General features: G+C 57.3%; 44 protein-coding genes (2 of these 44 cut by a window edge). 23 read left to right on the top strand and 21 right to left on the bottom strand.

Annotated elements, in window-relative coordinates; translation table 11 throughout:
* The 3 genes from pnp to UH5x_RS08555 form a co-directional block, all read right to left on the bottom strand.
* On the bottom strand, window positions 1-38 hold the beginning of the coding sequence (pnp, locus tag UH5x_RS08565; RefSeq protein WP_482635412.1) for a polyribonucleotide nucleotidyltransferase. Its footprint begins 2,230 nt before the window's first position; only the first 38 of its 2,268 coding nucleotides appear in the window; the start codon lies at window positions 36-38; the stop codon falls past the left edge of the window.
* A gap of 505 nt (window positions 39-543) precedes the next feature.
* Entirely contained in the window at window positions 544-813 is a 270-nt protein-coding gene (gene rpsO, locus UH5x_RS08560) for a 30S ribosomal protein S15 (RefSeq protein WP_007329975.1), read from the bottom strand.
* Between the two features lie 119 nt (window positions 814-932).
* Window positions 933-2,504, bottom strand: a complete 1,572-nt coding sequence (locus UH5x_RS08555) for a hypothetical protein (protein WP_047813006.1) — start codon at window positions 2,502-2,504, stop codon at window positions 933-935.
* Window positions 2,505-2,729: 225 nt separating this feature from the next.
* Between UH5x_RS08555 and UH5x_RS08550 the strand changes: the two genes are divergently transcribed.
* Together UH5x_RS08550 and UH5x_RS08545 are read left to right on the top strand one after the other, a co-directional pair.
* Window positions 2,730-3,437, top strand: coding sequence for a PTS sugar transporter subunit IIA (locus UH5x_RS08550; protein WP_047812800.1), 708 nt, complete (start codon window positions 2,730-2,732; stop codon window positions 3,435-3,437).
* Complete coding sequence (locus UH5x_RS08545; RefSeq protein ID WP_047812801.1) at window positions 3,418-4,260, top strand: hypothetical protein; 843 nt, start codon at window positions 3,418-3,420, stop codon at window positions 4,258-4,260. The genes UH5x_RS08550 and UH5x_RS08545 overlap by 20 nt, the downstream gene beginning before the upstream one ends.
* A gap of 151 nt (window positions 4,261-4,411) precedes the next feature.
* Here UH5x_RS08545 and UH5x_RS08540 read toward each other — a convergent pair whose 3' ends face one another.
* Window positions 4,412-6,166: a heterocycloanthracin/sonorensin family bacteriocin gene (locus UH5x_RS08540; protein WP_482635411.1), complete on the bottom strand. Its 1,755-nt coding sequence runs from the start codon at window positions 6,164-6,166 to the stop codon at window positions 4,412-4,414.
* Window positions 6,167-6,697: 531 nt separating this feature from the next.
* Here UH5x_RS08540 and UH5x_RS08535 point away from each other — a divergent pair.
* The 3 genes from UH5x_RS08535 to UH5x_RS08525 all read left to right on the top strand — a co-directional run bounded on the left by UH5x_RS08535 (window position 6,698) and on the right by UH5x_RS08525 (window position 10,765).
* Window positions 6,698-8,095 (top strand): tetratricopeptide repeat protein, encoded by a 1,398-nt coding sequence (locus UH5x_RS08535; protein WP_047812803.1) that lies wholly within the window; start codon window positions 6,698-6,700, stop codon window positions 8,093-8,095.
* 316 nt (window positions 8,096-8,411) lie between these two features.
* On the top strand, window positions 8,412-9,950 hold the full coding sequence (locus UH5x_RS08530; protein ID WP_482635410.1) for a trypsin-like peptidase domain-containing protein: 1,539 nt from the start codon (window positions 8,412-8,414) through the stop codon (window positions 9,948-9,950).
* 2 nt (window positions 9,951-9,952) lie between these two features.
* Window positions 9,953-10,765: a hypothetical protein gene (locus UH5x_RS08525; protein ID WP_482635409.1), complete on the top strand. Its 813-nt coding sequence runs from the start codon at window positions 9,953-9,955 to the stop codon at window positions 10,763-10,765.
* A gap of 34 nt (window positions 10,766-10,799) precedes the next feature.
* Here UH5x_RS08525 and UH5x_RS08520 read toward each other — a convergent pair whose 3' ends face one another.
* Both UH5x_RS08520 and UH5x_RS08515 read right to left on the bottom strand, forming a co-directional pair.
* On the bottom strand, window positions 10,800-11,297 hold the full coding sequence (locus UH5x_RS08520; protein WP_047812806.1) for a response regulator: 498 nt from the start codon (window positions 11,295-11,297) through the stop codon (window positions 10,800-10,802).
* Between the two features lies 1 nt (window position 11,298).
* The gene (locus tag UH5x_RS08515; protein ID WP_482635408.1) at window positions 11,299-11,823 is read right to left on the bottom strand and encodes a hypothetical protein; all 525 of its coding nucleotides are present in this window, start codon (window positions 11,821-11,823) and stop codon (window positions 11,299-11,301) included.
* Window positions 11,824-12,249: 426 nt separating this feature from the next.
* Here UH5x_RS08515 and UH5x_RS08510 point away from each other — a divergent pair, with 426 nt between their 5' ends.
* Window positions 12,250-14,019 carry an alkaline phosphatase gene (locus tag UH5x_RS08510; protein ID WP_047813007.1) on the top strand — a complete coding sequence of 590 codons (1,770 nt, stop codon included), beginning with the start codon at window positions 12,250-12,252 and terminating at the stop codon, window positions 14,017-14,019.
* Window positions 14,020-14,146: 127 nt separating this feature from the next.
* Window positions 14,147-15,133, top strand: coding sequence for a Gfo/Idh/MocA family protein (locus UH5x_RS08505; RefSeq protein ID WP_482635407.1), 987 nt, complete (start codon window positions 14,147-14,149; stop codon window positions 15,131-15,133).
* A 1-nt stretch (window position 15,134) separates the two neighbouring features.
* Here UH5x_RS08505 and UH5x_RS08500 read toward each other — a convergent pair whose 3' ends face one another.
* Together UH5x_RS08500 and UH5x_RS08495 are read right to left on the bottom strand one after the other, a co-directional pair.
* A complete protein-coding gene (locus tag UH5x_RS08500) occupies window positions 15,135-16,658 on the bottom strand; it encodes an RtcB family protein (protein ID WP_482635406.1) in 1,524 nt (507 codons plus the stop codon).
* Window positions 16,659-16,746: 88 nt separating this feature from the next.
* Window positions 16,747-18,021: a hypothetical protein gene (locus UH5x_RS08495; RefSeq protein WP_482635405.1), complete on the bottom strand. Its 1,275-nt coding sequence runs from the start codon at window positions 18,019-18,021 to the stop codon at window positions 16,747-16,749.
* Between the two features lie 466 nt (window positions 18,022-18,487).
* On the opposite strand from UH5x_RS08495, the gene UH5x_RS08490 reads away from it, so the two are divergent.
* The 5 genes from UH5x_RS08490 (at window position 18,488) to UH5x_RS08470 (ending at window position 25,728) form a co-directional block, all read left to right on the top strand.
* On the top strand, window positions 18,488-22,015 hold the full coding sequence (locus UH5x_RS08490) for a mechanosensitive ion channel domain-containing protein (protein WP_482635404.1): 3,528 nt from the start codon (window positions 18,488-18,490) through the stop codon (window positions 22,013-22,015).
* A gap of 440 nt (window positions 22,016-22,455) precedes the next feature.
* Window positions 22,456-23,574 carry an FG-GAP-like repeat-containing protein gene (locus tag UH5x_RS08485; protein WP_482635947.1) on the top strand — a complete coding sequence of 373 codons (1,119 nt, stop codon included), beginning with the start codon at window positions 22,456-22,458 and terminating at the stop codon, window positions 23,572-23,574.
* A gap of 19 nt (window positions 23,575-23,593) precedes the next feature.
* Window positions 23,594-24,007 carry a nucleotide pyrophosphohydrolase gene (locus tag UH5x_RS08480; protein ID WP_482635403.1) on the top strand — a complete coding sequence of 138 codons (414 nt, stop codon included), beginning with the start codon at window positions 23,594-23,596 and terminating at the stop codon, window positions 24,005-24,007.
* Window positions 24,004-24,780 (top strand): sulfite exporter TauE/SafE family protein, encoded by a 777-nt coding sequence (locus UH5x_RS08475; protein WP_482635402.1) that lies wholly within the window; start codon window positions 24,004-24,006, stop codon window positions 24,778-24,780. The genes UH5x_RS08480 and UH5x_RS08475 overlap by 4 nt, the downstream gene beginning before the upstream one ends.
* Before the next feature lie 93 nt (window positions 24,781-24,873).
* Window positions 24,874-25,728 carry a TerC family protein gene (locus UH5x_RS08470; protein WP_482635401.1) on the top strand — a complete coding sequence of 285 codons (855 nt, stop codon included), beginning with the start codon at window positions 24,874-24,876 and terminating at the stop codon, window positions 25,726-25,728.
* Here the strand turns inward: UH5x_RS08470 and UH5x_RS08465 are convergent.
* The 4 genes from UH5x_RS08465 to bcp all read right to left on the bottom strand — a co-directional run bounded on the left by UH5x_RS08465 (window position 25,722) and on the right by bcp (window position 35,114).
* Entirely contained in the window at window positions 25,722-29,732 is a 4,011-nt protein-coding gene (locus UH5x_RS08465) for an FG-GAP-like repeat-containing protein (RefSeq protein WP_482635400.1), read from the bottom strand. The genes UH5x_RS08470 and UH5x_RS08465 overlap by 7 nt on opposite strands.
* An 87-nt stretch (window positions 29,733-29,819) precedes the next feature.
* A complete protein-coding gene (locus tag UH5x_RS08460; RefSeq protein WP_482635399.1) occupies window positions 29,820-32,714 on the bottom strand; it encodes an Hsp70 family protein in 2,895 nt (964 codons plus the stop codon).
* 9 nt (window positions 32,715-32,723) lie between these two features.
* A complete protein-coding gene (locus tag UH5x_RS08455) occupies window positions 32,724-34,610 on the bottom strand; it encodes an Hsp70 family protein (RefSeq protein ID WP_047812816.1) in 1,887 nt (628 codons plus the stop codon).
* 6 nt (window positions 34,611-34,616) lie between these two features.
* Window positions 34,617-35,114, bottom strand: a complete 498-nt coding sequence (gene bcp, locus UH5x_RS08450) for a thioredoxin-dependent thiol peroxidase (protein ID WP_047812817.1) — start codon at window positions 35,112-35,114, stop codon at window positions 34,617-34,619.
* A gap of 296 nt (window positions 35,115-35,410) precedes the next feature.
* On the opposite strand from bcp, the gene rsfS reads away from it, so the two are divergent.
* The 3 genes from rsfS to UH5x_RS08435 all read left to right on the top strand — a co-directional run bounded on the left by rsfS (window position 35,411) and on the right by UH5x_RS08435 (window position 38,412).
* Window positions 35,411-35,824, top strand: a complete 414-nt coding sequence (rsfS, locus tag UH5x_RS08445) for a ribosome silencing factor (protein ID WP_482635398.1) — start codon at window positions 35,411-35,413, stop codon at window positions 35,822-35,824.
* A gap of 61 nt (window positions 35,825-35,885) precedes the next feature.
* Complete coding sequence (gene argS / locus UH5x_RS08440) at window positions 35,886-37,901, top strand: arginine--tRNA ligase (RefSeq protein WP_482635397.1); 2,016 nt, start codon at window positions 35,886-35,888, stop codon at window positions 37,899-37,901.
* Window positions 37,902-38,025: 124 nt separating this feature from the next.
* On the top strand, window positions 38,026-38,412 hold the full coding sequence (locus UH5x_RS08435) for a hypothetical protein (protein ID WP_047813012.1): 387 nt from the start codon (window positions 38,026-38,028) through the stop codon (window positions 38,410-38,412).
* Window positions 38,413-38,600: 188 nt separating this feature from the next.
* On the opposite strand, the gene UH5x_RS08430 is transcribed toward UH5x_RS08435, so the two are convergent.
* Window positions 38,601-40,724 (bottom strand): adenylate/guanylate cyclase domain-containing protein, encoded by a 2,124-nt coding sequence (locus tag UH5x_RS08430; protein WP_047812819.1) that lies wholly within the window; start codon window positions 40,722-40,724, stop codon window positions 38,601-38,603.
* Between the two features lie 277 nt (window positions 40,725-41,001).
* Window positions 41,002-42,240 (bottom strand): BaiN/RdsA family NAD(P)/FAD-dependent oxidoreductase, encoded by a 1,239-nt coding sequence (locus tag UH5x_RS08425; RefSeq protein WP_047813013.1) that lies wholly within the window; start codon window positions 42,238-42,240, stop codon window positions 41,002-41,004.
* Between the two features lie 297 nt (window positions 42,241-42,537).
* Here UH5x_RS08425 and UH5x_RS08420 point away from each other — a divergent pair, with 297 nt between their 5' ends.
* The 3 genes from UH5x_RS08420 to UH5x_RS08410 all read left to right on the top strand — a co-directional run bounded on the left by UH5x_RS08420 (window position 42,538) and on the right by UH5x_RS08410 (window position 45,786).
* A complete protein-coding gene (locus tag UH5x_RS08420; RefSeq protein ID WP_482635396.1) occupies window positions 42,538-43,665 on the top strand; it encodes a fatty acid desaturase family protein in 1,128 nt (375 codons plus the stop codon).
* Between the two features lie 110 nt (window positions 43,666-43,775).
* The gene (locus UH5x_RS08415) at window positions 43,776-44,582 is read left to right on the top strand and encodes an aminotransferase class IV (protein WP_482635395.1); all 807 of its coding nucleotides are present in this window, start codon (window positions 43,776-43,778) and stop codon (window positions 44,580-44,582) included.
* Between the two features lie 436 nt (window positions 44,583-45,018).
* Complete coding sequence (locus UH5x_RS08410) at window positions 45,019-45,786, top strand: helix-turn-helix transcriptional regulator (protein WP_047812822.1); 768 nt, start codon at window positions 45,019-45,021, stop codon at window positions 45,784-45,786.
* Window positions 45,787-45,912: 126 nt separating this feature from the next.
* On the opposite strand, the gene UH5x_RS08405 is transcribed toward UH5x_RS08410, so the two are convergent.
* Window positions 45,913-46,776: a GAF domain-containing protein gene (locus UH5x_RS08405; RefSeq protein ID WP_482635394.1), complete on the bottom strand. Its 864-nt coding sequence runs from the start codon at window positions 46,774-46,776 to the stop codon at window positions 45,913-45,915.
* Window positions 46,777-47,035: 259 nt separating this feature from the next.
* Between UH5x_RS08405 and UH5x_RS08400 the strand changes: the two genes are divergently transcribed.
* Window positions 47,036-47,434 (top strand): SseB family protein, encoded by a 399-nt coding sequence (locus tag UH5x_RS08400; protein WP_047812824.1) that lies wholly within the window; start codon window positions 47,036-47,038, stop codon window positions 47,432-47,434.
* 182 nt (window positions 47,435-47,616) lie between these two features.
* Here UH5x_RS08400 and UH5x_RS08395 read toward each other — a convergent pair whose 3' ends face one another.
* The 4 genes from UH5x_RS08395 to rph form a co-directional block, all read right to left on the bottom strand.
* The gene (locus UH5x_RS08395; protein WP_047812825.1) at window positions 47,617-49,182 is read right to left on the bottom strand and encodes a serine/threonine-protein kinase; all 1,566 of its coding nucleotides are present in this window, start codon (window positions 49,180-49,182) and stop codon (window positions 47,617-47,619) included.
* Window positions 49,183-49,202: 20 nt separating this feature from the next.
* Window positions 49,203-50,123 (bottom strand): ATP-dependent sacrificial sulfur transferase LarE, encoded by a 921-nt coding sequence (gene larE / locus UH5x_RS08390; protein WP_482635393.1) that lies wholly within the window; start codon window positions 50,121-50,123, stop codon window positions 49,203-49,205.
* A complete protein-coding gene (locus UH5x_RS08385) occupies window positions 50,120-51,178 on the bottom strand; it encodes a Gfo/Idh/MocA family protein (RefSeq protein WP_482635392.1) in 1,059 nt (352 codons plus the stop codon). The genes larE and UH5x_RS08385 overlap by 4 nt, the downstream gene beginning before the upstream one ends.
* 215 nt (window positions 51,179-51,393) lie before the next feature.
* Complete coding sequence (gene rph, locus UH5x_RS08380) at window positions 51,394-52,134, bottom strand: ribonuclease PH (protein ID WP_047812828.1); 741 nt, start codon at window positions 52,132-52,134, stop codon at window positions 51,394-51,396.
* 338 nt (window positions 52,135-52,472) lie between these two features.
* Between rph and UH5x_RS08375 the strand changes: the two genes are divergently transcribed.
* Entirely contained in the window at window positions 52,473-53,357 is an 885-nt protein-coding gene (locus UH5x_RS08375; RefSeq protein ID WP_047812829.1) for a cysteine peptidase family C39 domain-containing protein, read from the top strand.
* Between the two features lie 186 nt (window positions 53,358-53,543).
* Here UH5x_RS08375 and UH5x_RS08370 read toward each other — a convergent pair whose 3' ends face one another.
* Window positions 53,544-54,395, bottom strand: coding sequence for a carbon-nitrogen hydrolase family protein (locus UH5x_RS08370; RefSeq protein WP_482635391.1), 852 nt, complete (start codon window positions 54,393-54,395; stop codon window positions 53,544-53,546).
* 334 nt (window positions 54,396-54,729) lie between these two features.
* Here UH5x_RS08370 and sthA point away from each other — a divergent pair, with 334 nt between their 5' ends.
* Both sthA and UH5x_RS08360 read left to right on the top strand, forming a co-directional pair.
* On the top strand, window positions 54,730-56,052 hold the full coding sequence (gene sthA / locus UH5x_RS08365; RefSeq protein ID WP_482635390.1) for a Si-specific NAD(P)(+) transhydrogenase: 1,323 nt from the start codon (window positions 54,730-54,732) through the stop codon (window positions 56,050-56,052).
* Window positions 56,053-56,054: 2 nt separating this feature from the next.
* Window positions 56,055-56,351, top strand: a complete 297-nt coding sequence (locus tag UH5x_RS08360; RefSeq protein WP_482635389.1) for a DUF202 domain-containing protein — start codon at window positions 56,055-56,057, stop codon at window positions 56,349-56,351.
* Window positions 56,352-56,404: 53 nt separating this feature from the next.
* Here the strand turns inward: UH5x_RS08360 and UH5x_RS08355 are convergent, their stop codons facing one another.
* Window positions 56,405-57,037: a zinc-ribbon domain-containing protein gene (locus tag UH5x_RS08355; RefSeq protein WP_482635388.1), complete on the bottom strand. Its 633-nt coding sequence runs from the start codon at window positions 57,035-57,037 to the stop codon at window positions 56,405-56,407.
* Window positions 57,038-57,207: 170 nt separating this feature from the next.
* Between UH5x_RS08355 and UH5x_RS08350 the strand changes: the two genes are divergently transcribed.
* On the top strand, window positions 57,208-57,671 hold the 5' portion of the coding sequence (locus UH5x_RS08350) for a flagellin N-terminal helical domain-containing protein (protein ID WP_047812835.1). Its footprint extends 1,492 nt past the window's final position; 464 of the gene's 1,956 nt are visible here — the first part of the coding sequence; it begins with the start codon at window positions 57,208-57,210; the stop codon falls past the right edge of the window.

Genomic DNA, 57,671 nt, shown 5'->3' with positions numbered 1-57,671 from the left:
CCAATTTTTCGCTCCACGCGAACTTTTTGAACACTCACAACAACAACCTCTTTTCCTGCACTTACACAACAAACAACAATTGGAACGGCTTTTCTGCAGCCGGCCCGTTTTGCATCCCTGGCCAACAAGGCCTCGTCAGCCACAACGGCTGATGGGAAAGTGTGGTGACCCGGTCACCACAGAACAAAATGAAGAACCTCAAGTTGGTCGAACGACCTTTGGGGCTCGTGACAATCAAACATGGGCTTGGCTTGATTGAATCGCAATGGCGACCCGGAGGTGCCACAAGGGAACTGCTTTGACGAGGCGACAAGATGCAGCCGGACCGGCTGCCAATACAGGGACGCGTCAAAGTAGAGCCAGCGAAACGGCGATCGCGTTCGCTGATTTGGAAGGGGGGATTGAAATCCAAAGAAAGGATCTTCCCGAATGCGTTGTTGAGTCGCAGTCTAGCTACGAATCCACCCCGCCCCGGGACCAAAGAGCCCGGGGGGACGCACGCCACGTGGCCGCGGCCACGCCGTCGACCACCCGGTCACACAATTATTTGCGGATACCAAGTTTTCCGATGATATCCAAGTAACGTTGAGGGTCTTGCCCACGAACGTAATCCAACAGACGGCGACGTCGGCTCACCAAACCAAGCAAACCACGACGCGAGGCATAATCCTTGCGGTGAGTTCGCATGTGTTCGGTCAATCCGTTGATTCGTTCCGTCAAAATCGCGATCTGCACTTCAGGAGAACCAGTGTCTCCAGCCGCGGCGCCGTGCTCGCTGATTACTTCTTCTTTCCGTTCTTTCGAAATCGTCATACCGACTGATGCTTTCCTGATCGTTTGTGATCGCGGTGGACCAATGTTTCTGAATCGCAGGAGTTTAGCGTGCCCCCCTGCGAACGCAACGTCAAATTCGCTGCCGTGGGAAAATCGGCTCAGTAGCCGATTCCAGCTCGTAGGATAAACGCTTCATCCAGGCCTGTGTTGCCCAAGACCGATTGTTCGTAGAGCAATTCTCGATCAAAGGAGATGCCCGCCTCGATGAAACCGGAGCGTTGGCCGGTTTGCAGCAATTGCGAGTTTCCCCACTCGAACCCGAACATCGCGTTGATCTGGTTGATATCGACTCGTTCGCCATCCGAAGCGAGCGCAGTATCGCTGAGCGTCCAAGAATCGCCGCCGTATTCTCCGGCCAAGTACCACCAAACGTCACGGGTGCCGATCGTTCGCCAGTATTTTGCGAGTTTGGGTTCAGGGAAGTAGATGTCAAATCGAGTGTACGGATTGGGTTGCCACAGCAGTCCCCCCGCGGGAAGGAGTTTTGTGTCGAGACGGTCCAGGTAGTACACGCCACCTTTGAGTGTCGAGGTTGGGGTCAAGCGAAACGAGGCCAACGCCTTTCCCAAAACACGGATGCTGTCGCTGTTGAAGGTGTCGAAATCGGTGTACGCCCCCACTCGCACGCCCAGTTCGGCACCGACGATCTGATTGGGATCGGTTTGCCAGCCAAAGTCGAGGGATGCGGCGTAGGCACTGCTCGGCAACATTCGGGTCGGGGCACTCGCGGGAGTGGCGGGGCCATCGAACAAATACAGCGAGAAGGAGGGGACGACGAACAACGGCCGTGTGCTGAACAGAAAATTGGGCCAAGCGAATCCAATCGAGGCGTCGGTTTGGTTGTAACCCACTTCGGTGGGACCGTCGCCACCGCCAATGTATGTGTGGCGAAGGCGGGGCCCATTGAGCATTTGGTAGGCGCTGATGGCTTCCGGGGAACTGAAGCCGCCCGGGAACAGACTCGAGGGCGATCCTGAGAAACCACCGGGAAACAGGGTCGAGGGAGATCCGGAGGGGTACGCGGCGGATGGATAAGGATTGAGACTTGGTGGCGCGAGTGCGGAGTTCGGGGAGACGGTTCCGCCCGCGTAGGGCATTCCGGTTCCAGGATAGGTTGGTGCGGCACCGGAGTAGATCGATCCGGCGTCGTAGGGAACCGCGGTCCCACCGCCATATCCCGTTGCGAATCCACTGCCTTGGTAGGCGGCGCCCTGGTAGGGAGCCGTGGTGGAACCCCCGCTGAACATGCTGCCGGAGAACAATCCGTTGAGCAGGCCACCGTTGGGATAGGCGGCGTTTCCGGTGGTTGAAGTCAGTGGAACAGGGGCTCCCAGCGGAGTGGTCCCCGGAGGAGCCGTGGGGGTGTACTGAGGAACCGCGAAGGAATTGGGGGCGGAGGCCGCCGAGGCGTAAGGATCGAACAGCGAGCCTGAAACTGGCGCCGTGTTGGGTGGCGGTGGGGTCGCGAAATTGGGGCTGGCGTAGATCGAACTGCCGTAGCCGCCACTGGCCGCTGGAGGGGTGGTGCCGGTTTGACCGTACGGCGAGGTGCCGATGGCGGGCGATTGAATCGGAGCGAGATTGGTTTGTGGGGTTTCGCCGTAGTTGGTTTGCGCGATCGAAGGCGCCGAATCCACCACGACCACGACGCATCCCAACGAAGCCGCCATCAAGGTGAGGACGATTCGAGAGAATCCTCCTATGATGACGCCCGCCTGCGGAGCGACGAAGTGGTGAAAATGGTTCGCCAAAGGGATGCACTTTGAATTCGGCGGGCGCGGTCGAAACAACTACTTGAGTCGATTTAGCGATTTCCACGAACTTTCGTCAAGATAAATCTGAGCGGCAGTTGGCTCGTTTGATCAACAATTCATTGGAAAGAGGGAAGCACAGCGATGGAAGATTTAGACATTTCACAATTGGCTCGGTACCTGCACATCACTCCGGACCAAGTGATCAAGATGGTTTCGCGAGGAACCTTGCCGGGCCGGCGGGTCGGAGGGGAATGGAAATTCAACGAAGCCGAGATTCATCATTGGCTGGAAGAACGCATTGGATTGAGTGACCAAGGCGAGCTGGATCAGGTCCGTGCGGTGCTGCATCGGCAGTCGGAGGCGCCTCCTCACTCGTTGGCGGAGATCTGCCCGGTTGAGTTGGTTGCCAACCCGTTCGTGGCCAGGACTCGCGGCAGTGTGATTCGCAACATGTGCGAACTTGCCAGCCGGACCGGGATGCTGTGGGATGCGCCGGCGATGGCCGAAGCGGTCGCGACGCGCGAAAAATTGCATCCGACGGCGCTGGATTGCGGTGTTGCTTTGCTTCACCCTCGCCGCCCGCAAACGTCGATTTTGGCCGAGTCCGTGTTGGCGATGGGAATTTGTCCAACGCCGGTCGCGTTCTCGGACACCGGGCAGCTGACGGACATTTTCTTTTTGATCTGCTCTTATGACGACAGTTCGCACCTGCGTATTTTGGCTAAATTGAGCCGAATTGTCTCCGATGAATCCTTCTTGGAAGGCGTGCGTGCAAGTGACACGCCTGCGGACGCTTGGGCAATCTTGAACGAAGCCGAGATGTCACTCGATGAGAATCACACCTTCTGAGTTGGACGAATCCGTCCCACGGTCGGGGCAACACAATGCTTCGGCGACGATTGCTGCTCCATGCATCGTCGCTTGGGTGGGCAGGTCATCGGATCCGTTGGCGCAGCACGCCAAGGCTTTGTGCGAGCAGAACGCGGACGCCGTTGCCACTTGTCCAGACGTTGCGTCACTGATTGAATCGCCTCCGCGACTTCCGCTGACTCACGTTTTGTTGGCTCAAACCGACCGCTCGCATCCGATTGAAGCGGAACAACTCCGCGAGTTGCAGCGCGTCGCTCCGAACGCGAGCGTGGTGCGCTGGTTGGGGCCGCTGGTGGCTCCTTCCGTGGGTCTGCCCGGGCAACAGGGATGGATTGAAACCATCAGTTGGCGAGACAGTTTGCAAACACTTCCGGTGTGGTTGAACCGCTCGCGTGCAGAACATGAATCTCGGGCGGGGTCCCATTCAACGCCAACACGGCCCGCACAAGGCTTGGTCATTGTTTCCAGGTCTTGGGCGACCGCAGACGCGATCTTTGACGCGATGGAATCGATCGCGGGCGAGCGTGACCAGCCGGTTCCAGTGATGACGTGGCGTCGTGATCGACTGACGCGAGCCGATCGGCTTGCTTCCGCGCATGTGGTTTGGGATGACTCGGTTTGGCGGCCTGCCGATCCGAAACCCTTTCAGGTGCCAGAGGATTTGTCGGGGCGAAGTTACCGGCACATTTGGATGACTGGGATGGCGACTCCCGCTCAGATCCACGCCGCACGGCGGTCCGGTGTGTCGGCGGTTTGGAACAAGCCGACTCGTCGTGAGTCGCTGGAGTCTTTGTTGGCTTGAGCTGTCCGCGGGGCATTGGCGGATGCTTGACGGTGCTGGTTCTGGGATGACGCAGGCTGCTTTGTAAGTCGAAGAGGCTGCGGTGCATGAAAAAACCCGCCCACGAAAATCGCAGGCGGGCTTTGTGTGCCAATTGGAGTGGCGAAGCGAACTAGCAACCGGTGCAAGGCGATGCGCTGACCGTGGCGCCACAGCTTCCGCAACCGCTGCCAATCGACGGTGCCGATTGATAGTGGATGGGGGTGCTGCATCCGCTCGCTCCGTTGCCACCCATGATGACCGATGGTCCCACGTTGATGGCTGATCCGGAGTGATAACCACCGACGGTGGCTGATTCGGCACAAGGCGTGAAGGATTCTTCGACCAAGGTCGGAACCATCTTGCAGACTTGGACCTTCTTTTCCTGGGTCACGGTGACGGGAACACTGACGGTGTATTCTTCGATCACTTGTTCAGCGACTTGGTCGTAACGAGTGGTCGAGTAAGGTTCGACGGTGTATTCCGGAACGTTGTAAGTGAAGCTGACTTCCTTGGTGCGTTCTTCGGTTTTGTAGGTGACGTAGGGAATCGTTTCGGTTTTGGTGACCGAGGTGTAAGTCAATTGCTTACGAACGCGAGTCCGGGTTTCGTCGTTGTACTGGACTTCTTTGCGAGTGCGAGTGCGAGCTTCGTCGACGTACTGCACAACTTGTTTGGTACCAGTCCGAGTTTCGGGTTGGTAGACGATTGTCGTGCACTCGTAAGGAACTTCGGTCGCTTGTTGTTCGTAAACGGTGTAGTTCACGATTTGCGATTCGGTGGTGCTGGTCGTGACAGGAACTTCTTCCGTCACAACGTTGGGAACCCAAACGCGTTTGGTGATGGTGCTGGTTGTCGATCCACAGGCGGTGGATGCAGGCGACGAGTAGGAAACCCCGCCACCGCAACCGGCGAGGACTTGCCCGCAGCCGTTGCCGCAGCCGCCACATTTGGAAACGCAACCGCCGCACGAGCGGCATCCGCTGCAACGGCGTCCGCACGATCCGCCGCAAGCGGAGGAGACCGACGAAGTCGAACCGCAACCGCCGACGTAAGTGACGTTGGTCGCAACCGGTGCTGCGGCGACTTCAACGACCTGTTGTTCCCAGTGACCGTAGTCCTTGGTGACGGTTTGCATGGTGGTCTTTGGAACCGCCACTTCGATGGTGCGGCTCTTGGTGACTGGCACAGCGTTGACAACGGTGCGAGTCTTTTGAGTCGTCACGGCTTGAGGCACGTTGACCGTGTAGGTGAAGGTTTCGTCGACCAACTTAGGAACCTTGACGGTGTACGTTTCTGGAACGTCGACCAGGGTTGGCACGCGAACGGTGTACTCTTCAGGGATTTCGGACCACTGAGGAACCGACTCCGTGACTTCGACTTGTTTCTCTTCTTTCACGGGAACCAAGACGGAGTAAGTGATCGTCTTGGTGTCCGTCTTGGGAACGTTGACGACTGTCGTGCGATACTTTTCTTCCGTCACGGGAACCGTCTTGTAAACGGTTTTGGTGCGGAAGCGAGTTTCGGGTTGGTTTTCGGTCACGTTGACCATGCGTGATTCGGTCACGTAGGTCGGTTTCATGACCACGCGATAACCGACCACTGGTTCGCAGATGGTTTCGCGAAGAGGGGCCGAGGAGGTGACGACTGAACCGCCCATCACCGATGCGCCGCTGCTGTAAACAACGCCGGTTGAATACGTGTGGCTCGGGACGACATAGCCTTGGCCGCAACCAACCGCGCCGCCGCAACCGCTGCTGACAACGGGAGCCGATGCACCGCACGGATCGGAGCATCCGCCGCATGGCACGCATTGGGCCATGGTGGTGGCAACCATGGAAGCGAAACAGGTCGCGACGATGGCTGCGAAAGTGGATCCAAACTTCACTGGAGAATTCCTCAAAGAGTCTTAAACAACGATGGATACGAATGCCAATCGAGGTCCGACGGCACACGGGAAGGGGTGATTTGATACTCTGGGACGAGCCCGGAGAGTGTTCCTTTGTCCATCTCCTGCGGGTGGTTGTCGCAGCGTCGATGGGGGCATGTCCTTGTTCCGATGCAACAGATTAGATCAGTCCCGAAAGGTTACAATCGTTCAGGTCCTAAAAAAGCACCTAATTGTTGCAATGAGCACAATCCTTGCAACCGACGCAATCATCCTACAGCACGCAGGTTTCGCGTGGTCAGCCAGCCGGGGCTCCTAGATCGGGGGGCCCAAACGATCGCGGGTGGGAAATCCTAGGAACATTTGCTTTTCCCCGGCGGCGTCCCTCGTGAGAGAAGATTCTGGTTGATAAATTTCTTCTTTCGCACACTCAGTCCCTTCAGCGATTGGATCGTCCGGGGGACTCCGTTGTGAGGCCGGCAGCCACTGATGGCTTGGTCTCGACCGAACTTGCACCTTCCGAAGAAATCTATGAACGCCCTGTTAGACTCCCTCCGTTGGGCCGCCCGCACCGGATCGTCCGCCATCGTCATCGCGGTGGCGTGCGGGATCACGCCTGCCATCAGCTTTGCTGCCAAACCGGGGCAACCCGTGGTCGCTCGCGTGGAAATGCAATTTGCGAAGGATGACAAGGTCGTTGATGTCATCGCCAAAGGTGACTTGTTGACGGTCGTGGAAGATCGCGGCGAGGACTATGTGATCGTCACCCACGATGGGACGCGGGGGGCAGTGGACAAGGTCAACGCCTTGGAATTAGCGGAATCGACTGAGATTTACACCGATTTGATCGAAGAATTCCCCGAGGAAGGCCGCTACCACACGCTTCGTGCCTCGGCTTGGTGGGCGTTGGGAGAACAGGACAAGGCGATGGAGGACTTCAACAAAGCCATCGAAAAGGGCTACGAAGAGGCCCACGCTTACAGCAGTCGCGGTTTGTTCTACGCCGCTCGCGGTGAACATGACGAAGCCATCAAGGATTACGAGCGTGCCTTGCAGCTGGATCCCGAAGACATCACGCCGATCATCAATCGTGCCGCTGTCCGGATGGCTCAGCGTGAATTCGAGGCGGCAATTGGGGATTACACCGAGGCTCTGGAGGTTCGGGAGGGGAACGCCGGCCTGCTTCGCCAGAGAGCGCTGGCGTACAAGTCCGCGGGCGAAATGGAAAAGGCAATCCAGGACTACGATGCGATCGTGGACGACAACCCGGAAGATGTCGCTGCGGTCATGGGACGCGGCTACATCCGATTTCAACAGCATGAGTACGCGGCTGCGGCGGCTGATTTTTCAGCGGCGATCGAGCTGAATGAAAAGGATCCTGTGGCTTGGAACAACCGTGGCTACAACCGCTACCAACTCGGCAAAGCCAAGGAAGCTCTCACGGATTACGAGCGGGCGATTGAGTTGGCGCCGGAGTACGGATTGGCTCACCAGAACCGGGCTTGGTTGCTGGCCACGACCGAGGATGAATCCTTGCGGGACGCGGATGCCGCCGTGGAAGCGGCGAAAAAGGCTTGCGAGCTGAACGGCTATGGCAACATCAGCGATCTGTCTGCACTTGCGGCCGCCTTGGCAGCTCAAGGCGAATTCAAGGAGGCAGTGGGCTGGCAAGAAAAGGTGGTTGAGTCGGCTCCGGAGGACGCGAAGGAGTTTGCTGGCAAAATCTTGGATCGATACCGAGCTGAAAAGCCTTACATCGCGGATCCGATTGCGGCTGAAAAAGCGGAACTTGCTGCCGCCGAAAAGGAGGCCAAGAAGAAAGCTGATCAAGAGAACGCGGAAGCGAAGAAGGCCGCTGCAAAACAGTTGGCGGAGCAGGCTGAGAAGGAGGCCGAGGCCACGGGCCTGGAAAAGGCCGAGTCGCGTTGAGAGCGTCTTGGCAGACGAATTCCAGTGCCGATTGAGAACGCTGGCTTTGGCACGTGGACGGCACCCTCTCGTCACGATCTTGGTGTGGATGCCCCCCACACGAACTTCGTACGCTCCACTTTTTTAGAAATTCTCGGCAGAAAGACTCAAGAATTGGCGGACCGCCGAATCAATTGGGGTTGCCGTGGTTCCCGCCGATGTCCGACCATCGCGCGGCGGACACAAGGCTGTTCTCTTCGTCTCCAAGGATGGTGAAGAAGAGAACCCAAACGCTTTGTGCTGATTGAACTTTTCCATCGTCCAAGGAGGGACGAGAGTGCAAACGACTCATCAACTGGCTGGCGTTCTCGATCGATCACGGCAAATTCGTTGGTTTGCTCAGCACCTCATGATTCAGTTCATGACGGCGTGCTTTGCGCTTTCGGCTTTGGCATCGTCCGCTGCGGGCAACGACGCTGTTTTGCTGGAGTTCTCTTCGGCTCAGTGCGGCCCGTGTTTGGCGATGAAACCGGTCGTCTCCGAATTGATCGCTCGCGGTGTTCCCGTCCGCCAAGTGGACGTCAACAAAGAAGCCCATTTGACCCGCCGCTTCGGAATCCGCAGCACGCCAACCTACGTGGTGCTTCGGGAAGGCAAAGAAGTCACGCGATTGTTGGGCGTTCAATCGGTGAGCGAACTTTCCGCCGCGTTGAACCAAACCGCTGCCGGGCCGTTGATTCCGACACGCAGCACTTCGACCGAGCCGGCGTGGAACGAACCTCAAACCCGCTTGGCTCCCCTGACCTCCGGGCAAAATGCAGTCGATCGCAGTCCACGACGCGCGATTCGCAAGGAACGAGCCGACAGCGATTCGAATCCTGCGAACGATTGGCAGGCAATGAACAACGCTGCTGCACCGTCCGCTCAATTGGTGAGCTCACGAGACGCGGCGATGGAGCCCATGCCCAGCATGTCTCTGGCTGATGCGATCGAAAAGGCAAAGGCCGCGACGGTACGCCTGCGAGTGTTCGACGGTCGTGGCTACGGAGCTGGTACAGGAACGATCATCGATACCAACGGCGATGAAGCCTTGGTGCTGACCTGCGGTCACCTTTTCCGTGACGGCGAAGGCAAAGACCGAATTGAAGTGGATTTGTTCGTCGCGGGGGAAGTTCGGACCGTCGCTGGACAAGTCGTCGACTACGACGCGGGCGATCGTGACATTGGCTTGGTCGCCATTCGGCCCGGGTTTGCGGTGGAGCCTGTGAAAGTGATTCAAGAAGGCGAGACCGTCAAAGTGGGGCAGACGGCATTCAGTTTTGGATGCGATCGCGGCGATGATCCCAGCCGCCGTGACACCCGCATCACGGGGGTCGACAAATACAATCAAAATCTCGGTGCATCCAATCTTGAGATCGATGGCGCTCCGATCGATGGCCGTAGCGGCGGTGGCTTGTTCGATGACCGTGGTGTGTTGATCGGTGTTTGCAACGCCGCCGATTACAAGTCCGATCTCGGGATCTACACTGGACCGGGTTCGGTTCACTGGCAGTTGGAGCGAATTCAGCTGGGACGTTTGTATCAAGGCAGTCCCGCGGCTCCCGTCAGCAACCAATTGGCAGCGACGCAGTCCAGTCCTGCAGCACCTGCGAACCAATTCGTTAACGAACCAGCACTCAATGCTCCCAGTCAGTTCGGTGCCAACGTCGCAGCGGCGGCAGCCTCTGCGCCAGCCATGGCATCCGCCGGAACGGCGACCGAGATGATCGTGATTTTGCGGGATCCTGACGGCCAGCAACGCGAACAGGTGATGACGTTGAGCAGTCCCGATGCCGATCTGGTCCGACAAATTCGCCAAGCTGCGATGAGCCGGTAGCGATGGCAGGTCGAGGCCTGCGATACACACTTGGTATCCTGTTTTGCCGCGTCATCCCAGCATCGATCTTTCGGTATCGCTGCATGGAAATCGTGCGGCTCGACGATGTGTCAAAGAAAGATGTGCCAAAGAACCAAGGGGCGAATCAGCGATCGGAAGAGGCTCCTTACCGAGTTCGGCTGGCTGAGTCATCCGACGAGCTTGCGAAGATCGAACGTGTGACGCTATTTGATCGATGTTCGTATCAGCAAAGTGCGGGCTCCGGCATTGCTTCCGATTCAGACGAGCCATCCCTTTCCGCGTACGGATTGGCTCGGGACACCGTTTCGGGATCCAAAGTCGGGGCAACCGAGCCGGCTCAGTCCTGGAGTGAAATCGTTGGCGGCGTTTGGATCGCAACCGACCGATTCATTGAATCGGACCTGCATTTGCAAATCGACTTGGCCAAGCATCAACGCTGGCTTTTCGCGGCGAGATTGTCGCCTGAGGTTCGCGGTCGCGGCGCCTATTCAACGCTGCTTCACGAAGTGCTCGCGGCAGAATCCCCGACTGGATCCGGAGCGGCCAGTCAAGTGACTGCTCGCGATGAGGTGACGGCGGTTTGGGCCGCGATCAATCCAACGAACCACCGCAGCGTGAGGGCTCATGCTCGATTCCGAATCGCGACCGCCGGGCGGATTCACTTGATTCGGATTGGACCACTCGCCGTTGGTTGGCGAGGCAGATCGTCCGCTGGATTCCAGTTGTCGATCAATCGAAGCTGGACGATTCGTGGAACCGAGTTTCCGATTTTGATGCGGGTCACAAAGGTTTGAAGCGGGCCGCTATCGCCCGACTGGTCAAACGCGTCTAGACGCCCATCGTTCCAGATCGTGCCGGGCTTGGATTGCCGGCGGCGGCAGACACGGCGGCCTGTTGCAGGTGGATCATCAATTTCTTGTGGTCGCGAACGACTCGCAGGAACTCGTCTTCGCTGACGGGTTTTTGAATGTAGTCGCAAACTCCCAGTTCATCGCATCGAGTTCGATACGAAGCTTCCTCGCAGGCGGTCAACACCACAGTGGTGACACGTGCGGCGTCAGACTGCAGTTCTCGCATTTCTTCCAGCACGTCGATTCCAGTGCCATCGGGCAGGATCATGTCCAGGAGCAGCAAGTCCAATCGCGGGGCGCGTGCGAAGATGCCGGTTCGTTTCATGAACAAGATCGCTTCATGAACGCTGCGAACCAGCGTCAATCGGTGGTGCAGACCGCTTCGTCGCAGCGCGTGGATTGTCACCCGCGCGTCAACCAAACCGTCTTCGACCAACAGAATTTCCATTGGTTTGGTGCGTGAATCGCCTAGCATTCTACAACTCCCTTTCGATCAGTTCGGCTTCGAGACGTTCATGACGGGTCATCTGACGTGTGAAGTGGGCAACCTGTTCGGCAAAGCTGACCACAGCCGATCGATCACAACCTCGATATTGTAATTCCTCCGACTGCTCCACGAGATCACAAAGGTCCAGGTACAGCCTTTGATGCTGTTCGAGGGCCAATTGAAGCTGTTGCTGCACCTCTGCAAAGTCAGGCGAGGCATGGGCCAGTTGGGGGGTTGGCCCGACGGTTCTCAGGTAGCCGTAGGACTCTTCCAGGCCAAATTGAAAGGCGATGAGGTCTCTCAATTCGCCAAGGGCACGCACGAATTGCTTGATTAGAGCTTGGCTGGTCGTGTCGGGGTCCCAGTGTTCCGCCTCGCAGAGAGCTCTCAATTCACTGGCTGCGAGCCAGAGATTGGGATTGCTGTCCTTGATTTCTTGCAGAAAAGCCGCGTTGATCAAGATTGTTTGGGAGGTGTCGTCACCGTCCCGGACCATCGCAGGCGGGGCGATCATTGATACCACCCTCCGAAGATCGGGTTTTGCGCTCGTCATGCCAGTGTTATTCCTCCGTGCTTTGGTGGCCCGTGCTCTGGAAGATCATGCCCAGCAATCGAGTCCAGGGCAGAGACAGTGAGAGTACGACTGTGGGATCATGTCGTCAAGGAATTTTGCCAGGGGGGTGGCGTGGAATGTCACCTCATCGCAGCTTGTCGAGGAGCAGAGTTCCCCTAATCGTTGCGGTTTGACGGAACGAAGACGACAACTGGGGGTGACGCCGTGATCATCTGTCATGCATCGATCGAATTCTGAGGACACTTCTGAACCGATTCTTATTAGGATCTTTGCCATTGCCCCGTTTGACGAGTGGACTTTTGAAGACATGATGTCACTTTGTCCGGTGCCCTGCCTCCCACGCCCCCTTCAAAGTTCCGTGAATCAATGATCTCGACGCGTTTGCTGCCGGTCGCTTGCTTGCTTCTCTCCTCGTTGGCAGGGCTGGCCGTCACGCCAGTTGTTGCCGAGGAAACCGTTGGGAAGATTCTTGAGAAGGCCAAGAGTTTGGTCGACGTCGATGATTCGAGAGCTCCCGGAACGACGGCTTCCGGGGAGCCAATTGTCGATCCGATGCGAGACATGCAGTCCAACGCGATCAAGAAACAATCCGCACCTTGGGGACATTGGGGCAGCAACCCCAAGAAGTACAGCACCTGGACCAACCACAGCAATCGGATGGTGCCGCTCTACACGTTCGGCTTCACGCTGAATGAATTGCGAGAAAGAGGAAGCCTGTACAGCAACCCGGGTCGCATGCGCGAGCACTTCGGACGCGTGGATGAAAAGACGCTGAACCCCAACGCCAACTACCACGATCAAGTTGACGTTCATGATTTGCAGATGGCCGCAGCGAAGGCGGGCAAACGGCATGTGATCCTGATGGTCTTTGACGGAATGGATTGGCCAACGACGCGTGCGGCGGCTCTGTATCACAATCAAAGCAATCGCTATGACACTGGCCGGGGGACTGGGTTGTTGTTCCAAGACTATCGTGGCGTGAAGACCGATTTCGCGTTCATCGTCACGACACCGTTTTCGTCCGGCACGAAGTATGACGTCAACTCACAAACCGTCACGGCACCCAATTCCGAGTCCACCGGTGGCTTCTCCGCCGAGCATGGGGGAGCGAAGCCATGGCATGAGCAATCTCGTCGTGAATATGTGATTGGACAAGACCGCTTGGTCCCGCACACGGTCGCTGATTCGGCTGCGACGGCAACTAGCCTGATGGCCGGCGTGAAGACTTACAACGGTTCGATCAACGTGCTGCCTGATGGATCACACGCCGTGCCAGTCGCTCAAAAATTGCAAGCCGATGGCTTCAAGGTGGGGGCGGTGACCAGTGTTCCGGTCAGCCATGCCACTCCCGCGGCTTCGTATGCAAACAACGTCATTCGTCAGGACTATCAAGACATCAGCCGAGACTTGGTCGGGCTGCCATCATCCTCCCATCGCAACGACCCGCTGCCTGGATTGGACTTGTTGATCGGCGGCGGATGGGGCGAAGGCACCGGGGAAGACAAATCCCAAGGCGACAACTTCATGGAAGGAAACAAATACTTCCACGAGTCGGATCGTGATGCGTTGAAGAAGGCTTACGCAGAGGGAAAGCCTCATTCGTACGTGTTGGTTGAACGGACCGAGGGTCGCCCCGGCGCGGACGTGTTGCAAGAAGCGACCGAAAAAGCCATCGCGGAAGACACTCGCTTGATGGGCTACTTCGGAACCAAAGGCGGACACCTCCCCTTCCAAACTGCCGATGGCAATTTCAATCCGACCTTTGACGTCAAGGGAACAGAGCGATACACCCAAGCCGATGTGGTTGAAAATCCAACGCTGTCTGACATGACTCAGTCCGCCTTGCAGTTCTTGTCGGCCCCGAAGAAGGGCGCCGATGAACGATCCAAATTCTGGTTGCTGGTCGAAGCTGGCGATGTTGACTGGGCCAACCACGCGAATAATTTGGACAGCAGCATCGGTGCGGTGCTCAGTGGCGACAAAGCCTTTGCAACCATCGTGAACTGGGTCGAAGAGAATGAGGCATGGGACGACACCGCAGTCTTCGTCACCAGTGACCACGGTCACTTCTTGGTGATTGAAAACGTCGACGCGATCAGCAACGCAGCCCAGAAAGCCGCGGCTGCGAATCGCTGATTCCGTGAGCCCATCGGGGCTGGACTGGAAAGGTTGAAGTGCCTTTGCAATCACCCCGCCTTCCCGCCGCCATCAAAGTCCCTTGCAGTGTTGCCGAGTTCGTCGGATCAAAAGGAAGTGAATCTCAATGACAATCCGCTGGGGACTGATCGGCACGGGTGACATTGCCCACAAACGCGTTGCCGCGGCGATCAAGGACGACCCTCGTTCCGAATTGGTCGCCGTTTGCCGGCGCAGCGAACTGGAACTGAATCAGTTTGCGGATCAGCACTGCGTTCCACACCGATTCACCGACGCGGAGCAATTGATCGCATCACCAGAAGTGGATGCGGTTTACATCGCCACACCCGTCGATTGCCATTGCCCGCAAACCATCGCGGCGGCCGAGGCGGGCAAGCATGTTTTGGTTGAAAAACCAATGGCGATCGATCCGGATCAATGCCAACGCATGATCACTGCCTGCGAACGCGCGGGGGTGACCCTGGGCGTCGCCTATTACCGACGTTTCTATCCTGCCGTTGAACGGATCCAACAACTGATCCAGTCAGGGACTTTGGGCCGTGTGCTGTCGATCGCTTGCGTGACCGGCAACCCCAACCGGTTTCCTGCTGATGATTGGCGGGTGGTGCTTGCCCGAGGTGGCGGAGGACCGTTGATGGACATCGGGAGTCACCGGTTGGATTTGTTCCTGCACTTGATCGGCGATATCCGATCGGTTCAATCCAGCCGAATCGATTCCGCTGACTTCGAAGCGGAACAGGTGGCGACGTTGTTGATGCAATTCAACAACGGTGTCCACGGTGTGTTGCAAAGTTACTTTGGCACCGTCAACGCTCCCGATCGCTTGGAGGTCATTGGAACGGACGGTCGGGTCACCATCGAAGAACTCAACGGCGACGAACTGAAGTTGTTCACCGCGGACGGACTCACGCGAGAATCCCATCCACCGGCGGACAACCTGCACGCGCCGTTGATCGAAGACTTCACGCTGGCGTTGGAAGAAAATCGCGAGCCGGGAATCACTGGATCGCGTGGCAAGCAAACCAACGACATCATCGAAATGGCTTACGCAAACGCCGACGATTCCAAAGGAGTCGTTGACGTTCGGTCTTGAGTCAATCGTCAGCGGGGGCACCGTCTTTGAGCACGAACTTGGCTGTGAGTCGGGCAACTTCCTCTGCCAAGCCCGCCTCCGTCACGCTCTTGAGAACCTCGGTGAAGTCCTTGTAGGCATCCGGCGCTTCGTCCCGCGGGTACACTCGGCAGTTGCTGATCACGTCGTGGTCGAGCAGGTTTTTGTCGACGACCATTTGGTTGAGGTTCTTCTTGGCTTTGGTTCGACTGAGTTGTCGTCCCGCACCGTGATTGACGCTGAACGCCGACACGGATGCACCGGGACGAGCGACCATGATGGAGGAGCCATCGCGAGGGTTCCCCGGCAGCAGGATCGGGTGACCGGTCGATTCAAAATCGGTGCCCACCAATTGTTCATGCCCCGCCGGGAACGCTCGCGTCGCACCTTTTCGATGGACCCATTGTTGGCGTCCGTCGACCGGTTCTTGGCGAGCGATGTTGTGGCTGATGAAGTAGATCAATTCGCCTCGAATTCCCGGGAACACTTCACGGAAGGATTCGAGCACCAATTGATTGATCAGCAGGTGATTGACCGTTGCGAAGTTAGCTCCCATGGCCATGTCGCACAGGTACCGCTGGCCTTCGGGGGAGTTCGCTTCGGCGTAACACAGTTGCGGATCGCCAGCGGGAAACGCCAGGCCACTGGATTGGAAATGCGACTTCATCGCGCGGAATTGTCCCATCGCTAAATCGTGACCAAAACCACGTGACCCGCAATGAGACAAGAACGCGACGCGACCGTGTCGCAGTCCCCACTGTTCACCAACGGATCGTAGTTTGGGGCATTGTGACAACGACACGACCTCGGCTTCACCAAAATGGTTGCCCCCGCCGTAGCTCCCCAGTTGCCGAAACTTGCTTTCAATTCGATCGCGTTTGTCTCGGTCGCGTCCCATCCATTCCAATCTCGCTGCAAGCGTGTCGGTTGATCCATCGGGAGCGGAATGCGATGCGTCTTCGCAGCGGTTTGCCCAGGCCTTGGGGATGCCCAACTTCTTGAGCACCGACTTCGAGGCACCTTCGGTCGCCACCTGGAAACCAAGCGGTCCGTCAACACTGCGGCTTTTGGGGACATGTCGTTGACCACGGCCTGCGCCGGTGGGGACTCGTTTCGCAATCGCTTGGATCACCCGGCGACGAATTTTCCAATCCGCGATTTCCTTTTCCGGTAGATCCGTTTGCAGCAAGCTCATGCTGCACTTGATATCGACCCCCACTGGACCGGGATAAACGTGGGTCGGGGAAACCATCACACAACCCACCGGCGCACCGTAACCGACGTGGGCGTCCGGGTTCAGCACGACTTGCGAAACGCCAGGAGCCAAGCGACTGTTGATGGCTTGTTGAAAGGTTTGACTTCCAAACGATTGCCGGATGGGATCGGTCCCGATCACGGTGATGGGCGAGCAGTTATCGCCGACCGGCAAACTTGCCATCGCTGGGCCGCTGATCTGCAGCATTTCGTGCATGGTGTCCATCGCACTTGTCCTCTTGAGTTCTTTCATGAGCTTGATTGAACAACAAGAGAACACGAGTTTTCAAAGGTTCGCGGCGAATCCTTTGAAACCGAAGCTACATCAAGAAGCGACCCGTTCAATCAGCTCGCGTGGGAAGCGTTCCGCGGAACAATTCGATCAGTTCTGTTTGGCGATTGAACAGATCTTTGGAGAGGGGTTGTTCGACTTTCGGCAAACGCCGGGGGCGGTCCCCACCTTGGCTTTCAGTCGGGGCGAGGGTTGGGGTTTCGCTCGGTGAAAGTTTGACGTCGCCGTTTGCGAGTGGCGACCATGAGGGGGACGTTTCAAATTCTTCCTTGGACGTTTGGACCCCAAGTGATTCTTTTACAAACGAGGTCGCTGCGACCTGTTTGAGAGGCACTGCGTTTGGTGATGCTGGGGAGTTGGACTCAGGGCGAGATTCTTTCAATTCGCTGAGTCGTGGAAGCTGATCAATAAAGCTTTCCAAGGTTTTCAGGAGCGCCGAATCGCTGGGCAAGGACGTCGTGTGTTGGCGATGGGAAGTCTTCTGGCCATGGTCTTGCTGGGCCATTCTCACCAAAGGGCTCGCCGCGGGATCGCCTGGCACACAGTGCTTCAAGATTTCCCGCAGGTTGGCCTCGGTGATTCGGCGGGTGGGACGACTGGAATGAATCGGACGAATCAGCTGGAGATCGCCTGCATCGTCACTCAGGCTTTGATCGTGACATTGAGCGCATCGGGCCAAGAGGATGGGTTGAATTCGTGCTGTGAAGGCATGCAGCAACCAAGAGTCCATGACCTCTTCGTGCAGTCGGTCGGTCGGGGTGGACTTCGGTGGAGCAATCGGCAAATCATGGTTTTCATGAATGCTCGTTGAAGACACCGCCAGGACGTGCTCTTCGGTCGTCTCGACGTAGCTGGCCTGTTGAACATCACTTGGCGGAGAATCGGAGGAGTCTGGGCGGGCGATGTTCCGAAGTCGAGATTCCAGGTGTTGAGCTTCGGTGTTGTTGGGATCGAGTTGATAGACGTCCATCAACTGCTGAACCGCCTGAGGATGCAGTCCTTGGTCGACACACCAACGGGCAGCAGACAAGGCTCGCGGCAGCGGTCGTGGCGATGTTCTGGCGGCGAGCCATTCCTGGCGAAGTTCAAAGAGTGCCTCCAGGTTGTCTCGTGCACCGATCACCTCTTTGGCAGGGAGTCGGATTTCCGAACCGCCCCGACGGATGACGATGGATTCACCAGCGATTTGCACGTCGCCCCGGAGGACGCGGTCATTGCGAAGCAGGATGAAATCGGATTGGTCGTCGGGTGAATTCGATGCCTTTGAGTGCCCTGACGCGTTGTTTTCGGAGGCATTCGTCACGGACGCAACGGATTGTGCCATGAGGTCGTGGGATGGGCGAATCCCGCCGATCATGATCCCTGCCAGCACGAACCAACTGGCGCACCACAGGAACCAACGCGGAGTGTCAAAACGCTCTGACGCAAAACGCGGAGGCACCCATCGACCTGCCGCGAAAATTTTTCGCGTTGGAGCGGGGTGGACTTCTACATGCGGGAAAAACTGGTTCATATTCGACGCAGCTACCAAAACGGAGGGCTCGGAGTCAACGTACGACCTTGCATTTTCAGCATTCGGACTGAATTGGCACATGATTTGACTGACTTTGACTGACTTTGACACTGGCGTGTATTCCGCGGTTGAGAACCTTCTCGGGAAATTGAGGCTTTGAAACACGAGGGCGCCCGGGTTTGGGCTTTCGGTCGTGTGCTGCTTTTCGAGACACTCGCCGGGCTTGGTTTCAACGTAATTTTCAGCGCTCACCGACCCCTCGTTTCGACGATCCACCATGCTCCTTGACGGACCATCCATTCGCTCCGGTCGTTCTCGAACTGTTCGGCAGTCTGCGATATCAAAGTCGCTTGGCTGGGGACTGGCGATTTGCTTCTGTGCAGGGGTTGCGTGCAGAGCGAATGGTCAGGGCGCTGTTCCAAATTCGTCGGCCGTTCCAACGCCAGCAGCGTCCGAGCAATCCATTCTGCAGGTCGCGGCCTACGCACCGTTTCAAGCCGATGAGTCGTCTGGCACCGCGGCGACCGGAGGGGGAACCGCAGAAGCCACTCCCAAGCCGAAGAACGACCTGAGCAGCGTGGAAGCGGTTGTCGCGGAAATTGAATCCGTGAACAACGACGCGATCTTGGATCCGATGTTGAAGAATCGGTTGCTGGAGTCTCTCAAGAGTCTGCAGGCCATCTTGACCGCGCGGCAAGAATTCGGCAATCGCGTGGCATCGTATGAAAAGTCGCTGCTGTCGATCGCGGAAGAAAAGAAACGTTACAAAACGCTCGCCGCACAAGAAGTTGTGGTCACGCCAATCGAAGCGGATCGCTACATGGCGATTGAGCAAATTCAGCAGAGACAAGCGGAAGCCAGCCTCAGCCTGGATGCTGCGCGTAGCAAGTTGCAGAAAATCGAGTCGGACATCACGACTCGGAAAGAGACCTTGGAGAAACTGCCCGAGCAAATTGTTCAGACCCGGAAAGAAATTGAACGACTGTCTGGCGAAACGATCGGCGAAATCAATGATGATCCCGACGGACGTTTGCGCCATATTCGGGAGATTGAACTGAAGGCAAAGCTGGAAGAAGCACGCCAACGTTTGGCGGCGTATCAGCAACAGCAGACGCTCTTCGAATCACAGGGCGACCTCTTGCCGTTGATGAAAACGGCAGCGGAAAAGGAATTGGCCGAAGCGGAAGCAAAGGCGCAAGCCTGGTCGGCAACCTTGGCAAAGAAACGCCAAAGCGAAATCGGCAAGGATCTGAAAGATTTCAAACGGCAATTGGAAGCCAAGGGCGATGACCCCGAAGACTCATTGATCTTATCGCTCCAAGATCGCTGGATACGGATCGCCGGCGAGAAAGATCGCATCAGCCGAACGCTCAACGACGAGAGGGCGGAACTCGACAAGCTGTCCGAACGCCGCACGAAAATCGAGAAGGACATTGAAGAGAACATCGCGACGTCCGGTGGGTTGACCAGCACGTTGGGGGTCGAGTTGCTGTTGCTCAAGAACAAACTCCCTGCCCTGACGCCCATCAGTGCTCGCATTACCGAGTTGCGGCAAAGCATTGAGAGCAATCGGGCGCTTCAAACGCAATTGGAGTTGACCCTGGAAGGGATTCTGGACAACTCATCGATCGGGCTCTCACTGGAGAACATCGAAGGCGTTTCGATGCCACAAGGAAAACTGACTGAAGATGAAATTCGGTTGGTCAACAAATTCATCTCCGATTTGAGCGACTACATCGTTCAGATGGTCAGCCTGCAAAGCCAGCTGGAGCAAAAGCAAAGGCTGGTTCTGAATCTGAATTCGATCATCGATACAAAAATCGTCTGGATCAAAAGTCAGCCAGCCTTTCGGTTGAACGACCTGGTGGTTTCATGGCAGGTCTTTCGCGCGATTGTTCACCCCGACAATTTGCTGCTCATCGGACGCTGCGTGCTCAAGGGGCTGCTCAATCGCCCCGAGCTGATCGCGATCGCAATGATTGCAATCTTCACGATTCTTTACGCTGGGGCACGCTTGCGTCGACGAATCGCGACGCACGGGGAACGTGCCCGCAGTCGGCAAAGCGTCTCTTTGAAACCCACTTTGGCGGCGACCGTGCTGTCGTGGGCGTTGGTGCTGCCGTTGGTCGGGTTGCTGTGGATCCTCGGGGACGCGTTGCTGGCGTCGGGTGCCAGTGAAGCGATTGTCCGGGCCACGGCCAAGGCATTTCATTTGGCGGCGGTGGCGGTGACTCCGATTGAATTGTTGCGTCAATGTCTGCGTCGGGAAGGGTTGGCCGTGGCGCACTTTGGTGCCGATGAAACGTCCATCGGGCCGCTTCGAAAATGGTTGCGATTGATGATCGACATCGGCGTGCCTCTTTTGATTTTCTACGGCATTGCAGAGAACCTCGGTCGCTGGCAAGCCGCCGCGGCGCTGAGTCGCGTGATGTTGGTGCTGGGGATGATTTTGGTCAGCGTCGTGTTGTGGCGATCGTTTTCGCCCGCCACAGGAGTCTTTTCCAAACACATTCAGCTCAATCCAAACGGTTGGATGTCTCGGCTGAGGTACATCTGGTTTGGATTCATCCTGGTGGTGCCGCTGGCCCTTGCTTTCATCGCCTTGATTGGCCTGAGCAGCGGTGCGCGTGTCTTGGTCGAACAACTCTATCTGACGCTGTGGCTCTGTTTGCTGACTTACTACATCAGCGGATTCGTCAACCGTTGGCTGCTGACCAATCGCCGTCGGTTGACGATGGCAGTTCACAGGGAACGCTTGGAAGAATCGGAGCGTTTGGGAGCGGGCGGAGTCGAAATCGAACCGAGCACTTCGATGGAAGCCTCCGAAATCAATGCACAGACAACTCGATTGTTGCAGACCATTCTGTTCATCGTTGCTTTGGTGGGGGTGGCGTTGGTGTGGTCGCCGGTGTTGCCCGCGGTCGAGTACTTGGACCAAGTCAAACTGGGGTGGACCACCACCGACGGTGACGGCAACGTTTCTCCGGTCACGCTGAAGAACATTGTTTTTGCGATCCCGATCATCGTGTTGACTTGGGTGTCGGTGCGGAACTTGCCTGGCTTGATTGAAGGCGTGTTGCTGGAACGGTTGCCGTTGGACAAACCGGCTCGGTACGCGATCACGACGCTCGGGACCTACGCGTTGATCACCTTTGGCATTTTGATGACGGCCAAGGCGCTTGGACTGCACTGGCAGAACATTCAGTGGCTGGTTGCGGCGCTGGGGGTCGGCCTCGGGTTTGGGTTGCAAGAAATTTTTGCGAACTTCGTCAGCGGTTTGATTTTGTTGTTCGAACAGCCCATCCGCGTCGGCGACGTGGTCACGCTCGGCGACACGACGGGCGTGGTGGCTCGGATTCGAATTCGTGCGACCACGGTGACCAACTGGGATCGCCAGGAACTGGTGATCCCCAACAAGGATTTGATCACCGGGCGACTGGTCAACTGGACTCTGACCGACAGCACGAACCGGATTGTGGTCAACGTGGGAGTTGCCTACGGCAGTGACACGGAAGTCGCCTGTGAATTGCTGCGAACCATTTGCGATGAGCATCCCAAAATCTCGAAGGATCCCGGTCCGGTGGTGACATTCGAGGGCTTTGGGGATTCGACCCTGAACTTGGTGCTCAGGTGTTATCTGGCGACGCTGGATGATCGTTTGAAGACCATTCATGAGTTGCACACGGAGATCAACAAACGCTTCAATGCAGCAGGGTTGGAGATCGCTTTCCCTCAACGCGACTTGCATCTGCGTTCCTTGCCACCCGAATTGCTGGAACGGCTGGGGACGTCTCAGAAGAGCTGATCAGTTCGGCTCGGATATTCTTCCCTCTCCGGAGCCGATATCGTGCCGTTTTCTGGTGCGGCTTTTCGGCAGATTTCCACATGGCGCACCTCTCCCGAAACAAAGTTTGGGGAGAGCGACGCCGTTCAGGCGTACGCGAGGGTGAGGGCCGAGCATGGGGAGCGGCACGCACTGCCCTCCCCCGGAAATCTCGCTGAACGCTCGCTTTCCGACCCCTCCCGTTGCCAACGGGCGGGGTTCTCAAGGCGTTACTGGCACCGCGTTTAAAACTGCACGACCTCAGCCAGCGGATTGCGATGGCAATGCCTGCGTGAGACCGCTTTGAACTACAATGGCCAGGAAAAGTGGCGTTCTTCTTCTGGAGTGATTGTTTGATGCGGTTTCGTACCTTGTTTGCTGGTTGTTGTTTGCTCGGATCATTGTCGGCCCCGGTCGCTGAGTTGTCAGCGGAAGAGGCGTTGGCGTTTGAGATTCGTTTGTTGACCCTGGATGCCAATGAAGGCATCGCCGCGGGGGACGTCGATGGCGATGGCAAGACCGACTTGGTCGCCGGACGCAACTGGTTTCGCAACGGCGATTGGGCTCCTCGTCCCTTGCGAGCGATCGAAGACTGGAACGGCTACGTTCAGAGCAATGGCGACTACCTGTTTGACGTTGACTCCGACGGGAAGTTGGATGTGATTGCGGGATCGTTTTTACCCACCGAGGTGAAGTGGTATCGCAATCCAGGCGACGAAGCGTTGCAACTGGGGAAAATGTGGCCCGAGTCCACTTTGGTCGACACAGGGGCCTCCGCCAACGAAGGCCAATTGTTCGAGGACATCGATGGCGATGGCCGTCCCGAATGGATTGTGAACAGCTGGAAGAATGAGGTTCCGACGGTGATTTGGCGGCTTGAACCGACCGAATCGAAGGAGGCCGGAAAGCCAGCCTATGAACTGAAACGTCAGGTCTTAGGAGAACAATTCAATGGCCACGGAATTGGCGTCGGCGACATCAACGGCGACGGTCGAAACGACATCCTGGTCGGTTGGGGATGGTATGAGCAACCCGCCGAAGATCCATGGGGACAACCGTGGATCGCCCACCAAGATTGGAAATTGCACGCCAGTTTGCCAATGCTGATCGAAGACATCGATCAAGATGGCGACCAAGACCTGATCTATGGCGAAGGACACAACTTCGGATTGCAGTGGTGGGAGAACACCGGGGTGGATGAGTCGGGATCCATCGAGTGGAAAGAGCATGAAATTGATCGTCGGTTCAGCCAGCCACACTCGATGATCTGGGTGGACTTGGATGGTGATGGCAGCAAGGATCTTGTGACCGGCAAACGCTACTACGCTCACAACGGAAACGATCCGGGCGGAAAAGAAGTTCCGTGTCTGTACTGGTACTCGTTCGATGTTGCGTCAAAATCGTTTCAGCGGCACGTGATTGACGAAGGCCGCGTGGGAACCGGGTTGCAGATCATTGCCGAAGATCTGAACGACGACGGCAAAATGGACCTGGCAGTGGCCGGAAAAAGCGGCACTTACCTCTTGTTAGCCAAACCCTGACGCTCGCTCGAAACCATTGATGACGCAATCTTCCACGGACCCCGTTGAATCCCCTTCTCCGGCCATCACGATTGCGGACGCGCAGGAACAGGTCGACCAATGGATTCAAACCATTGGCGTGCGGTACTTTGATGAAATGACCAATTTGGCTCAGTTGGTCGAGGAGGTTGGCGAGGTCGCTCGCATCCTTTCACGCACCAAGGGCGAGCAGTCCACCAAGTCGGGGGTGGTGCTGGGGGAGTTGTCCGATGAGCTCGCCGATGTGATGTTCGTCGTGATCTGCCTGGCCAATCAATCGGGCATCGATTTGACGGACGCCCTGCGGCGAAACCTCGAAAAGAAAACCAAACGGGATGAGTCTCGGCATCGCAACAATGCGAAGCTGGTGGGAGACGGGGAAGCAGCAAGATCTGAGTCGCCGGAATCCAAGTGAGCTTTCTTGACATCCTGGCTCAGCCGGAAACGTGGCGTTTGGTGAGCATCTTGTGCTTGGGCATCTTCGTGCAAGCCGCCGCAGGATTCGCGGGCGGGTTGGTGATCGTGCCCTTGCTGCTGTGGGCGGGGTATTCGATTCCAGAAGCCCAGACGTCGTTGTTGGTCGCGACGATCCCTCAGAATCTGTGGGGAGTGATTTCGTTTCGGGATTCGCTGGAGCCCAAACGCCTGGTGTGGCCGGGTGCGGCGCGTTTGCTGTTCTTGCCGTTGGGCGTGTTGACGCTGCAGTGGATGGAATCGTTTTCGATGATGACGTTGCGGCAAGTCGTCGGCGCGGCGGTGTTGACGGCCACCCTGACGACGATGTTGTTTCGACCTCGACCGCGAGATCAAGTCGATCCGATGTGGAGCTACCTCGTGTTCCCGCTCTCAGGTTTTTTGCAGGGTTTGGTCGGGATGGGCGGGCCGCCGATGGTGCTTTGGGTGCAAGCTCATGACTGGGACACACGGCGAATGCGTGGGTTTCTGTTCTCGATGTACCTGATCAGTTTGGCACCGGGGATCGCCGTGCTGGCTTGGTTCTTCGGTTCACGTGTGATTCCACCGGCGTTGATTGCTGCCGCTGCGATCCCTCTTTTGCTGGTCGTCACCTTGGTCGGGCTGAAAGTCGGCACGGCCTTGGGGACGCAACGTCTACGGCGGATCACGATGGCATTGTTATTGCTCATGGGGGTGGCTGGTTTGGCCGCACCTTGGTTGTCGCCCGTCTGATTTTTAAGTGAATGTCACGGTGTCAGGTTGGCTGAGCCGAATGGCTGCGTCTTGTATTTGTGTTGCGGGTTTGAAAGTCCTTTTGTGAGTCCCATGATGGATCTGATTTTGTCGTCGGTTGAGGTCGCGGCGGAAGCGCCGCTGTGGTCGGTGCCATCCTTGATTGCGCTGTTCGCGTTGACGCTGATGGAAATCGTGTTGGGCATCGACAACATTGTGTTCATCGCGATTCTGACCGGTAAATTGCCCGCCGAGAAACGTTCCTTCGCTCGGCGGTTTGGATTGTTTCTCGCGATGGGGATGCGCATCCTGCTGCTGTTGATGATCGGTTGGCTGATGAGTCTGCAGTCGCCGATTTTTGAACTGTCGTCGCTGGTCCCGGTGGAGACGCTGAAAGAGCACTTGATCGCCGACCCTGAGATCAACGAGATCAGCGGTCGCGATTTGATCTTGTTGTTCGGCGGTATGTTTTTGATGTTCACCGCGGTTCGAGAAATTCACCACAAAGTGGAAGGGGAGCACGACGACGATCCGCAGATGGACATGGATTTGCCCGAGGCCGATGCGGCGGTGAAATCGCGAAAACCGGTGACCGTGACTTCGGTGTTGGTTCAGATCGCGGTGATGGACGTGATCTTTTCGCTTGATAGCGTGATCACTGCGGTCGGGATGGCATCGCACCTGCCGATCATGATCGCGGCGGTGGTGATCAGTGTGGGGGTGATGATCACGTTTGCCAATCAAATCAGTGACTTCGTTCAGGAGCACCCGACTGTCAAAATGTTGGCGTTGTCGTTTCTGATTCTGATTTCGGTGGTGCTGCTCAGCGAAGCCGTCGGAACGCCGATCAACAAAGGCTACGTTTACTTCGCGATGGCATTCTCAATGATGGTCGAGTTTTTGAACCTTCGCACAACGAAAAAAGTGGCCGTCCAGCCCGCTCAGTGAGCCTGTGCTTGGCTTCGACGCTCCGGTGTCATCTCGCCACGCGACCAGAATTGCCGGAACGGTTGTTCCCGCGAAAGGTGGTTGGCGTTGGTTTGACGTGAATTGGCCGCCTCGCTGATCTGCGAAGTGGTGGGCGGGTACTTGCTCATGGATTGAAATGGCAACGGCAGCGTTGATTGACCAGCCAACGTGTTCAGGTCGGCGTCCTTGTCCCAACCCACCCCGTGCAAGACGAAGTCGCGTTGCTTGGAAGCGGCCAGTGGTTCCTTGGGAACCGCGAAACGCAACCGGATCTCATCGCCGCCGCTGATGACAACCATGGAATCATCCCAGTCGGCGATCAAGTCCTCGACGGGGCCGTACTGGGTCAGTGGACCGTCCAGAGGCGGCCATCGCGGAGCATCCTGCGCCGTTTGGTAGTCGTAGGTCTCGGGTTGTTTGGAACCGGGGTGGATGCGTCGAGAAAAACCGTGCCAAGCCACTTCTGCAGACTGCAGTTGCAGCGGTCGCACGTCCACCAGGTCACGGAGTCGCTCGATCTCGGCCACTGTGCGAACGGACACCGCGGCCGAGTCCCAATAGATCTGGTTGGTGGTTCGGATTCGCACGCGAGGGTCGTCTCGGTTCATGAAATCGGTGACATCGACCACGATGGTTTTGTTCTTGCCGCCAGGGAACCCAATGAAAGGCGAGGCCATTTTCCAGCCGGATTCAGAGGCGTCATCAGGGACCCACAGCGAAGGAGGTTCGGGCGATGCAAGTTCAGGGTTCTGGTCAATTTGGATGTTCAGCGAGGTGTCTGTCGGAAGGATCCAACCGTTGAGAACCAAATGGATTTTTGCATCCCCGGAGGTCTCATTGGAGACACGATCACTGAGGTCCAGGTCGATCCAGTGGGGCGGGCAGAGGCCTTGTCGAAAGCGGTGTTCGAACCCTTGCACGTGCTCGCCATCCGTTTCGCGGAGGAGTGACGTGACATCGGTTCCCGCGGTATCGGTGGCTTTCAAAATCGGGCGAAGTTCCGATTGATCGAAGGCGTGGATCGTTGGTTCGGCGATCGAGGGTGGGCCCACCTTCTCATTGGTGAACACCACGATGTCTTCGGGGTGGTCAATCGCGGCCAATCCCAATTGGTCGAAGTAGGCGACTTCCCAAAGCTCTTCCGTGATTCGAAGTTCGTAGGCTCCGTCGTTGGGGGCCAAGAACTTTCCTTCGACCAGCAAGTGTTCCCAAGGTCGGTCAGGCACGACCACACCGGGGGACGTTTGCAGTCCCAGCGGCGCGGCCCACAAACAGTCGGTGACAAATTCAAATCGCTCGCCGTTGAAGGCATACAGGTAAGGGCAAGATCCTTTGAGCGTTTGTTCTTCTTCGATCATGACGCCAGGTTCAATCTTGGGAACCGATTGCGTCAGGCCGTTGGGGAAGATGACTCGCAGGTTCCCTGGGCCGACCAGGCCATCGAGCCCAAAATGGGTGGTGGGTTCCGTAACAATGCGAGAGCGATAGTGCGGGCCAAACCGAAGTTCCAAAACCGAGCCCACGGCATAGTGGTTGACTCGTCCGCTGTTCGCATTGTTGTCATCAATGCCTTTGAAGCGAACGGAGACGGCCTTGCCGTCCAGTTTCGTTGCGTTGGAGGCGATGGAAATGGTGGATGCTTGGGGTTCACTCGCTTCCGACCAACCCGCTAAATCAAGACGCAAGTCACCATCGAAGTCGACGGCCGAGCGAATGTGAACCGCTGGATGGTCGGTCGCGTTTTTCCATTGCAGTTCTTGTTGCGGGCCGAAAGCGGAAGGCGAATCTTCGGAAATCGAGGTGGCTGAAAGTTCCAGCGCGGAGGAGGCGATTCCGCCACGAAGGCATTCGAAGAAACTGTCGTTGTCCAAGTCCGCAACGATGAGTGAGCCTGGTTGGGGTGCCGTTGGCTGTGTTGCGTCTTCCGTTGTCGGCCAGGAGAAAGGTGTGACCGCATCCACTCGCCAGACACCGATGTCGCCGGTGTGCGACAACACGAGTTGGCCTTTTTCAGGCGACCCCAGCACGATGTCCCAGGACACATTGCCGTCGATGTCTTCGATGGCCAGCGAATCGACTCCTGGCAGAACCGGGATGTCGTCGAAGTACGAGAAGCGAAACTGCAGGTGAAGCAAGTTTTCGATCCAGCCGACGCGACCGGATTGAGGATGAACGGTCACGACGTCCAGGTCCAAATCGCGATCCAAGTCCGCGATCGCGAAAGCGACGGGGGGATCCTTTGGGTCCCACTCGCTTGCTTGTTGGTCATTCGTCGGCAACGGGAAGAACGTTCGGTTGCCGCGATTGACCAGCAATTCCCAGCCCCGCTGAGTTGCGGCCATGAGGTCGAGGTCACCGTCGCCTTCGAAGTCGCCACTGATCATTGCGTGGACGTTCTGGAGTGTCTCCAGCCCGTCGGCGGTGTCCGTTTTCAGCGTGTTGTCAGCCGTCGCGTCGGGGGTGCCGAAGTCTCTTCCGTCGACAACGACCAATTGAGCGCCCGAGTCGCCATAGAGGATCAGACTTCGAATTGTATTGTGGCTGCGTGAGGTTGTGTTTTGCCGAAGCCGCCCAGATGAACTGGAGTCAACCATGAACAGATCCGCGACCATCATGCCGGTCCACTGGCCGTCCACGTTCAAGGTTCCGTGGTTCTGCCAGCCCTCGTCACCTTGCATCCAAAGAAGCAACTGCGCGGAGTCCTCGCCGGGGTGCATCGAGACCAAGTCCATTCGGAAATCGAGGTTGGCGTCGATGGGAATCATCTCGGCCGGCACAGGGAGTTTTCCATCGGCGGAATCCGCCGCGGCCTCCACGCTCAGTGATTCCACTGCAAAAGACAACGCTCCTGAGGCCGATGGGATGCGAGATTGCTCGGAAACTTGCGCAGACAGACGACGCAGGGATTCAAACTGAATCAGATCCAAGGGGTGTGGTGACGCTCGACGACGATCGGTTTTAATCAGCTCGGTTGAGTTCAGCAGATTGAACCAGAGCATCATTTGGTTGTCGGCAGCTTCAAATTCACCGGCTTCCACCGAGGCCACAATTCCATCGACCAATTCACCAGGTGTCTTTCCGATCGGGGCGGTTTGTTGGCGAAGGGTGGGTTCGATCGACGCGGCCAGTGTTTGTGTCCGCCGGATCGCATCGACGGCTGATTTGGATTGATTCGCGATTCCAAGGCGGGCGGCTCGGACCGCCAGATAAAGGTTGTTGGGTTGTTGATCGGAAAGCTGTGTCAACGCGGTCGCGGCGGGAGCCAGGATCGTCGCCGGAATCCCACGGATGGGATCTTCCAACACATCGATGACTTGGGTCAGCGTGCCCGCCAATAAAATGGAATTGTTCTTGCTGCCGTCGCTTTCAGTTGTGTTTTGGATCGATTCGATCAGTCTCGCAAAAACTTCCTTGCGGATGGACTGCATCACCGAGCGTGGCAGCAGTTTGGCTTCGTTCAGATCGACGCGGGCGTTCATCCATGTGGCAAGATTGGAATCGCCACCGAGTTCAACATACTTTTGGATCAGACCGCGAGTTTCGGATAGCAACGCTGCCAGACGCTGACGGGCAGCCTGCTTTTCGTCTTGTTTGGCGGAGGCGTCAGTGGCGACGGCCGTCAATTCGTCGATCGTCAGGGCTCGGTTCAGGGCCCGGTTCAGGGCGATCGAGAGATCCTCGGGACGAGTCTTGGAGAGCGAGGACCATGCCGTTTCGGCTTGGTCGGTTTCCAAGTTCTCCATCGAGGCCAGCGCAACTCGGTTCAGATCAAGGTTCTGCGACGCGAGCTGATTGGCATCTTCGTCGACCTCCGTGAGGGTGTCATCGTCGGCAACATCGGCTGGCCCGCGACTGAACCAATACCCTGCCCCAGCGAGCACACCAAGAGCGACGAGGGCGATCCCCCAGACGCTGGAAGTGGGCTGTTTGTTGGCCGGAGATTGCTGGTTGGCGGGGGATTGAGATGAAGTCACCGATAGCATCCTTGAAAAACAAACTGACACGAGCTCGAGAGCGGATGCAGTCTAACAAATGCGAGAGATTTCGATGCGGCAGACGATCGAATCTGCCTACCCTCGCAATTCGATTCCCAGCGGCAAGGTGTCTCCAAAGACAGCCTGTTGTTCTTCGTGGTCGAGTTGGCCGCCGTTCTTGACCAGTTCGGTCCAGTGATCCGGGGCGTCCAGCCGATCCAGCAGACTCAGGGCGCGGTCACGTGTGGGGTGATCGACATCACGAAAACGGTCGTCGCAGCGTCGGGTCATCTGCGTGATCGCGAATGCGGCTGGCCGCCTGGTTGCGTCGTCCTTGGTTTCAAGCGAGCGAGAATGAGCGAGTTTTTGGATCCAGTGCGAGACGTCCGTGGCTGGGACGATCAAATTCAGCGGCCCATATGCCAGCACGCGAGACGCGAGACGGCCAAGCGTCCAAAACAAACTGGGGTACAGCGGCGACGCTTTCTTGCGATCCAGCGAGTCCATGACGGCGGTTGCGAAGCTTCGTTTCTGATCGATTGGAAGCCATTCCAGGGAACCGATGGTACGCCACGCTTCATTGGCTTCGGCCATGTCCTGGTTGCTGGTTCCTGCCAGCAGCCATTTGCCCAGCGATGTCGCCAGTTGGCTTTGCTGGCCCGCGGTCATCCCGCCCGCGATGCGTCGCCACATCACATAGGATTCAGCGCGGACTTGATGGTCCGGGTGGGAGATCTTTCCGTAGATCATTCGCCAGGTCTGAGAGGTTCGCCAGTCATCGACCGCGACGCCATATCCAGGACGCAACGCGAAACCGGCCAGGTTCAACCACCGCGACTCGTGGGCGGGTGAGCGTCGGCGGTTGTCTTGAACCTCCATCAGCGTTTCCCACAATTGACGCAGGAGCGCCGGTGGCCATTGATCGCGAGAATTGCCCAGTGTGGTTTGCAGGCGTTTGATCAGCAGGGAGGGCTTGAGCGATCCGTCCACAAAGACACGTGAAATCAGCTGCCGGCATTCATCGAGCGTTTCTTCATCGACGATCCCGGCCGATTCACCGACGTAGTCGTGCGATTCTCGGTCGGTTTCCAATGTTCCCCGAATATCAAATTCCAGCCGCCATCGTTTGTCATTGGAAACGCAGAAGAGTCCAACGGTGCCAATTTCAGAGAGTTCTGATTCGATCACGATTTGCATCGTGGATTGGTCGCGGCGTTTGCGATCTTTGAGTGCCGTTTGGATGGGCGGCAACGCGGTCATGGTGTTGGGGTCGATGTCGACGATGTCACCCGGACGGTCGGCCAAACGTGTGCTGCTGACCCAGAGTGGAAAACTGACGGGCACGCCAACTCGCAAATCCATTGGGACTTGGTCGATGCGATAAGATTGCCCGGCTTGCGCGTCCGCGGGGATCACGCACACGGCTCGCGGCGGGTTCTGTTCGATCTGCATGAAGTAAGTTCGCGCCAGGTTCGCGGCGATCCGAACCCCGTGCCCCCGACGAACCATGGCGTAGTGGGCGGCACCTTGAGCAACTGCCAGATCCAAGCGAGCGGATTCCAAGACGGCTGGTTCGGAAAACCACTTCGTCAGCGAACCGACCACTCGTTTGCGAATCGCCGGCGCGGTGAGCACGCCACCGTTGAAGAGGACCAAGTTGACTTGGTCGCTGTCCACGAGATCCGCCGCGTCTGCCGGTTGGTCATCCAGACCGGTGCGACGATGTTCGCGAAGAAATTCAGCGAGGTGTTTGGTGACGGCGGGGTCCGCTGCGTAAGGCAGGCCAACCTCTTGGAATCCGCTCTGTTGCGAATCGACTTCCGAGGTCATCTCGACGTCGGGGAAAAATCCGTCGAGCAACAGAGCGTCGACTTCCTCTGCGGTCATCTCAACGCTGAGTCCGCCACCGATCAACGAGGAGCCCTCGCCGGGCAAGTGAATGGTCGTGCACTCCGGTCGCGGTTCTGACAGGAACGTTTCTTTGGTTTGGCGTGCCGCAGCCAACAGTTGTTGCCATTGCCGTGGTGACAGCGTGCGTCCAAGTTTGTCTTCCGCTGCTTTCGCGACGGCCAGGTCCAGGTTGTCTCCGCCGAGAATCAGGTGTTTTCCCACGGCAACGCGGTGGAACTGAACCACGTTGGATTGATCGTCTTTGTCCGCAGGACGCACTCGAATGAGGGTCAGGTCGGTGGTGCCTCCGCCGATGTCGCAGACCAGGATGAGCTGGCCGACCTGAACCAATTCTTGCCATTCGTCGCGGTGCCGATCCAGCCATGCGTAAAAGGCAGCCTGGGGTTCTTCGATCAATTGAATGCGGGGCAACCCAGCCATCTTTGCGGCGCGGATGGTGAGTTCACGTGCGACTTCGTCGAAGGAGGCTGGCAACGTGATGACGATGTCTTGTTGGGACATCGGATGCGTGGGGTGTGCCGCGTCCCAAGCATCGACCAGATGTTTCAGGTAGCTGGCCGATGCGTCGGCGGGAGAGCGGCGTGGAACATCGTGATCTCCGTGCCATGGCAGTAGGTCCGCGGTGCGATCCACGCCTTCATGAGACAGCCAGCTTTTGGCCGAAGCAATTTGACGTCCGGGATGCAGCAGGCCAGCCACGCGGGCGTACTCACCGACGCAGGATGCCAGGCCAGCGTCCGTTGGGTTCAGCCACGGATGGGCGTCGCTGTGGGGGAGCTGTTCTGACGGGTGAAGCGTGTAGTGAAACGAAGGCAACGTGGGTCTGGATTCCGCCACGCCCAGATCGACCCATTGAGGCACCAAAAACGTGCGGACGGCAAAGTCCGTGTTCGCACCTTCCCTCGCTTCGTCTTGCGAGACACTCTCCGGGGAAGAGGGATGTTTGGGATCAGATTCCGTTCCCGTGGCTTCGGTATCGACGTATGCCAGCACGCAATTGGTCGTGCCGAGGTCGATGCCGATGCAGTAGCGTGAGGGGAGCTGGTCGTCTGGTTCGGACGATGGGACGCGTGAATTCATGCCGTCTTCCTAGGACTCATCTTCTTGGCGAGCGTTGAATTCGAGTTTCCAACGACGGTCACCCCGTTTGTCGTGGCACCAGAGTTCAAACATCCCCAGTTCGGTCACGCGAGATTCGAATTGCACCGGGACGAAGCTGTGGGCCGCTTCGTTTTCAGCGGCAGGTGAATTGGGATCCCCGCCTTCGGATCGATGGTGATCCAAAGTCAATTCAATGGGTTCGCTCTCTTGCAATTCGGTGGGACTCCAGCGGTCCAAGCGATCGCCGGGTTTGTCGCTGGCGCGCGTCGTGGAGGAGAAGAATCGGAATCGAGCGGGGGTGCCAACGACGACTCCCACCTCTTGTCCTGGAACTTCCGCTTGGGTTCCTTCTTCCATGCCTTGTGCTGCCACACAGACCGCACGCAGGGGACGGGGAGCCCCAGGGATCGCCATGCCGGCGGTTTCAATGCCAATGTAAAACGCTTTGGCTGTGCCGCCGCGAATTCGGATGCCGCCATTGGATTTGGTCCAACCATAGTAGGCCGCACCGATCGCAACGGCGTCGTTGAGGTCATCAGTGGAGGACAACGTTTGGACGTCTGTGTCGGTCCAAGAGGAGAGCGTTGACTCCAGTCTTTCACGCATCACGGGACTTCGAAACACGCCGCCGTTGAGCAGCAGGTGCGTGACCGGCCCGTGGCTTTGATCGTCTTCTGGTTCACCCTTGTGATTGAGAACCGATTGATCCGATAGAAACGCTGCAATGTGTTTGGTGATCGCCGGATCCGACTCATATGGCAACCCCACGTCTTGAAAGCCGCTGACCACGTTGGCTTGCGGGCGTTCCTGCGGAGCGCACTGAGGGAAGAACCCGTCCAGCAAAAGCGTTGCCGCATCGCTGCGTTTCATCTCGGTGGTGATCGTGCCACCGATCAGTGAGCTGCCGCGACCGAGAACGGAAATCGATTGGGAATCGGGACCGTCGTGGCTGAGCAATCGTTCTTTGGCATCGCGACAGGCGTGCCAGAGAGAAGTGCTTTGCCAGGGGTCCAAGTCATGACCGGACTGCCGGAATTGCTCGGCGGCTTGATAGGCCAGGGCGAGGTCCATGTTGTCACCACCGACCAACAAGTGATTGCCGACGGCGACTCGTTGCAGTGTCAATTCGCCGTCTTCTTCGTGCACGCCAACGAGTGTCAGGTCGGTGGTCCCACCGCCAACGTCAACGACCAACAACGTGTCTCCGTTGTTGAGTGATTTTCGCCAACTGCCGTCGGTCGATGCGAGGTAGCGATAGACGGCGGCTTGAGGTTCTTCCAGCAGGACAAAGTTTTCATTCAGTCCTGCGCGGATGGCCGCGCGGCGTGTCAATTCGCGTGCGGCGGGGTCAAAGGAGGCTGGAACGGTCAGCACGACCTGTTGTTGATCGATGGGGGCATCCGGGAACTGAGACTGCCACGCAGCCACCAAGTGACGCAGGAAAATGCCGGTGCATTCGACCGCTGAAACTCGCGGGATCTCATCGGGCGATTGCCATGGGAGAACGGGCGAATCAGGATCGACCTTGCGTTGACACAACCAACTTTTCGCGGCCACGATGACGCGTTGTGGGTTGTCAGCGGCTTGTTGCCGCGCGTAAACGCCAGCGACGCCTTCGGTGGACGACGGGAACCGAGCGTGATCGCTGGTGACTTCCAACGAGTCGACTTCTTGATCCCGGGGCAAGTAGAGAAACGACGGCAACGAGGTTCGCGATTCGACCTGGCCGGACGCGACGACCTGGGGGATCGGCAGCAGTTGGATCTCAGGGGCTTGGTCCGCCCCGTGGGCTTCCACATCGGATTGGGGGACGTAGGCAACCACACTGTTGGTCGTGCCCAGGTCGATCCCGATGCAATATTTTTGCTCGCTCATGATGATTTAGTTTTGCTCTGAGAGTGCAGCGAGGGCGTCGAGGACCTGTTGGTCGTGGCCGTCGACGCGAACACGTTTCCAGACCTTGACCACTTTGCCGTCGGCGTCGATCAAATAGGTCGAGCGTTGGATTCCCATCGATTTCTTGCCGTAGAGGTTCTTCTCTCGATAGGCACCGTATTTCTCGCTCATGGCATGGTCTTCATCGACCAGCAATGGAAACGGCAGCTCAAATTTTTCGCGAAACTTGACATGGCTTTCGGCGGAATCGGTGCTGATTCCGAATAGCTGTGCTCCGGCCGCCTGCAAGTCGCCGTATCGATCTCGGAAGGCGCAGGCCTCTTTGGTGCAGCCAGGCGTGTTGTCCTTCGGGTAGAAGAACAAAACGACCGGGGAACCAGCCAGATCCTTCAATTGGACGGTTTGCCCGTCTTGGTCTTGGAGCGCGAAGGCGGGGGCCTTTTTGCCGGGATCGATGAAATCAGCCATGATGAGACGCCCCATTTGGGGGCATATGGATTGAAAGGAGGCGGATGGATCAACGCATTGTTTTCGATCGGTCAACTTGTCGCCAGCGGGGGCGGTTGGGCCAAACCAATGGATCGCATCCGAAGCGGGAAATCGGGCCAGATTCAGCCGTTGGAAAGGCAATTGCCGGGTGCCCCCCACAAATAAACGCGTTACACTACGGGGCAATTCCAAGACGTGGGATTGCTCCACCCTCTTCCTTCACCACTCGCATGAAAGTTGTTTGAACTTGTCTGATCAACCGACCTCTTCCTCCAACGACACCCCATCAGTTGATCCCATGGCTCATCCCAGTCGGGCGATTCGGCCGCACGGATTGGAAGAAGCTGCGCAAACTGGCGACGGAAGCCGCTCGAGTCGCGTTGGACAACAATGGTCAAGACGTGACGGTCTTGGACGTGAGTGAGCAATCCGCCGAGTTTGATTTCTTCGTCATCGCCACGGGAACCAGTCGCCGTCAATTGCACGCCATCAGCGAGCAGACCGACGACGCGCTTGAAAAAGGGTTGGGTGACCACCGGCAAGGAATCGAGGGCTATCAGGAAAGCAGCTGGATCGTGCTGGATTATGGCAGCGTTGTGGTTCATCTGTTTGATGAAGAGACTCGTGAGTACTACGACCTGGAGTCCTTGTGGGCGGATGCCACGCCCATTCCGTTAGCGGATCTTGGTTTGACCCAACGCTGAATTGCGTTTGGATGTCCCATTTCTTTTTCTTCCCCACCTCCTCTCCAGGTGTGTAGGTTCGATGCATCTACCCAATGTTCTTCAGGCTCGTTTTGTCCAAGCCCTCGAGTCGTTGACGGACTCCCCGGGCGATTTCGCAGGCATGATTCGTGCGGCCGCGGATCCCAAGTTTGGCGACTACCAATCCAATGCTGCGATGCCCTTGGCGAAAAAAGTGGGGAAATCGTCTCGAGACGTTGCTGCGGAATTGGTCCAAAATCTCAATGTGACGGACCTCTTTGAGGAACCTGAGGTTGCCGGACCTGGGTTCATCAACCTGCGTTTGAAGGACTCGGTCCTGTTTGATTCGATTCAGCAAATGTTGTTGGACGATCGAGTGGGCGTGTCCAAGACCTCCGCCCCCAAGAAAGTCGTCGTTGACTTCTCCTCGCCCAATGTGGCGAAACCCATGCATGTGGGGCACATTCGCAGCACCGTGATCGGGGATTGCTTGGCCCGGACGCTGCGGTTCTATGGTGAAGAGGTCATCACCGACAACCATTTGGGGGATTGGGGCACCCAGTTTGGCATCATCATTTATGGTTACCGTCACTTTGGTGACCCCGGAAAAGTCGCGGCCAACCCCGTGCCGGAATTGTCCTCGCTCTATCGGCTCACCAATCAACTGATTGAGTATCAAAAGGCCAAACGATCTTTGGTGACGATCGCGGACAAGTTGATTGCCGCGAAACAGGATGCTGCGGACGCGAAGTTGGCCGCCGATCAGGCGGAATCCGATGAAAGTCTGAAGCCCAAAGACAAGAAGAAGTTGCGGAAGAACGCAGACGCAGCGAGTCGGCGAATTGCTTCCACGGAAGCGGAACTCAAGTCCTTGCAGGACAAAGTTGCCGCGGTCGACAACGACCCCGACTTGTCCAAATTGGCGGCGGAGCACTCCGATGTGGATGTGGCTGTCCTTCGAGAAACGGCCAAATTGCACGAAGGCGACGCTGAGAACTTGGCGTTGTGGAAGGAGTTCTTGCCGCATTGCCAAGACGAGATCAACCGCATTTACGACCGGCTGAACGTTCAGTTTGATCATACGCTCGGTGAGAGCTTCTATCACGACCGTTTGGCAGGCGTGGTGGAGGAACTGACGAAACTTGGTTTGACAACCAAGAGCGACGGGGCGATCTGTGTCTTCCTTGAGGGCTTTGACAGCCCCATGATCATCCAGAAACGCGATGGAGCATTTCTATACGCCACGACGGACTTGGCGACTCTCCAGTACCGTCGTGACGAGTTCCAGCCGGACGAGATTCTCTATGTGGTGGATTCACGACAGGGCGAACACTTCCGAAAGTTCTTCGCCATGGCGGAACCACTGGGCATGGAAGGCGTTCAATTGGTCCATGTCAATTTCGGAACGGTGTTGGGGCCTGATGGTCGTCCCATGAAGACTCGCAGTGGATCTTTGATTGGCTTGGAAAGCTTATTGAATGACGCCGTGAATCGGGCGAAAGAAGTGGTTTGCAATCCGGACCGATTGGCGACGATGGATCCCCCAATGGGCGGAGAGGAACAGCAGCAGATCGCCGAAATCGTCGGCATTGGCGCGATCAAGTACGCTGATCTCTCACATCATCGGACCAGTGACTACAAATTTGACGTCGATAAAATGGTTGCTCTTGAGGGCAACACGGCGACCTATGTGCAGTACTCTTACGCACGAACTCAAAGCATTTTAAGGCGGGCCTCGGATGGCAAAGCCCTGCCCGCATTTGAACAAACGATTGAGCAAGCCAGCGCCACTCAAACGATGAACTTCACGCATCCCAATGAGCGTTCTCTGGCCTTGATGCTGATGCGATTTGAAGAAGCGGTCGAACTCGTGCGACTGAATTATGCCCCCAACGCGCTTTGTGATTACTTGTTTGAAACCGCCAAGACCTACTCTTCTTTCAATGAAAGTTGCCGTGTGCTTGGCAATGATGACCCCGCTGTGATGCAGACTCGATTGGCCCTCGTGGTGTTGACCGGTCGGGTGCTTAAGAAGGGTTTGTCGCTGTTGGGAATTGACGTTGCCGAACGTATGTAAGCGTTCTTCTATGACTATGTTATCTAATTTATGTCAGTTATTGCCTTTGAAGCATTGACAGTAACAGCGTTTTTTATAACGTGTGGCGAAATAGAGTTTTCGAAACACACTTATGGAGTTAAACGTGGCCAAAAAATCTGGTGGACCCAACAAGTCGCAATCGATTCGTGATTACTACGGTGCCAACCCCGACGCCAAGCCAATGGAAGTTGCAGCTGAGCTGAGCAAGAAGGGAATCGTTGTCACGCCTGCTTTTGTTAGCACAGTGAAGTCCACCACGATGGGCAAATCCGCGAAGAAGTCCGCTCGCAAATCGGCCAAGAAGCCGGCCGCCAGCGTGAAGAAGACCACCGGTGCGAAACGCGGCCGACCAGTCGGTAGCACCAACAAAGCCACCAGCAATGAAGTTTCGCTGGATTCGCTGATTCAAGTGAAGAAGATTGTGGAAGAAATGGGCAGCGTGCAGGATGCCAAGAACGCCTTGACCGCGCTTGAAAAATTGATGGGCTGAGACTCACTGAATTGAGTCCCCTCATTGCACCATCCGAATGACGGATTGCATTTGCAGCGAACCAGTCTCCTTGGTTCGCTGTTTTTTTATGCGCCATCACCGACGTCTTCCTGGAGTCCTTGCAGATCCCCTGCTCAACCCGGATGGACCATCCTTTTGGACGCCCGGTGACGATCCCTGCAGGGCGACTATTTCGGGAAGTCGAGGATGCCTTCCCAGCCTGGTGGGGCGATTCGATGGTGTTGGAGGATCAAACGAAGGAGAACGTCTTTGGGCCGGTCCCAAGCGGGAAGTTCCAGGAGCCGTTGGTAGGCCGAGTCCCAGTCCCCGCTGGCAAATTCGTCCCAGCCCTTTTGATAGGCGTCGATTTGAGAGTCTGTCAAATTCTGGTGCTGGCCGCTGGGGACGACCAATTGATAGACGTCGACCGGGGTCTTCATTCCTGCGACTCGGACCCGTCCCAATTTGCGTCGTCGAAACCTCTGGCTGTCTTCCGAGGTGGAGGTCATGTCGAGCCATGCCTGCAGCGCGTTGGCGGACACATCGTCCATCAGGACTTCGACCCCGAAGTGTTTCGTCAGGCCTTCTAAACGACTGGCCAAGTTCACGACCGGTCCAAAGGCCGTGACTTTGACTTGGTCGACCGTTCCAATTCGCCCCGCGACGGCGGACCCGGAGGCGATGCCAATGCCGCACCGGAATTCGGTTTGTCCGGTGGCGTAGTCCATCCGGATTCCCGCCGCAGCACGAGCGGCCGCGAGCACACTGGCGACCAGCGGTGCGGAGGCCGTGAGGTCTTGATGGGGTTCGGGCAGCTGCAGTTCAATGGGCCAGCCCCAGAATCCCATTGCGGCATCACCATGGAAATCGCCAATCACACCCCCGGTGTCGAGGATGTGACGTGTCATCACACCGAGCGCCGCGCTGACCTGCTCGAGCAACAACAGCAATTGATCGCTCTTCATTTCTGAGGTGCGTGAAAAACCTCGAAGGTCACAGAACATCACGGAGAGTTCGCATTGGCGGGGTTGCAGCCAACTCTGGGGGTCCTGTCCTGAGAGAGCGTCCAAAACCACGGGAGCGAAGAAACGACGCATCGCCAAGTGGCGTTGTTGGAAGTGGGAGGTTTGCCGAATTCCTGAGATCAGCGACCCCACCACTTCGGCAAACTTGACGTCGTCGCCCAAGCGATCCGCCAGGGTGGCAGAGTCGTCGGCGAGTTCTTTCCAGTTGGATCCGAGTGCACGCGACCCCGCCACGTAGATGGCCCATCCGGCACAAGCTTCGCTGCTCAGGGGCACGCAGAACGCCCAGTCCACGTTTTCTGCGGCGGTGAATTCGACGCCGCCGCTGCGTTCGGTTTCCCAAAGATGCAGGACGCTTTCTCGGCGCTGCAGCGCGGTGGTGACCAAGCGAGAGCTGACCGCATGTTGTTGGAGGTCATTCTCTCGACAATCGTAATGCAACACTTTCATATCGGAAGGTTTCGCCGCCGAGGATCCCGTTTGATTGGCAAGCGGTTCGTCGGTTCCGGTTCGATCAGCGACTTGGGCACGGACGATCGCAACGGCCGAAGCAGAGGGAGTCGCTCGCAACAGAGTGTCCGAAACTCGCACCAAGAGTTCCTCGTCATCGACGCTGCCGGCGACGATGTCGGGAAGGCGAGCCAACAATTGGATGCGTCGCCGGGTGTCGCGGAAGTCTCGTTCACGCAAAGCGGAGGAGGCGAAGGCCATTTCCGTGACACCTTCTGCGCTGCGGTTCATGTCCTCGCGCTGAGCGTGCGGGAGGGGCCCGGGACGCGGCGTGGACGAATCGACGGCCCGTTCCTGGATGGATTGGTCGCGGGAGGCTTGATCGACTTGGTCGGTGAATCCAGGGCGACGAGCCAGTGTGAAGGTGGTTTCGCCGATCACGAAGTGCTCCCCCGGAACGACCACGAACCGGTCTCGCGGACGCCCTCGAAAAAAGACAGGGTTGCGTGCTCGAGCGTCCCGGTGAACTTGGACGCGATCGTTGCTCAGCACAGTCAAGATCGCGTGACAACGCGAGATCGATGGGTCCCAGGGGACTTGCCAGTGGATGGTTCGGGTTCGACGTCGATCACGCTGGGGAAGGTGTTCGCGTTCCGATGAATCGGGATCCGCCGAGTCGGTGTCTGAGGCACCGCCAGCTGAAGGTTGGATCTCCATTGGTTCCGGAGTGCCGGATGATTGTCGGCCCAAGAGGACTTCGGCGCCGGCAATCAGATCGGGAAGGCCTTTCCGCCATCGGAATCCATCCCCGGCACCTTGAGCGATCAAATCAGGCATGTTTCGAAGGCTTCCGTGAATGAACCATGAGGCAGGTTGGTGACGCGACCGTTCTTTTCAATGTCCCGCAAAGCACCCGGTCCCGCAGAGTACCCGATCGAGAAGTGTCCGGCAGAACTGGGGGCGAATCGGTGGGGGACACCTCGCTGCATTGAGCGGAGACGAATGGTCGTTTTTGCGATGTGAAAGGGGGCTCGTCGTGTTCGGCACGATGTTTGATCCTGGAGACGCGACGTTCGCATTGACGGGGCAGGTGCAACAGGAATGAAAGGCCTTGCTAGGCGTCGTCCCATTGTGCGGCGGCTCTTCCTGCGGCGCGGCCGGTGCTGAACGCTGCCTGGAAGTTGTAGCCGCCGATCCAGCCATCGACGTCCAGGATTTCTCCGGCGATGTAGAGTCCCTTCGCCAGCCGGCTTTGCATGGTCCGCGGATCGACCTCACTGAGTTGAACACCGCCGGCGGTGACTTCCGCTTTGGCAAACCCACGTGTTCCATTGACGGGAAGGTGCCAGCGTTTGAGTTTTTCGATCATGAGGTTGCATTCTTTGCCGGGCAGTTCCGCCAGTTTGCATTGGGCGTTCGCCGGATGGCTTTGTTCGCATATGGCCAGCGCCAATCGAGATGGCACCCATTGTTGAAGAATGGTCGCGATGGTTCGCTTCCCTGCATCGCCTGATCGCTTGCTCAGGATCTCCCGAATTTCCGCTTCGCTGGTTTGAGGTGTGAGATCCAGACGCATCGTGGAGTCTTGAATTCGGTCGTAGGCGGTCATGACGCCGCTGACATCCATCGCGGCGGGGCCTGAGAATCCAAAGTGGGTGAACAGCCAGGAGGATCGGCGTTCCAGTTTGGGTTTCTTGCCCGCTCGGTGGTCAGGGGTGAAGACCGAGACATTGACGTCTGGCAGGGTGAGGCCGGAGAGTGCGTGCGTCGCTTCGTTGCCGCCAACCAGTGGAACCAATGCGGGGCGTGGAGCCACGATGGTGTGCCCCAGGGCTCGCAACCAGTCGTATCCGTCGCCTGTGGTGCCGCAGCCGGGCCAGCTCTTGCCTCCGGAGGTCACGATGACACGGTCGGCCTGGAATTCTTGAGCGTTCCCGTCCGATTCGGTGGCAACGCACCATCTGTGTTGGTCCCCCGAAGGTGGCTGGATGCGTTGGACGGAGCAGCGGAGTTCCAATCGGGCGCCCGCGTCCAGCATGGATTGATGCAGCGCGTCTCGAACGTCCACCGCTCGGTTGCTGACCGGAAAAATTTTGCCGGTCTCTTCGCGTTTGGTGGCCACACCGAGACCGTGAAACATCTCGATCACCTCGGAGGGGCCGAATTTGCCAATGCTCGGCTGCAAGAAACGTTTCGCGTGCCCGAAGGCTTGGGTGATTCCTTTGGCGTCTGTGTCGTGCGTGATGTTGCAGCGCGTGCCACCGGACATCAGGATTTTGACGCCTGTTTTGGTGTTCTTTTCCAGGACGGTGACGCGAGCACCCGAGCGGGCAGCTTCCGCTGCCGCCATCATCCCCGCGGCTCCGGCACCCACAACGACAACGTGGGGCTCGGTCGATTGGTTTGCCGCGGGTGTCAAAGTTCTCGGGTCCTGTGGGGTTCGGCGAGGCCTGTGCGATCCGGCAGAGAGGATGGGGGAAAGTCCCGATTCAGCCTTCAATACGTCTGGGTGAGAGACATTGTGTCGCGGCCCCTGCCATTCGGTGGGGCGGAACAGCAAATCTGAATTGCATTTTGCTGCTTGATTAACTAATTCTGATCTTACCTTACAAGCGATGACTCGTTCACACCCTCAATTTCCCAAAGTGAAATGAGCAGTTCCAGTCCAGACGCCTCCTGCGATGCATTCCGTTTTTCAGAGGCTCGCGCTCTCATCGGAGACTTGCAGCGGCCCAATCAAGCCATCTACTGGGTGGACTTTTTGTGCTCGATTTTGGTGGGCCACGTGTTCCTGCACGGCATCTTTTTGTTGCCTTGGTTTTATGGATTCACGCCGCAGGTCTGGGCGGGGATGGCTGTTTGCTATGTGCTGACCCTGATTCTCTACATGCGGGCACTGATGTTCATTCACGAACTGGTGCACTTGCCGGAGAAAGGCTTCACCGCGTTTCGGGTCGCCTGGAATGCTCTGTGTGGGATCTTTTTCTTTGTGCCCTCGTTTCTCTATTACCCGCACGTCGACCATCACCGGCGGAAGCACTACGGGACGGAGCATGACGGCGAGTACTTGCCGTTGAGCAACCGCGGCCCCTGGCTGATTGCTGTTTTCATCGGGCAAGCACTGGTACTGCCGCTGTTGGCCATCTTTCGTTTCGCGGTGATCAGTCCCATGTGCTGGGTCGTGCCTCGGTTGCGGCCGATCGTTCACAGACACCTGTCGACGATGGTCGTTGATCCATTTTATGAGCGGCCTGATGCTTCGCCCAAAGTGATGCGAATCGTGTTGCTGCAGGAAGCATTGTGCTTTGCCTGGTGCGTTTGGTTTTTGATTCGTGGTGGCATTCTTCGCGATCAATGGCTGGATCCGTTTTGGTTGATTGCCTATGCCGTGGGAGTGGGCATCTTGGTGCTCAACGAAGTCCGCACGCTCGGTGCCCATCGGTGGACCAATGACGGCGGCGAAATGAGTTTTTCAGAGCAGTTGCTGGATTCGGTGAATTACCCCAAGCACGCCTGGGCGAGCGAATTGTGGGGGCCAATCGGCACCCGCTATCACGCTTTGCATCACTTGTTCCCAAGACTTCCGTATCACAACCTCGGCAAAGCTCACCGTCGGCTCACGGAAGGTTTGCCAGCGGAGTCGATCTATCACCAAACCTCCGCGGAATCGCTGGTCTCTGAAATTGCGGCGCTCTGGGCGCGGGCGAGAGAAGCCAAGGAACGCAAGGCGGTTTCGGCGAATGCTTCCGAGTCCACCAACGTGATTGCGTCCACTTGAACGCGGGACCAACCGTCTCGGGAACTCAGGATTTGTTTTCAGGCCACCAGGCCTACTTTTGCTGTCCCGCCAGAGACGTCTGCGGGTGGCGGTCATTCCATGAAATCTCATTGCCCATCGACGATCTCGGCTTTCGTCAGGGAGTGACGGCGGTGGAGCGACTTCGGACTTATGGCGGAGTGGTGTTCTGTCCTGAGTTGCATCTGCAACGTCTATCCGAAACGCTTCGGCTGATCAAAATCGCTGGCGGACCGTCCACGGAAACACTCCGCGAACTGATCGCGGAATGCCTGCGGCAGAATGCGGAACTGGTTCAGCAAATGGATGTGGGCATGACCATCTGGGTGACCGGTGGCAGTCGTCCATCGGGCCCGACCTGGGCGGTCCATCTCAATCCGATCGATCACCGCGCGGTCACCGATCGCCAACTTCATGGCCAGCCCGTGGTCATCACGGAAGTGGTTCAGCCGCCCAACGAGTCCTGGCCGCGGCATGCGAAAGTACGAAATCGTTTGCACTACTACCTGGCCGACATGGAAGCCAAGCGGCAAAATCCGGCGGCGACCGGGGTGCTGTTGGATGCCGATGGCAGCGTGACTGAGTCGAATGTGGCGAATGTAGCGATTGTAAAAGACGGGCATCTGGTCTTCCCACCACAAAAATCTGTGCTCAAAGGGGTGACAATGCATTATCTCCGTCAGCAGGCGGCTAGGATGGGGATCACCTGCCAGGAGGCACCTTTGATGCCTCTCGACCTCCATCAGGCAGACGAAGTGCTACTGATGGGGACCGATACAGGCGTGTGGTTTGCCAGTAGTCTTGGTTACGGGCGTCCTGTTTTTCAAAGAGGGTGTGTCTGTTCGCAGTTGCAGGCCTGTTTTCCAGCTCCCGCGACCGGAGAGGGGGGGGCTCGCTGATCGTTTGTTTAGGTGCCATGGGGGGAATATCGGGCTTGTCATTTGTTCCTTCATTGCGCATATTCACATATCCGATGCTCCTTCTGTTCGCATATGCGAATCAAAGTTTGGCTTGACATCGCTTGCCCCGCGATGTTGAGCCTCTTTGGAAGGTGGTTCTGTGGGGACTGCATTGTGCCCCATTGGCAGTCTCCACAGGCCACCACTTCTTCGTATCTGGTCAAAAAGATGACATGAGGGCTCATTGATTCCATGGTCTTCTTCAAATTGAATGTCCTGAAATTCTGAACGCACCAGTTCAGCTGTCGGATGGCCTTTCAGAGGTGTTACCAGACAGCTACCCTGGGGAGTCGCCAGCTCGTGACCGCCTTGAGCGAATCTGAACTGATTGGATTCTTCCGCGGTGTTTTTCTCCCCATGGGGGGCGAGGCTTGGCATGGTCCAGCAACTAGTCACCGCAATGCATCGCATCGCATACCGCCGCCCATTCGCCGAAGATCGGCTGGGGGTGGATCGATGGTTGAGCACTCAGTTCAGCACCTGTTCGAGCGCTGGATTGTCGGGCGGCGACTCCGCAGTTGATTGGACGAAGGTTCCACTTCAATCCTTTCGTGTCTCGCTCACAGAATTGCGTCTTGAGTCAGGGGTTTTGATACTGGATCAAGGTTGCCGGTTGGTCGCCTGGAATCAAACACTCGAAGATCTGTTTGTGGAGGTTGAATTCCGTGCCATGGAGTTCTTGCCTGACAGTCTTCCCGCGGCGATTGTCCAGATGCTGGGGCTTGGAAGCGAGCTTGTCTCGTCGGGCGCGACTGATTTGGACTACTCCTTCCAAGCAGAAGATGATCGCGACCGAAGATGCCTGTGGGATGTGTCCAGCATACGACTCGATCTCAATCTGGGTGCCGGTGCGATCTGTGCGATGTTGATCCGGCCGGTTGCGCTGTTGAAGACCGACGCGGCGGAGGAAGGGCCATCCTTGAGCGAATCGCTGTTGGTGTTCCAGCAATTTGACTCCGTCGATCGGCAGATTTGCGAGGCCATCGCGATGGGGGACACAACCAGCGAAATTGCCACCGTGGTCGGTCTCACCCGTCGCTCCGTTGAGGTGAGACGAGCCAAGATTCTGGAGCGTCTTCAGTTCACCCGTCCGGTTGAGATTGTTCGTTTGGTGGTCCGGTTGGAAGAAAACGGTTTGCTATAGGGACCGAGTTCTTGGCGGGCATGCCAGCGTGGTGTCGAAGAGGTGTTGTCTGAATGCCTTGGTTGGAATCGGGATGTGTGGCGAATGCCAACGCAGCTCTTCTGTCGGGGGACTGCTGCTGACCAGCTAGACCTTGGCGGTCTCAGCAACCTTGAGATTGAAGGCTTCGCAATCGGATGTGATACCGCGGATTGCCAAGCGGTCCTGAATCGATCGCCCTCGTTGGATCACCAATGACATCTCGTGGTCTTCCAGCAAAATTTGAAACTGGTCGGCGGCGATGTGCCCGATCAAATGGTCCGAGCCAAATTCGTCTTTGAGTGCCGCGACGACCTGCGACAAATCCGTCTGAGCGGTGAGTTGGATGTCCACTTGCAGGACATTGGAGGGGCGTCCCAGGCGATTGGCACGTTCGCGTTCTCTTTGAATGAGGCGACTCCAGCCTTCTCGATTGAAATAGGTGGTGGTTGGATCCACCATTTGATGCAGCGATGAGCGATCACTTTTTCGCTGCAATGCTTGCAACTGCAATTCCATCGAAAGGAAGCCACCGAGCAACCGGGCGAGCAGTTGAATCAGGGGCAGATGGGATTCAAATTCTTCGGGCTGGATTTCCGGGTCGATGCCACACAGCGTGCCGAAGAGTTCGCCATCTCGATCCAGAATCGGAACGCCAGCGTAGGACCCAATGCGAAGCTTTTTTGAAATCGTCGATCCGGCAAACTTCGGGATCTGCTGGGCGTGCCGAGCGATCTGAGGTGCGGTTCCCTCAATCATGTGCTGACAAAAAGAATCGGACCACTGAATCATGTCGCCGGAGTCCACGGCATACACGTGATTTGGATCCGCGCGATCGAGCACGATCCAGGCCTCGTCCTCGGTGCGTGTGATCATCCACAGGGCCAACCCGGTGGTTGACTGCAGATGTTCTAAAACCACGCGGCTGGCTTCGCGAAAGTCCAGCGTTGGGGAAAGCATTTCAAGAATCATGGCAAATCATTTGCAACATGGATGACGGGTGGAGGCGGACGACCGCAACCCACCCAAATTCTTCACTATCACGCAATTGTGGCAGAGAGTCCGCTCATGATACTCCCTGAACGATCGCAGGTAGGATCCCAATGTTGTGAGAAAAATGCACTCTCCTGCCGGGGGTGCAAAAAAGGCCGGAAAAAGCAGCCATCAACAAAATGGCGATTTCTGAGGGGCCCTGATTCTGTAAAGTCGCCAGGTTCGTTATCTTACCACCATGCCTGCGGATCCCGATCTCGATACGAACGAATGCCGAACTGCCATTGAGCAGCGTGATGCTGCGTGTTTGGCGGATTGCCTGATGGCTCACTCCTACGTCTTGATTCATCTTCGCGAAGAGGATCCGTCGGACGAATTGGGGGCCCTGACGGCTGAGTTAGAGGGAACGCCGTATCTGGTGGCGTTCACAGGGCAAGCCCAGGCTGCGGAATTCGTGGAGTTGCGGGCCGATCTGTTTGGCGATGACGAAGTCGGCGGTTTCATCGTCGATGGCGAGACTTTGTTGGATTACGTGGCGGATGGGCATGGCTTGCTGCTCAATGCCGATCTGAAATCCATGTGCCGGGTCGATGCCGAATTGATCTCCGATGTCCTGGACGAATTGAACCTGGACTGACGGTTTTGATTGCGGAGCTTTCCGTTGTCAGGCAAGCGTTCGCTCGGAACTACTTTTAAGCAGGTCGGCAGGAGTCTTTCGGCATTTGGACTGTTTCGGTAAGCGTTGTTGCTCCCACGTACAGTCCAGGCCAACGCCCAAACGGCTCACATGATGATGCCCGATCATTCCTGCCGACCTGCTTAGACAGGGCGGCGAGGGCTCGGTCCGTCGATCACGGCGGGTTCGTCGAGTCCTAATTCCAATCGCTCGGACAAAGGGACGAGTGCCCGGAAAGTTTCCAGCGCTGCGGATTGATCGTTCTTCAGTTCTTCGACCAGATTGCGAAGATTGGTTTTGGTTTGGCTGGCTTCGCGTCGCGCACCGATTTCCATTTGAATTTGATATCGCATGACCAATGCCAGGGCACGGTACAGTCGTGACGTGTTGCCCGATTGCTCGACGCTGGCAAGTGCTTCTGAAGCTTCTCGCCAACGGTTCTCATCCATCAGCAAACGGGTCAGCTGAAGCGCCGCTTTGAGATGATAGATTTCTTCTTTGGAATCGATGTCATCCTTCGGGAAGTACTCTGCCACCGCCTTCCAAGCGGGCACGCTATTGAGCGAGATCGCTTGCCAGTACTGGTCTTGGATGGTGGACGCACGGGCGACCAAGGGGGCCCCAATCGATTGAGAGACCGAGGGAGCTTTGGTGAGATTGGAGATTCCCCAGCCCGCCAGCGCGGCGAGGAGTGCCAAGCCGATCACGCCGACCCAGCGCATGAAATCGTATCGTCGGTCATCGGCAATTGCGTCGGTGACACGTTGCAACTGAATGGTGGCGGAGGTGGATCCGAGGTAGTTGACCGCTGCGGAGGAACGCCCCGATTCCAGGGTTGTGGAGGACCCGGAGCCGTTGCTCGCTGGGATCGCCTTGAGACTGGATTCTGATGGTGCCACGTTGGCCCGAATGACGTCCAACAATTCCATCGCGGAAGCAAAGCGTTCGTCGGGCGTTTTGCGAAGCAAACGCATGATCGTCGCGACCAACCACGGCGGGAGGTCGGCGGATCCACGAGTGTGATCAAGCGGTTGCGGCATCTCGTGGAGGTGCTTGACCGCGAGCGCCAGCGGTTCTTCTGCATCAAATGGTGGTTGGCCGGCCAACAGGTGGTACAGCGTCACGCCGAGCGAATACAGATCGCTTCTTCCGTCGACTTTGTGCCCTTGGATTTGTTCGGGGCTCATGTAGCGAGGTGTCCCGAGCGTCAATCCAGCCCGGGTCAGATCCACCGCGCTGGCATCTGTGTTGGACAGCACGCGAGCCAAACCGAAGTCCGTGACTTTGATCGCACCCTCGCCCGATCGCATGATGTTTTCGGGTTTGATATCGCGATGGGTGACTCCTGCCGAGTGAGCCACCACCAAGGCTTCTGTCACGCAGCGGAGGATCTCAATCCCTTCTTTCGCTGTGAATTGACCGGATTGTTGCAGGCACTGTTTCAGGTTGGAGCCATCGATCAATTCTTGAGCGATGAAGTGCGTGCCTTGGTGATCGCCGATCTCATAGACCTGCACAATGCTGGGGTGATTCAAACAAGCGGCGGCTTGTGCCTCGCGTTCAAAGCGTCTCAGATCTTCTTGGCTGGTTTGTGGTGTGCGACGCAGCACTTTCAAGGCCGCATCACGCCGCAATTTCAAATGTTTGGCTGCATACACATCGGCCATGCCTCCGCTGCCCAAGCGGCGCAAGACCTGGTAGTCACCCACGCGACAGCCAACTAAATCGCTCACGAACGTGCCTTTGTGCTGTTTGAGAATGACTCGTCACTCACGGTGGAGTGAGGCGAGGGGGAATCGGACTGGCGAAGAATTTGAGCAGGGGAAAGTTGCACCAATTCTGGTGTGGACAACCCACGGTTCTGGCTCCCGCTGGACAGGCCACCCAGTTCCATGGTGACATATCGAAACCCCATTGTAATGAAAGATTCAACCAGCTCGTCGGTTTGCGTCCAGAGCAGTACCTGAGGCAACTCTTGGCGGGGGACTTCAATCCGCGCCAACTCGTCAGCGTGCAATCGCACCCGACAGTCTGAAACACCGCGTTTGCGGAGCCAGGCTTCGGCGGTTTCGATGCGTTTCAATCTTTCAGGCGTGACTTCCACCTGATAGGCAATCCGGCTGGCCAGGCAAGGCGAGGCGGGGAGAGCCGCGTTTTCGAGCCCAAAATGAGCGGCCAGTTGGCGGACCGCTGCCTTGCCGAGCTTTCGATCGGCAAGCGGGGTTCGGACACGTGCCTGGGTTCCCGCGACGATCCCTGGCCGGTGGTCTCCAAGGTCATCGGCATTGGTGCCGGACACGATGGTTGCGCCGCGTTGTTCCGCAATGGGGGTCAGGAATTCATACAGGGTTTGTTTGCAATAGAAGCAACGATCCGAGTGGTTGCGTCGGTAGTCCGCGCGATCCGATTCATCGGTGGAAACAAATTGGTGCGGGATTCCAATCTGCTTCGCAATGCGGCGTGCCCAGTCGAGTTGCCACCCCGCCACGGCTGGGGATTCAGCGGTGACGGCGAGGACTTCGCAATCCGATTGATAGGCAGCCGCGGCCACGACGCTGCTGTCGACTCCGCCGGAAAATGCCACCACCAAATCGCCGATCTCGTTCAGATGCGCGACGAGTTGGTCGGCCAATCGTTGGACATCGCTCATCGACGAGGGCTCGTCATTTGCATCTCGCAAATCGCCAAGGCATCGGTCGCGAGTTGCGCGTCGAGCACCGGATGCATGGGGCCGCCGGCAACCACCTGGGCAACCGCATCCATCTCACTGACGAAACCATCGATTGGATCTTGTTCACCCAGATCAGGCCGTTCCAAACGCCCGTCGTTGTGCATCACCGTCAAGGCAATCGTGTCGGTGGAATCATCGTTGTACGCTGCGAACTCGAATCGGACGGTGGCCTGTTCGAATGACACCTCGTAGCCGTGCGTGAATCCGCGGGCTGGCGAATCAATGACGCCACCGGCCAGGCTCACAACGGGGACCAATTCATCGGGACCAGCTGCTGATCCGTAGTCCAGGACGGTTTCATATCGCTTGGGAACACCTTGTTGTTTGTGGCTGACGCAGTGGGCTGCGGTGGGCATGCCAAACAACACGCGAGCCAAGTGGGCATCGTGAACTTGCAGGTCAATCAGTGGACCGCCGACACGCTCGGGATCGTAGAAGTCAGGGATCCAATCCGGCGGACTGATGGTTCGCGAGAATCGACCGGTGATGGGGCGACCAAAACGGCCGTCTGACTGAGCTTCGACCAGGAAACGATAGGCCGGCATGAATGGCAGGATGTGTGCGACCATCAGTTGGCCCGGGGCCGCTGTCTCCAGCAACGAGCGGGCGGCGTCAGCACTCAGTGCCAGCGGCTTTTCGCACAGGACCTTCTTGCCTGACGCCAGGATTTGTTGGATCGCGTCGACGTGCAAATGAGGTGGCAAGCACACATCGATCAGGTCGATGGAATCGTCCGACAACAGCCCGTCCAGGTTTTCGCTGACGTTCATCCCTGAAACATCGATTTGTTCGCCTGGGGGACCGAAGTTGCCCTGGATACCTCGCCAATCGCCGCTGCGCTTCTTGGCATCTCGGCTGGCGAAACCGACTAATTCAGCGGTTTGGCTTCGTTGGTAGGCGAGCGTGTGAATCCAGCCCATGAATCCGACGCCCAAAATGGCGGCTCGCATGGGTTTGTTAGCGTTAGAAGACATTCACTGTCCTGGCAAAAGGAAGGATGACGGCACGCGATTGGATTGCCTTCGGTTACAAGTGGATGGCGATCCTCTCGCTCGCACCGCCGGTGATCAAAGGTCACGGTGGCAGTGTTTCAAGTTGGACAAAGTTGTCGAGTTGCACAAGGCAGCCGTCGCGCTGACGGAACGACTGGAGCCCATGATGACAGAAGGCTCGTGTCCTTGCGTTGCAATCACGAGCTGCGAAGTTGAGCCGCCTGCAGTTGAGTCAAATCGGCGATGCCCATTTTGCCCAACCGCAACAGTTCGGCCAGCTGAGCGTCATCAAATGTCGCTTCTTCGCCGGTGCCCTGCAACTCAATGAAACGCCCTGACCCGGTCATGATCACATTCATGTCCACATCAGCAGCGGAGTCCAGTTTGTAATCCAGGTCCAGGACAACGTCCTCGCCGATCACACCCACGCTGATTGCCGCGACGGAATCGCGAAGGACGGCCGCAGGGTCCACGGCAGGGTCCAGTTCTGGATTGGATGCCAATTGAGACACCGCCAGCGACAACGCGATGTAACCGCCGGTGATCGACGCGGTGCGAGTGCCGCCATCGGCTTGCAAAACATCGCAGTCAACCGTGATGGATCGTTCGCCCAAAGCATGAAGATCGACGATGGCTCGCAAGCTGCGGCCGATCAGACGCTGGATTTCGGTGGTGCGGCCATCCACTTTGCCGCTGCGATCGCGACGTTTTCGCGGGCTCGTGCTACCGGGCAGCATGTTGTATTCCGCTGTGACCCACCCTTTTCCTCGGCCTTCCATCCACGGTGGAACGTTCGTTTCGACCGAAGCGGTGCACAGCACGATCGTTTTGCCGCTTTTGTAGAGGACGCTGGCGGGGTTGGATTCCAAGTAACCGCATTCGATTTCGACGGGGCGGATTTGATCATGAGGGCGAGCAAGATCGGCAGCAGAGTTCATGCGAAGGGTGACGGCGCGAGCAAACGGGTGGGGAAACGGGGAAGCCTATCGGACTTTCGATCAAAAATGGATGGGCGACTCTAAAAAGTAGCGCTGGAAAGATAACGCTGGCACACCCAATGCCTCTTCACTGCACCTGGCGGAAGACAGATCAAACAGGGGGGTTTTTAGGGAAGGGGCACGAATGCAGGCGGTGTCGATCATTCAAAACGCATTTTGAAGGGGAGAATGATGAAGATGGGGTGAAATTAGCATTTGTATTGAATGTATTTGATTGCTAACGTTAATCCTGCCGAAAGTTGGTTAAGTCCCCGTTGTCTGTTGATGGAGGTTCCTGCATGGACCTTGAATTCGCTCGCCCCGATCTCGAACTGGCCTTGGCTGTGGTCGTGGTGACGCTGCTGACCTTGGGGGCTTACCGCTTGGGATGCCGCTCTCGAACGTCCTCGGATCGCTGGGTGTTTGTGGGGCTGATCGGAATTTCGTTTCTATTTGCTTGGAGTTTCTTCGGCCGTCTGATTTGGGCCGAGGCCATCACGTCATCGGCGGCCCTGTACTGGTCCAACGTGACGCCCGTTGTATTGGCTTTTTCGGCCGGGATGGCGGGACATGCCGTCGATTTGCGTCGTCGGTTTCGGCCGGCGGTCGCGGGAATTCTGATGACTTTGGCGGTTTCCTTTGTGATCACGCCGATCGCTCGCCCGGTGCTGTTCCCGTTGGACTGGGATCAACCTCGTGAGCCGCAATGGATGGCGCAGTGGCAAGATGGGGTTTACATGCAGTCCAACTCAGCCAGCTGCGCGCCCGCCGCTGCTGTCACCTTGTTGGGCACATCGGGGATCTCGGCCAGTGAACGAGACCTCGCTTCAGCTTGTTTGAGCAGTTCGCTGGGGACCGCCCCGTTGGGGCTTTATCGAGGGTTGTCGACGGTGGCTCACGAGCACAATCTCAAGGCCAAGGTTGCATCGCGAGATCCCAGCAAGTGGCATCAGCGGGGCCAGTTGCCCAACGTGGCATTGGTTCGGTTTGGATTGAGTGGTGACGATCTGCAGGACACAGGCTTCGTCGGCAACGTCACCGTCGGGCATGTCGTGACGGTGCTGGGTCAAACCGACAGCGGACGCTGGCTGATCGGCGATCCCGCGGTGGGCAAGGTTTCTTGGAGCGATGAAGACCTTCGGAAACGATTCACTGGCGAAGCGATCTACTTGTCCCGACCGTAGCCGCGCAACTGATGAGTGGTTGGTTTCACCGGCGGTGGTTGTTTCAACAGCAAGTGCCGCGTCACAGCTTCGTCGTCTGGTTGGCCGTCTGGTTGGCCGTCTTGGCCGCTAGCCACGGTTTCATCGCAATCAGCCGGGGCGATCGCCGAATGGCCAAACTCATCACCCCTCATTCCAAGCTGTGACTCAGCACTCGTCGGGAGGCGTGACAATCGGATCTGCCAAACGCGAATACATTTCCGGACGACGATCGGCAAAGCGATCGATGACATGTTTTCCGGGCGTTCGCTCGATCCGTTTGTTGCGGGCTTGTTCCAGGTCGACATCAACAATCAGTTCGGTTTCCTCGGCGCCCTTGGCACGAGCCAATTCGACGCCATCGGGCCCACAGATGGAACTCATGCCGCAGTATTCAAATCCTCGCTCAGTTCCAATGCGGTTGGCGGCGACGAAGAACAGGTGATTTTCCATGCTGCGAGCAGGCGGAACGATCTCGGCCGTTCGAGACGCCGCCACGGGCCAGTTGGTGCCGAGTGCGATGATGTCGGCACCAGCCAGTCCCAGCGCCCGCATCGGTTCGGGAAAGGAACTGTCGTAGCAGATCCCCAGCCCCACTTTGCAACCTGATTGCGTTGTCAAGAGTTGGTCGCAGGCTTGGCCACGATCAACGAACCGGTCCACCCCCAGATGCGGCAGGTGGACTTTGTTGTAGCGACCGACCAGCCCAGATCCATCGATCATCAGCGCCGAGTTGTGCAGTTCGTCGCGATCTTTCCGAATCAACGTCCCGATTGTGATCGTTAATTGGTTGACTTGGCAGGCTTCGACAAGAGTCGTGATAGCGGCGGAGTCGATCGTGGGAGCGGCGTCGAGCGCTTCTTCACGACTTTCGTAGCCGTAACCGGTCAGCGTGCACTCGGGGAAAACCGCGAGCTGGACGCCTTGTTTGCCAAGGCGATTGATCTTTTGACAGACGTCGTCAACGTTTTGATCGACGGAAGCAAAATGGACACCGGTCTGGACGCAAGCAATCAACATCGTACAAACAAGACTTATTCGACGGGGTGACGGAATCTTTCGAGCCATGATTCGAACAGAATTCGACGGTCCGTGGTACCCAATCACGTCGAGACACGAAGCGTTCGGTGAGGCGGCCGACGCTCAATTGACTCGCAATTCATTGCATTTTCAGGGAACGAGGCATGTCATCAGCGACCGAATCCTCCTCGGCAAACGGGGCGGCGTCGCCCCCCGAAACGCCGGACGTCAATCTGCCCGCCCAAGAGACGAAGCCGGCCGCCAAGCCAGCTCGCGACAAATTTGATTTCGATTTATTCGTGATTGGTACCGGCCCGGGGGGGAAGGTGCCGCGATGCAAGCCTCCAAGGGTGGTTTGCGGGTTGGCGTCGCCGAGCGATACCGGCAAATCGGTGGTGGCTGCACTCACTGGGGCACAATCCCCAGCAAAGCGTTGCGGTACGCCGTGACGAGTACGATGAAGTCATTGAAGAATCCCGTGATGCGCGAAATGGGATTCGCCGCCAGCCCCAGCATGGAACAACTCAATCGTGGCACTCAAGCCATCATTGGCCGGCAAGTTTCGATGCGGCAATCGTTTTACGATCGCAATGCGGTTCCGATTTATCGTGGGCAAGCACGCTTTGTCGATGAGCACACGATCACCATCGACAATGGCGAGGTGATCACTGCCGGAGCGTTTGTGATCTCGACCGGATCACGGCCTTACCGTCCCAAAGGGGTCGACTTTTCGCATCCCAGAATCTTCGACAGCGACACGATTTTGGAGATGAAGGACAAACCCGGTTCGATCACCGTTTATGGCGCTGGTGTGATCGGCACGGAATACGCCTCGATGTTTCGCAACTTGGGGATCAAGGTCAACTTGATCAACACGCGCGAAAAACTGCTCGAGTTCTTGGACGATGAGATCATTGATGCGCTGTCGTATCACTTGCGCGACCAGGGAGTGATCATTCGTCACAACGAGACGATGGAGAGCATCGAGGGGCTGGATGACGGCGTGATTTTGCGTCTCAAAAGTGGCAAGGTTCTCAAGACCGACGTATTCCTGTGGGCCAATGGTCGGCAGGGGAACACGGATGATCTGGGGTTGAACAGCCTTCCGATCGAGGCCAACAGCCGCGGCCAAATTGTGGTCGACGAGCATTTTCAAACTTGTTTGCCGCACGTCTACGCGGTGGGTGATGTGATCGGAATTCCGTCGCTTGCCAGTGCGGCTTACACGCAGGGTCGGGCTGCGGGGATGCATATGTTGGGTCGGGCTGACGGCAACCTACGGCTCAATGACATTCCCACGGGAATCTACACGAGTCCTGAAATCAGCTCGGTTGGTGCGACGGAACGTGAGTTGACCGATCAGTGTGTGCCCTATGAGGTCGGCCAGGCTCAGTTCCGTTCGCTGGCCCGTGCTCAGATCACGGGTGAAACCACCGGGATGCTGAAATTGTTGTTCCATCGGGAGACCAAAGAGATCCTGGGGGTCCATTGCTTTGGCGCCAACGCATCGGAGATCGTGCACATTGGTCAAGCGATCATGAATCAACCCGGGCGTCAGAACACGATCGATTACTTCATTGAGACCACATTCAATTACCCGACCATGGCGGAGGCCTATCGGGTCGCGGCTCTCAACGGGATCAACCGGCTTTTTTGAGCATGAGCGAATCTGACTCGGACCCCAATCCCGAACCGGTGGGCGATTCGCTCGCACGCAAACGCAATGACTTGGCGGTGATTCGCACGGATCTCGCCAATGAACGGACGTTGCTGGCTTACCTGCGAACGTCGTTGATGATGGTCGGAACGGGAGGAACGCTGATCAAGTTCTTCGGCGAATCGCGAGAGTTGTTGGTCGCCGGTTATGTCGCGATCGGAATCGGTGCAGTCGTGCTGTTGGCGGGGTGCATCCGATTCCTGCAAACGATGCGGCGGGTGCGATTGGACCACCAGTGAGCCGACCCGTCTGAAACAACACCTCCGCTCGTTGCGGCGCAGCACGAGTGGGGTCAGACGCCGGCGTGCAGCAATGAGTCTTCGATGACGGCTTCGAATTCCGTGTCGGTTAGCTCCAACAGGTCTTTCATTCGGCCGAGTTGTCGAACCTTGGCGTCGGAAATGTTCTTTTCTCCGGAGGAGGCGGCCAAGAACATGGCTTGAATTGCCAGCAAACGTTGTTGCATGGTCCAACGTTTGGAAACGGTCATGACGTAGTTCTGCGTTTCGATTCCCGAATGCATGGCGACGGAACACAGACGCCCTAATTCTTCTCGTTCGATTGGGTTGTTGAGGATCACGCGACTGATCCGCAGCAACGACTGTATTTCCGGCTCCGTGATCTCTTCGTCTTCGAGTGCCATCAACACGCAGGACCGGATCGCTTCATTGCGGAACTGATTCTCGCGGACCTTCTTGTGCGTGCGCTCATCGATATGCAGCACGCTCAGGTCCCAGGGCGATTTGCAGTGATCGCACTGGATGAACGGTTCGGGGGCACTGATCGGAATGGTTGGAATGAAGTACAGCGTCAAAAACGTTCGTTTGGACCGCAGTCGGTATCCCTGGATGGATTCGCAGGTGGGACAGAAGAACTCGCCCCGTTCCAGGGTCCGAGTCAGTTGCATGGTGCTGATGAAAATCATGTTCTTTCTCGCTGCGGAGTCCTGCTGGACCGTGCCTCGGCCACGCCGGAACCAATCCCCATGGGATTGATCTTCAGTCGTGAAGTCAATTGTGCCGATTACAACGATACCGAAAATGCTTGCACCGTGTTCTCGGACGGTGTTTTCGAACCATTTCGCATCGTTGAATCATGTCATTACTTCCCGTCGCAACGAACCGAACGAGCACGCCGCTGCAAAATCAGCGGTTGATGTATCAGCTCAACAGCGATCAATTGGCGATTCAGCGTCAGTATGATCAGTTGAGCACCGGGCGTCGTGTGCTGACCATCAGCGATGACCCTGCGGCGGCGGCCCGCGCGATCGGGCTGCAGCGTGAAGTTTCACGAACGGACCAGATGGTTCGGAACGCAGATGCCGCGGAGGCGTTTTACCAATCCGCCGATGTGACGTTGGACAAAGTCGATTCGGCCATCATTGAAGCACGGGGGGCCGCTGTCGAAGCCGCCCAAAGCGTGTTGTCGGATGACCAGAGGGAAGCTCTGGCAATGACGATCCGCCAACAAATGGAGTCGATCGTTAGCGCCGGCAATGGCATGTTCGCCGATCACCAACTGCTAGGCGGTGTGCTGCAGACCGATTTGGCGCTGGAACA

This window comes from Rhodopirellula sp. UH5, from assembly GCF_056839225.1.
This window is presented reverse-complemented; position numbering and strand designations above follow the sequence as displayed.

What these genes read in the sequence shown, in the direction of transcription:
- rpsO (WP_007329975.1), bottom strand. Translation starts at nt 813, where the DNA reads ATGACGATTTCGAAAGAACGGAAAGAAGAAGTAATCAGCGAGCACGGC.
- UH5x_RS08555 (WP_047813006.1), bottom strand. Translation starts at nt 2,504, where the DNA reads ATGGCGGCTTCGTTGGGATGCGTCGTGGTCGTGGTGGATTCGGCGCCT.
- UH5x_RS08550 (WP_047812800.1), top strand. Translation starts at nt 2,730, where the DNA reads ATGGAAGATTTAGACATTTCACAATTGGCTCGGTACCTGCACATCACT.
- UH5x_RS08545 (WP_047812801.1), top strand. Translation starts at nt 3,418, where the DNA reads ATGAGAATCACACCTTCTGAGTTGGACGAATCCGTCCCACGGTCGGGG.
- UH5x_RS08535 (WP_047812803.1), top strand. Translation starts at nt 6,698, where the DNA reads ATGAACGCCCTGTTAGACTCCCTCCGTTGGGCCGCCCGCACCGGATCG.
- UH5x_RS08525 (WP_482635409.1), top strand. Translation starts at nt 9,953, where the DNA reads ATGGCAGGTCGAGGCCTGCGATACACACTTGGTATCCTGTTTTGCCGC.
- UH5x_RS08520 (WP_047812806.1), bottom strand. Translation starts at nt 11,297, where the DNA reads ATGCTAGGCGATTCACGCACCAAACCAATGGAAATTCTGTTGGTCGAA.
- UH5x_RS08515 (WP_482635408.1), bottom strand. Translation starts at nt 11,823, where the DNA reads ATGATCGCCCCGCCTGCGATGGTCCGGGACGGTGACGACACCTCCCAA.
- UH5x_RS08510 (WP_047813007.1), top strand. Translation starts at nt 12,250, where the DNA reads ATGATCTCGACGCGTTTGCTGCCGGTCGCTTGCTTGCTTCTCTCCTCG.
- UH5x_RS08505 (WP_482635407.1), top strand. Translation starts at nt 14,147, where the DNA reads ATGACAATCCGCTGGGGACTGATCGGCACGGGTGACATTGCCCACAAA.
- UH5x_RS08500 (WP_482635406.1), bottom strand. Translation starts at nt 16,658, where the DNA reads ATGAAAGAACTCAAGAGGACAAGTGCGATGGACACCATGCACGAAATG.
- UH5x_RS08495 (WP_482635405.1), bottom strand. Translation starts at nt 18,021, where the DNA reads ATGGCACAATCCGTTGCGTCCGTGACGAATGCCTCCGAAAACAACGCG.
- UH5x_RS08490 (WP_482635404.1), top strand. Translation starts at nt 18,488, where the DNA reads ATGCTCCTTGACGGACCATCCATTCGCTCCGGTCGTTCTCGAACTGTT.
- UH5x_RS08480 (WP_482635403.1), top strand. Translation starts at nt 23,594, where the DNA reads ATGACGCAATCTTCCACGGACCCCGTTGAATCCCCTTCTCCGGCCATC.
- UH5x_RS08470 (WP_482635401.1), top strand. Translation starts at nt 24,874, where the DNA reads ATGATGGATCTGATTTTGTCGTCGGTTGAGGTCGCGGCGGAAGCGCCG.
- UH5x_RS08465 (WP_482635400.1), bottom strand. Translation starts at nt 29,732, where the DNA reads ATGCTATCGGTGACTTCATCTCAATCCCCCGCCAACCAGCAATCTCCG.
- UH5x_RS08460 (WP_482635399.1), bottom strand. Translation starts at nt 32,714, where the DNA reads ATGAATTCACGCGTCCCATCGTCCGAACCAGACGACCAGCTCCCCTCA.
- UH5x_RS08455 (WP_047812816.1), bottom strand. Translation starts at nt 34,610, where the DNA reads ATGAGCGAGCAAAAATATTGCATCGGGATCGACCTGGGCACGACCAAC.
- bcp (WP_047812817.1), bottom strand. Translation starts at nt 35,114, where the DNA reads ATGGGGCGTCTCATCATGGCTGATTTCATCGATCCCGGCAAAAAGGCC.
- argS (WP_482635397.1), top strand. Translation starts at nt 35,886, where the DNA reads ATGCATCTACCCAATGTTCTTCAGGCTCGTTTTGTCCAAGCCCTCGAG.
- UH5x_RS08430 (WP_047812819.1), bottom strand. Translation starts at nt 40,724, where the DNA reads ATGCCTGATTTGATCGCTCAAGGTGCCGGGGATGGATTCCGATGGCGG.
- UH5x_RS08425 (WP_047813013.1), bottom strand. Translation starts at nt 42,240, where the DNA reads ATGATGGCGGCAGCGGAAGCTGCCCGCTCGGGTGCTCGCGTCACCGTC.
- UH5x_RS08420 (WP_482635396.1), top strand. Translation starts at nt 42,538, where the DNA reads ATGAGCAGTTCCAGTCCAGACGCCTCCTGCGATGCATTCCGTTTTTCA.
- UH5x_RS08410 (WP_047812822.1), top strand. Translation starts at nt 45,019, where the DNA reads ATGGTCCAGCAACTAGTCACCGCAATGCATCGCATCGCATACCGCCGC.
- UH5x_RS08405 (WP_482635394.1), bottom strand. Translation starts at nt 46,776, where the DNA reads ATGATTCTTGAAATGCTTTCCCCAACGCTGGACTTTCGCGAAGCCAGC.
- UH5x_RS08400 (WP_047812824.1), top strand. Translation starts at nt 47,036, where the DNA reads ATGCCTGCGGATCCCGATCTCGATACGAACGAATGCCGAACTGCCATT.
- larE (WP_482635393.1), bottom strand. Translation starts at nt 50,123, where the DNA reads ATGAGCGATGTCCAACGATTGGCCGACCAACTCGTCGCGCATCTGAAC.
- UH5x_RS08385 (WP_482635392.1), bottom strand. Translation starts at nt 51,178, where the DNA reads ATGTCTTCTAACGCTAACAAACCCATGCGAGCCGCCATTTTGGGCGTC.
- rph (WP_047812828.1), bottom strand. Translation starts at nt 52,134, where the DNA reads ATGAACTCTGCTGCCGATCTTGCTCGCCCTCATGATCAAATCCGCCCC.
- UH5x_RS08375 (WP_047812829.1), top strand. Translation starts at nt 52,473, where the DNA reads ATGGACCTTGAATTCGCTCGCCCCGATCTCGAACTGGCCTTGGCTGTG.
- UH5x_RS08370 (WP_482635391.1), bottom strand. Translation starts at nt 54,395, where the DNA reads ATGTTGATTGCTTGCGTCCAGACCGGTGTCCATTTTGCTTCCGTCGAT.
- sthA (WP_482635390.1), top strand. Translation starts at nt 54,730, where the DNA reads ATGCAAGCCTCCAAGGGTGGTTTGCGGGTTGGCGTCGCCGAGCGATAC.
- UH5x_RS08360 (WP_482635389.1), top strand. Translation starts at nt 56,055, where the DNA reads ATGAGCGAATCTGACTCGGACCCCAATCCCGAACCGGTGGGCGATTCG.
- UH5x_RS08355 (WP_482635388.1), bottom strand. Translation starts at nt 57,037, where the DNA reads ATGATTTTCATCAGCACCATGCAACTGACTCGGACCCTGGAACGGGGC.